Raw genomic sequence first — 54,179 nt, 5'->3', positions numbered from 1 at the left:
CGCTCAAACTCCGGCAGCGCGGCCAAGTCCTTCATCCACGGCAGCCGTTCGGCAACCTGGATCTGCGCACCCGGAGGCATCGCTGCCGCATCGTCGAGCGTGGCCGACTGGACGTCGACAATGCCCGGCAGCATCCCGGCGTTGCGATAGAACAGGCCGGTGCCGCAAGTCGGGCAGAACTGCCGTTCGGCGCCGTTCTTGCCGTTATAGGTCGTCAGTTCCCCCTGCTGCAGGTGGAACTGATCTTCCTTCACCGCCAGCCAGGTTACCATCGGCGCGCCGGCTGCCGCCCGGCAGTCCGCGCAGTGGCAGACCGCGTTATGCGCCGGCTCCCCTTCGATCTCGTAACGCACGGCGCCGCACTGGCACCCTCCGGACTTGGCCATGATTATCCTCCATCGCGAATCGATGCACAGAACATATCAGGAACAAGCGTGCCCGGAAAGGCGTACTAGGCGAGCGAGATATCCGGCGCGTCTTCCTGCTTCATGCCAATCACGTGATAGCCGGAGTCCACATGATGGACTTCGCCCGTAACGCCGCTCGACAAGTCGCTGAGCATGTAGAGCCCGGCGCCGCCGACGTCCTCGATCGTGGTATTGCGGCGCAGCGGTGAGTTCAGCTCGTTCCACTTGAGGATGTAGCGGAAGTCGCCGATCCCGCTCGCGGCCAGGGTTTTGACCGGACCTGCGCTGATCGCGTTGACACGGATATTCTCCCGGCCGAGGTCGTTGGCGAGGTACTTTACGCTGGTTTCCAGCGCCGCCTTGGCCACGCCCATGACGTTGTAATGCGGCACGACTTTTTCGGCGCCGTAGTACGTCAGGGTCAGGATCGAACCTCCGTTCGGCATCATCGCCCGCGCGCGGTTGGTCACCGCCACCAGCGAATAGGCCGAGATGTTCATCGTCATCAGGAAGTTGTCGAGGCTCGTGTCGACATAGAGCCCGCGCAGTTCGGTCTTGTCAGAAAAGCCGATCGCGTGGACCACGAAGTCAATCGTTTCCCAGCGGGACTTCAAGGTAGCGAACGCGGTGTCGAGCGCTTCCATGCTCGAAACGTCGCAATCGAAGCAGAAGTCCGATCCGAGCTGCTCGGCCAGCGGACGCACGCGTTTCTCGAGAGCTTCCCCCTGATAAGAAAAGGCCAGTTCCGCACCGTGTTCACGCAGCTTTTGCGCGATGCCCCAGGCCAGCGATTTTTCATTTGCGAGGCCCATGATCAGCCCCCGCTTTCCAACCATCAAACCAGATGTCATCGGCCTCCCTTCCCAGCCTCCGTCATCGTATTCTCCTTGTCGTTCGTTGTACGAACCCGATTGTCGACTTGGCCGATGCGATCCTCCTCTTCCTCGGGAGTTTCGGCCAAGGCGGCATTGAGTTCCGCACCCATGACCATCCCTAGGCCCACCAGCCAGAAAAAGAAAAGCACGATCATGAACCCGGCCAGAGAGCCATAAGTCAGGTCGTAGGCAAAAACGCTGCGCAACAGGGGCGGCAGCGCCAGAGTGACGCCAACCCACCACACCGTCACCAGCAGCACTCCGGGCCATTTGGGATAGCGCGGCTTGCGATAGGCGGCGGGGGTCAGGATGTAGAATAGCATGTACAGCGAGACGTAGAGCCCGGCCGCCGTCACCATGCGCGAATAAGTCAGCTTGCCCATCGCAGGGTCGAGCTCGGGGATCCAGGCGGCGATCACTTCCTGCGCCGCGCCGATCAGCACTTGCGCGAGCAGGCTCAGCATCAGCAGGACCACTGCGGCCAGGATGATCCCTGTCGAAAAGACGCGGTACTTCCAGAACGCCTGCGTTGGTCGCGTGCCATAGGCGCGGCGCAGGATGTCGCGGATCGTCTCGATCAGGCTGCCGACGGTCCAAAGCCCGGCAAAGGCCGCGGCCCAGAGGAACCAGCCGCTCCGTGCGATGACGACGTCTCGCGCGACCGGCTCGATGACTTCGGCCACGACTGGGGGCACGGCGGCGAGGACCGCGTCGATCATCGCCATGCGATCGCCTTCCTCGAAAATCGCGGTGAAGATCGCTCCTGCGGTAATGGCAAAGGGAAAGATCGCCAGCAGGGTCATGTAGGCAAGGTTGCCGGCGTGGATGAAACCGTCGTTGTAGGCGCCGGCCAGGACCCGCTCGACGACCCGTCGCGGCCGGCTGCCGGGTGCGATCGCGCGGGCGACGTCCCCCGGCAGCCCCGCCCGGTGCCTAAGCGCTTCTTTGCGGCGCGCCTCGGGGGAGCGATCGGGTACCGGCGGGCCGGGTCGGTTATGGTCCGTAAGTCCGGGAGCCATCCAACCCTTCCTATCCGGCTTCATCCCATTCGCAATGGTTTAGACGCCCAGCCGGTTCCGCACGCCAGTGCCATCGCTCCAGCCATCGAGCCGCTCGGTGAGGCTGGAGAGATCCTCGGGCAGCTGGATTTCGAGCCGGACGAGCTGGTCGCCGCGCCCGCCGTTCTTGTTCGAAAAGCCGCGGCCCTTGAGGCGCAGGACCTTGCCGGAGTTGGAGCCGGGCACGATCGTCAGCATCACCGGGCCTTCGACGGTCGGCACTTTCACTTTCGCACCGCGCACCGCTTCGTCGAGCGTGATCGGCAAGTCGAGCCGCACGTCGTCGCCGTCGCGGGTGTAGAACGCGTGCGGTTCGACCACCACGGTCACGAGGGCGTCACCGGCCCCGGCCGGGCCCGGATTGCCCTTGCCCTTGAGGCGCATCTGGGTGCCGTCCTCGACGCCGGCGGGCAGCTTGAGGTCGATGGTGTTGCCGGTCGACAGGGTGATCCGCTGCGGCTTGAGCGCTGCGGCGTCGACGAACGGCACTTTCAGGCGATAGCTGGTGTTTGAACCGCGCTGCGGTGGGGCCTGGCGCCTGCCGCCAAAGCCGCCGCCCATGCCACCGGGGCCTTCGCCCCGCGCGCCGAATCCGCCCGAACCGCGGCCGAACAAGCCTTCGAACAGATCGCTGATGTCGGTTTCTTCGCCGGCGCCGAAGCCTTGGAAATCACGCGCCGAATAGCCCTGCGAACCCCCGCCGGGACGAGGACGAAACCCGCCAGCCCCACCGAAAGGCATCGCCGGGTTGCCGTCGGCATCGATTTCGCCGCGGTCGAACTTGGCGCGCTTGTCCTTGTCGGACAGCAAGTCGTAGGCCCGCGTCACTTCGGCGAAGCGCTCGGACGCCTTGGGGTTGTCCTGGTTGCGATCCGGGTGGAGTTCCTTGGCCAGCTTGCGATAGGCGGACTTGATGTCCTTCTCGTTCGCTCCGCGCTGTACGCCCAGGGTGGAATAAGGATCGGCCATGGCGTGTTAGCTAAGCAGAACAGTGGCAAGGCGCAAGCGAGGCTGTGCGGATCGTCTCATGCTGGCCCAAAACGGCCTCTACGTATTTCCTACAGGCGATTGAGGCGTTAGGCGTGGCCGCATGAGCGTTCGGCCAGCCTTGAACTCCGCAAATTGTTGCTCTCCGTCACTTTGGAAAGGCCCGCGTCGTGAAGGATGAACAGGACGCGATCCCGCACGGCGATCCTCTCGAGCTGTTCGAGGCTTGGTTCGCGGAAGCGCGGGCGAGCGAACCGAACGATGCGAACGCCATGGCACTCGCCACAGCGACTGCAGACGGGACACCCTCGGTGCGGATGGTGCTGCTGAAGGAGCACGGGCCCGAGGGCTACGTGTTTTACACCAATGCCGAGAGCCGCAAGGGCGAGGAAATTCGCGCCAATCCGCGCGCGGCGCTGCTGTTCCACTGGAAGTCGCTCCACCGGCAGATACGGATCGAAGGTCACTTGGAGGAAGTCGGGCCGGAGATGGCCGACGCCTACTTCGCCTCGCGCCACCCTGATTCCCGACTCGGTTCGGCCGCCTCGGACCAGTCGCGCCCGCTCGACAGCCGCAAGACCTATCTCGACCGGGTCGAGGATTTGCGGGCCCGGTTCGGCGAGGGTGTGCCGCGCCCTCAGCACTGGACAGGCTTCCGCCTCGTCCCCGAGCGGATGGAATTCTGGTTGTCGCGCGAGCACCGGTTGCACGAGCGGCGCCAGTATGTCCGTTCCGGTGGCGAATGGACTAGCGCGCTGCTCTACCCATGACCGATGATCGCGCCCTGCTGACGCGCAGCGCGGCTTTCGCCTCGCTGGGGATGGCGCTGTTCCTGGCCATTCTGAAGGGCTGGGCGGCCTGGACCACCGGCTCGACGGCGATGCTCGGCAGTCTCGCCGACACCGTGCTCGACATGATCGCCAGCCTCGCCACGCTGATCGGCGTGTGGGTGGCAGCGCAGCCGGCGGATGAGAGCCATCGCTTCGGCCACGGCAAGGCTGAGGCGCTGGCGGCTATGTTCCAGGTGATCCTGATCGTCCTTTCGGCCGGCGCCATCGGCTTGCGGGCGGTGACCGCGCTGATCGAAGGCGGTCGGACCGAGGCCGCTGGGCAGGGCATTCTCGTGTCGATCATCGCCATCGGCGCGACCATGGGCCTGCTCGCCTGGCAGAGCCACGTGATCCGCCGCACCGGGTCGATCGCCATCCGCACCGATAACCTGCACTACAAGTCGGACCTGTTTCTCAACCTCGCGGTGATCGCGGCCCTGGTGCTCGACCAGTACTTCGGTTTCACGCGCGCGGACCCGTTGTTCGGCCTCGGCATTGCGGTGTGGCTCGCCTGGGGGGCGTGGCGCGCATCGACCGAGGCGATCGACCACCTGATGGATCGCGAATGGCCCGAAGAGAGGCGTCAACGTTTCGTCGAGCGGGCGGCGCAGCACCCCGAGCTCAGCAAGCTGCACGACTTGCGCACCCGCACCAGCGGCGGCAGCGACTTCGCCCAGTTCCACGTCGATCTTCCCCCTGAGATGACCGTCGCCGAGGCGCATGACATAATCGAGCGGGTCGAGGCGGACCTGTGCTCGGCCTTTCCCGGGCTCGAGCTGCTGATCCATATCGACCCTGCGGGGCATGTCGACGAACCTGGCAACAAGCTCGTCGAATCCGATGAATTCACCAAGTTGGAGACCAAGCCGTGAGTCGCACGACCCTTCCCTATTGGCATGTGGATGCCTTCGCCGATCGACCCTTCACCGGGAACCAGGCGGCGGTCATGCCTCTGGAGGAGTGGCTTCCGGACGAAGTGCTGCGGGCGATCGGGGAAGAAAACAACTTCGCCGAAACGGCTTTCGTGGTGCCCGACGCGAGTGGCGAGGCCGATTGGGAGCTGCGCTGGTTTACGCCAACTTACGAGATCCGCCTGTGCGGGCACGCCACGCTAGCTAGCGGTCATGTACTGCTCGGGCGGGATGGCGGAGAGCGCGTCACGTTCCGGACCCGTAAGGCCGGAGTGCTGGAAGTGCGGCGCATGGCGGATGGGGGCTACGAACTCGCCCTACCGGTGATCCCGACCGAGCGGCAGGAATGGCCCGAGGCTGCGGCCTTGCTCGGGATCACCCCGCTCGAAACTTGGCGCAATTCAGACCGGTATAGCCTGTTCCTCTTCGAGAACGAGGATCAGGTCCGATCGCTCAAGCCCGATGTGCGCGGGCTTGGTCAGTTTGGCGACGACCAGTTTATCTGCACCGCACCCGGCCGTGACTTCGATGTGGTCAGCCGCGTGTTCGTGCCGGGCGCTGGAGTGGATGAGGACAGCGTTACCGGGTCTGCTCACGCCCTGCTGACGTCGTTCTGGGCCAAGAGGCTCGGGCGTTCCGCCTTCACCGCGCACCAGGCGTCGGCGCGCGGCGGCGATCTCACCTGTCGCCTCGAAGGCTCGCAGGCCTGGCTCGGCGGCCAGTGCGTCACCGTGGTTGAGGGTAACTTCTACCTCTAGCGGTAAAGGTCGACGATCTTCGCCAGGGAATCGACCAGCGCGGCGCGGTCTTGCTCGTCGGTCTTGCCGAGACGAACCACGGTCAGCTGGCGGCTCGGCGAGACGAGCACGTATTGCCCGAGATGGCCGACCGCGGCGAACAGGTCTGCCGGGCCATCTTCGGGGAACAGGACTTCGCGGTCGCCGCCCGAATCGCGGTTGAGCCACACGGTGGCGCCATAGTCGGACGAACGCGGGCTGGGCCTGGTCATGAACTCGATCCAGGCGCGGGGCACGATCTGCGCGCCTTTGACCGAGCCCTTGCGGCGCAAAAATTCGCCGAAGCGGGCCCAGTCAGGCGCGCTCGCCCAGATCATGCTGCCGCCCATCATCGTCCCCGCCCGATCGTATTCGGCGATAAGCGACTTCATTCCGAGCGGCACGGCGAGGCGCGATTCGAGGTAGTCGGCCATCAATCGCTGCCGTTCGGCAGGTCCGGCTTCGGGCGCCACGACCCGCGTGGCGACGTCGGAAAGGACCATCGCATCGGGTGTGGAATACTTGAACTTGCGCCCCGGCTCGCTTTCGAGCGGCTGCGCCTCGGCCCAGCCGGCCATGTTGTCGCGCCCGTCGAGGAACATCATCCGCACTTCACCCGAAGTGTAGACCGGCTCCGCTTTCTCCTCGTGCCGCAGGCCAGAGCGCATTTGCAGCAACTGGCGCAGCGTGATCTCGCCGCGCGGATCGCCGGCGCGCTGCCAGCGCGGGATCGGCGGCGCTTCGTCGAGGTGGAGCCGCCCGTCGGCCACCAGCATGCCCATCAGCACGCCCGTCACCGTCTTGGACATCGACCAGCCGATGAACCGGGTCTCCGGGCCGTAGCCTTCGCCATAGCGCGAAGCCACGACCTCGCCGCCGTGCATCACGATAACCGCTCGCGTTTCACCGACGTCCTCGCGGGTGAACACTTCATCCACCGCGCGGGCGAGCTTCTCGCGGTTGGCGCCGGGGTTCTCGACCACCGCCTTCAGCGCGGCGGGCGATACCGGCGGTTCTGCCGTGGAGGAGGCGTCACCGCAGCTCCCCAAGAGCAGGGCTGGCAGGGCGGCGGCAAGGAAGCTAGTGAGGGCAGGGCGCGGCATCGGCGCGCACCTATTCCAACAGGCACTGGACGATGGCAACCGCAAAGAGAACGAGTGGGCGAAGCATGGCGCGCAGAACTGGGTATAAGCGCCGGATCTGGCCATCGGTCGTGCTCGTGCTGCTGGTGCTGGGCGGTGTGCTGGCGTGGATCTACCGCGAGCCTATCGTCGGTTACACCACCGTGGGCACCGCTTATGGCGCGCGCACGGCCTGTTCGTGCCGCTATGTCGCCGGGCGCCCCCTCGGAGACTGCAAGAAGGACTTCGAGCCCGGCATGGAAGTGGTCTTCCTCCGCGACGACGAGGAAGCGAAGAGCGTTACCGCCAGCGTGCCATTGATCGCCAGCGCCACGGCCCGTTACCGCAAGGGTTACGGCTGCGTGCTCGATCCCTGGGACAAATAGGGCTCGGTCGCTTCGATCCACCCACCGCCGATCACCCTCTCGCCGGCATAAAATACCGCGGCCTGTCCTGGCGCCACGCCATATTCGGGCTCGGCAAAGCGGATCACGGTTTCAGCCCCATTGCCGAGGGCCCCTTCGAGCGTGATGGGCACTGGCTTTGCCATCGAGCGCACTTTTGCGGTCAGCGGCACATCCGGGAGTGGACCGATACGGTTGGTCTCCGCAATGCGCGCCGAGCCGACGGCGAGCAGCCGTTTCGGACCGACGCGCACCTCGGCGGTGCCGGCATCGAGCGCCACGACGTAGAGCGGCTCGGCCTGGCCGCCGATCTCCAGCCCCCGCCGTTGGCCGACCGTATAGTGGATCACCCCAGCATGCTCGCCGAGCGCCTCGCCGGTTTCGGCATGGACGATCCTGCCCGGCCGCGCGCCTTCGGGGCGGACCGACTTCACGATCCGAGCATAATCGCCATCGGGCACGAAGCAGATGTCCTGGCTGTCGGGCTTGGCGGCGACCGCGAGGCCGAATTCTTCGGCGATGCGGCGCACCTCCTGCTTGGGCATGCCGCCTAGCGGAAAGCGCAGGAAGTCCAGCTGCTCCTCGGTCGTGCCGTACAGAAAATAGGACTGGTCCCGCGCCGGATCGAGCGCGCGGTGGAGCTCGGGCCCGCCAGGTCCCTCTACTCGCCGGACATAGTGGCCGGTGGCCAGGCAATCGGCGCCAAGCTCGCGCGCCATGCGCAGCAAATCGGTGAATTTGGGCCCCATGTTGCAGCGAATGCAGGGGATCGGGGTGCGTCCGGCGAGATAGTCCTCGGCGAACCGCTCGACCACTTCCTCGCGGAACTGGCTTTCGTGATCGAACACGTAGTGCGCAATGCCGAGGCGGTCGGAGACCTTGCGGGCATCGCGAATGTCGTCACCGGCGCAGCAGGCTCCCTTACGGCCCGTGGCGGCGCCATAGTCGTAAAGCTGCAGCGTCACGCCGATCACCTCGGCCCCGCTGGCCGCTGCCAGCGCCGCGACGACCGAACTGTCGACGCCGCCCGACATGGCGACGACCACGCGGCATTGCGCTGCGGGGCGGGGCAGGTCGAACAAGGTCGCGGCCTCTTCGGCCGAAACCCGGGCAAGATTGAAGGCGGGATTCATGCCGCGCGCCTTACACCCGAGGGCTCACATCCTCCAGAGCGCGTTTACCGAACCTAACGCAGGGTAAATTGCCGCTTTACCTGTTCTTGACGTTAGGGGGCTAATCCAGCGGCATGTTCGAAGGAAAACCACCCCTGCCCGACGCGTCGTACCCGCTGGAAAGCGACGGTTGCGAAGCGGCGAATCTGCGTCCACTGCGGTGGGACGAGCTGGTGGCGCGTCTGTCGGCCGCACGTGGCTTGCTTGCCGAATGGCATGCGGGCGATCAGGGCGGAGAAGGCAGTTTCGACGCCGATTCGGCACGAAAGATCGCGGCTCACCACAATGGCAAACCGGCGATTAACCTTGAAGGTTCAGCCAATCTCAAAAGCGCCGCGTGCAATGCCGCGGCTTCAACAAATCATGCCGGACGCAACGTCCCTCAGGACGCCGTGAGGAAGTAAATGATCGAGAACCAAAATATCCGGCCGGCGAAAGTTATCGGACCTCTCGGTGAACCGCTGACGGTCGCCAGCTTGCCGCCACCCAACACCAAGCGTTGGGTCGTGCGCCGCAAGGCCGAGGTCGTGGCCGCGGTCAATGGCGGCCTGCTGACCATCGACGAGGTGCTGGAGCGCTATAATCTGACGCTCGAAGAGTTTGCCGGCTGGCAGCGCGCGGTCGATCGCTCGGGCATGCAAGGCCTGCGCGTCACCCGTATCCAACACTATCGCGACCTGTACGAGCGCCAGCTCAAGTACTGATTCCACTCATCCTCCGCTCTGCCGGCCCAGGCGTCGTCTTGGGTCGTCAGGGAACGCATCTGCGCAGCCTCCGTTAGGGGCATGTGCGCACGAGAGGTGCGACAAGCAGGAGGACCTGACCAATGGGTTGGATAATCGCTATAATCGTCGGGGGCGTGGCGGGCTGGCTTGCCAGCATGGTTATGAACCGTGACGCGTCCATGGGCATCTTCATGAACATCGTCGTGGGCATCGTCGGTGCCCTTCTCGGCAACGTCCTGGCGGGCGTCCTGTTTAACGTCCAGGGCTCGATCCAGTCGTTCAACCTCACGGGCTTCATCATCGCCATTATTGGTGCGGTCGTGCTGCTCGGGATCGTCAACCTCGTCCAGAGAGGACGGGTCCGGTAAGCCGCGGACAATTTGATACAAATTAGTACAGCGGGCGGGTCGCGCATGCGGCCCGCCCTTTTCTGCGGCACAGCGGGTTCAACGCGTTAGTCTTTCGTCGAGTCAGGGGCGCCCCTGATGGAGCGGTACGTTGCGGTGCAGCGCGTGGGCGTCTATGCGGCACGCGACAAGCCGCAGGCTCCCGGTGCGCTGCGGCAATAAACATGGTATGGCCTCGCCCGCAAAAGCGTGGGTTGAAGCTACAAGGCTGATGCGCTGATGAACTACGAAGCGAAAGTTGCGGATCTCAGCGGCGCTCCCGAAGTGCAAGTTGAGGATTTCGATAGCGGCTCGCGCCGTACGCGTAAGCGCTGGACGATTGTTGCGGTCCTTGTGCTCGCCGCGCTGCTGATCGGCGCTGCCGTGGCGCTGATGGGTGGGGAAGAAGAATCCCCGTTCCCGGCTCCCGATGGCGAACAAGTGCCGACGGTGACTGTCGTTGCACCGGGCCGGTCGGCCGTGGCCGGAACGATCAACGCCACTGGAACGCTGGCTGCCCGCCGCGAACTTCCTGTCGGTGTGGTCGGCGAAGGCGGCCGTGTCGTCAGCGTTCTGGTCGAGCCGGGCGACTGGGTCGGCGCCGGACAAGTGCTGGCCGTGATCGATCGCTCGGTGCAGACCGAACAGGCCCATAGTTCAGCCGCTTCGGTCGATGTCGCGAAGGCCGACGCCCAGCTCGCCCAGTCCAATCTCGATCGCGCGCTGCAGCTCGTCGATCGCGGTTTCATCAGCAAGGCCGACGTTGACCGCCTGACCGCCACGCGTGACGCCGCGCGGGCTCGGGTCAAGGTGGCCGAAGCCCAATATCGCGAGCTGCTGGCCCGCAACGCACGCCTCAACATCGTCGCGCCTGACGCCGGCCTGGTGCTCGAACGCAATGTCGAGCCCGCGCAAGTCGTCGGCAGCGGCTCGGGTGTGCTGTTCTCGATCGCCCGCGGCGGTCAGATGGAACTGCTCGCCAACCTCAGCGAAAGCGATCTTTCCGCGGTCACGGTCGGTTCGCCGGCCACCGTCACGCCGGTCGGCAGCGGCAAGAGCTTTGCCGGCCAGATCTGGCAGCTTGCCCCGGTCATCGATGCGCAGAATCGCCAAGGTGTCGCCCGCATTGCCCTGCCCTACGATCAGGCGATCCGTCCGGGCGGCTTCGCTTCGGCGCAGATCTCGCGCGGCCAGGTCATTGCGCCGCGCCTGCCTGAAAGCGCCATCCAAACCGACGACAAGGGCAGCTACGTCTTCGTCGTGAACAAGGACAGCCGTGTCGAACGACGCGCGGTCACGACCGGGGTGGTCACGGAACAGGGGATCACCATCACTTCCGGCCTGAGCGGCTCGGAAAAGGTGGTCGAACGTGCCGGCGGCTTCCTCAATCCCGGTGACAAGGTCAAAGCTGTCGCCGTGAACAGGGGCAATCAGGCACCCGCTCAATGAACTTCCGGAATATCTCCGCATGGTCGATCCGTAACCCGATCGTCCCGATAGTTCTTTTCATCGGCCTGACCCTGGCTGGGCTGGTCTCGTTCAGCCGCATGGACGTTAACGGCAGCCCGGATATCGACTTCCCGGCCGTCAACGTCACGATCAGCCAGCCGGGCGCCGCCCCGACCGAGATCGAGACCCAGATCACCCAGAAGATCGAAGCCGCCGTGCGCTCGGTCAACGGGGTGGACGAAATCCAGTCCACTGCCCGCGAGGGCAGCAGCAACACCATGGTCCAGTTCGTGATCGGCACCGATTCGAACGAAGCCGTGAACGAGGTCAAGAACGCGGTCGACCAGGTTCGCAGCGACTTGCCCGACGGCATTCTCGAACCGTTCGTGTCCAAGGTCGAAATCGGTGGTAGCGGGCCGATCGGCTATTTCGCGGTCAGTGCCGACGACATGACGATGGAGCAGCTCAGCTGGTTCATCGACGATCAGATTTCCCGCCGTCTGCTCTCGCTCCCCGGCATGGCCGCGGTGAGCCGCGCTGGCGGCGTCGACCGCGAAATTCGCGTGGTGCTCGATCCGGCCCGGATGCAGGCGATGGGAGTCACCGCCTCGCAGGTCAATCAGGCGGTGCGTCAGGTCAACACCGATGCCGCCGGCGGCGCGGCCGAGATCGCTGGCTCGCGCCAGTCGGTCCGCGTTCTCGGCAATGCCGAAACGGCGCTGCAGCTGGCCAATACCCGCATCAGCCTGAGCGGCGGCCGGTCGATCCGCTTGGACGACATCGCCGACGTGTTCGACGGCTATTCCGAACAGACCTCGATCGCCAAGTTGTCCGGTCGCCAGGTGGTGACCTTCGGTATCGAGCGGGCCAAGGGCGCTTCCGACGTCACGGTTTACGACGCCGCGATCGCGGAAATGAAGAATATCCAGAAGGAAAACCCGGGGATACGCTTCACGCAGCTCTACACCAGCGTCGACTATACCAAGGAACAGTACGTCAGCTCGATGGAAGCGATGATCGAAGGCTCGATCCTCGCCGTCATCGTGGTGTTCCTGTTCCTGCGCGACTGGCGGGCAACCGTTATCTCGGCGATGGCGATCCCGCTTTCGGCGATCCCGACCTTCTGGTTCATGGACATGCTCGGCTTCACGCTCAACGAGCTGTCGCTGCTGGCGCTAAGCCTCGTGGCAGGTGTGCTGGTCGACGATGCGATCGTCGAGATCGAGAACATCGTGCGCCATATGCGAATGGGTAAGAGCGCCTATCAGGCCTCGATCGACGCGGCGGATGAGATCGGCCTCGCGGTGGTTGCGACCACCATGTCGATCGTTGCGGTGTTCCTGCCCGTTGGCTTGATGCCCGGCATTTCGGGCCAGTTCTTCAAGAACTTCGGCCTGACCGTGGTCTCCGCGGTGATCATGAGCCTTGCCGTCGCGCGTATGATCACGCCGATGATCGCGGCTTATTTCCTCAAGGCCAAGGGTCACGCGGACCACGCGGGCGGCCCGCTTATGGCGCGCTACCTCAAGCTCCTGACCTGGACGCTCAACGAAGAAAAGGTCGAAGCCTATCGCGCTCGGCTACAGCCGGTGCCGGGCCACGCCTGGTACTATCTGATCGAGATCGTGTTCGCCGCGCTTCTCGTCGCGGTGCTCTATGCCGTGTTCGCCTATGGTGGCCTGGTCATTCCCGCAGATACGCTGCCGAGCTGGGGCGTCCTGGTATTGAAGCTCGTGGCCGCGGTGGTGGCAGCCCTCGTACTCCGGACCGTGATTCGCATGATTGCCAACATGTTCGGCGATCGGTTTGCCGACTGGCACGAGTACTTCGTGGGGCGGATGAAGTCGCGGACGCGCGATCACCGGTTCTGGATGTTCCTGGGCGGCCTGGGCGCGCTTGGGCTGACGATCGTGCTGCTGATGACCATTCCGCAGCAATTCCAGCCGACGACGGACGAAGACACCAGCCAGCTCACTATCGAGATGGTTCCGGGTACGACTATCGAGCAGACCGAAGTCGTGGCCGACCAGGTGACGGCGATCATGCACAAGCAGCCCGAGGTCGAGCGGATCCTCGAGCGCATCAACGAAGGCAATGCGCGCCTGTTCATCGTGCTCAAGTCTGACCGCGCTGTGCCGAGCTATGAATTTCAGCGGCGCGTGATGCCCGAGCTGCAGAAGGTGCCCGATGCGCGGGTCACCTTTGCCGGGCAAGGCGGCGGCGGTACCGGGCGCGACATCTCGATCATGCTGACCGGTTCGGATCCGCTACTCCTGCAGCGTACCGCGCAGACGCTGGTCGAACAGATGCAGGGCGTGAAGGGCGTCGTTGCGCCGCGCATCGCAGCCGACCTGCAGCGGCCGGAGCTTATCATTACCCCGCGGCTCGATCTGGCCGCCCAACTCGGCGTCACCACTTCGGCGCTGAGCCAGGCAATCCGCATCGCCACCATGGGCGAGATCGACCAGAACGCGGCCAAGTTCTCGCTAAGCGATCGCCAGGTGCCGATCCGCGTCGTGCTCGACAAGACGGCCCGCCGCGACATCTCGACGATCGAGAACCTGCCGGTGCCGATGTCGGCCGGCGGCTCGGTCCCGCTCAGCCGCGTGGCCGAAATCAGCTTCGGTGCCGGCCCGACGCAGATCCAGCGCTTCAACCAGACCCGCCGTATCTTCGTTGGTGCGGACCTCGGACCTGGCGAAGTGAAGGGTCCGGTTCAGGACGCCATCTACGCGCTGCCGATCATGAAGAACCTGCCGCAGGGCGTGTCCAATGCTCCGGTCGGTGACGAGAAGTGGCAGCAGGAGCTGATCCAGAACTTCATCATCGCCGTGATCAGCGGCATCCTGATGGTCTTCGCGGTGCTGGTCCTGCTCTATCGTCGCTTCGTGTCGCCGCTGGTGAACATGACCTCGCTGCTGCTCGCGCCGCTGGGCGGATTGATCGCCATCGCCGCGCTCGGGCAACCGATTTCGATCTCGGTCTATATCGGGCTGCTCATGCTGCTCGGCATCGTGGCCAAGAACTCGATCCTGCTGATCGACTTCGCGATCGAAGAGATGGCTAACGGCGTGCCGAAGAAAGAGGCCATTATCGACGCCGGACACAAGCGTGCCCAGCCGATCCTGATGACCACCGTGGCGATGACCGCGGGCATGATCCCGACGGCCCTGTCGCTGTCGGGCGACGCTGCCTGGCGCGCGCCGATGGGTACGACGGTGATCGGCGGCTTGCTGCTCTCCACTCTGCTGACGCTGGTCATCGTGCCGGCGGGCTTCAGCCTGGCCGATGGCCTTGAGAAGCGCCTCGGCCCGTGGCTGCGCGACAAGCTGCTGACCTACAAGGCTGGCGACAACCTGCCTCACCCGCCGGAGGCCTATCCCGCCGAGTAAGGCTCCCGGCCCGCTGGAGGGCCAGGTCCCGGCCCTGCCGGCGCCTAGGCCCGTGGAAGCCGTACAGGCCAAGGCGGCTCTACCCGTCGACCGCGCCCGGACCATGCGGATAACCGCGACACTGCTACTGGTGTTGATGGCGGCGATCTTCGTCGTCGCCAAGCAGTTCGAAGGCGTGCACCCGGCCTGGGGTTATGTCCGCGCCTTTGCCGAAGCGGGCATGATCGGCGGCATGGCCGATTGGTTCGCGGTGACCGCGCTGTTCCGCCATCCGTTCGGCATCCCGATCCCGCACACCGCGATCATCCCGGCCAACAAGGACCGGATCGCCGATACGATGGCCGGGTTCCTGCGGACCAATTTCCTGATCCCCACGGTTGTCGCGCGGCGCATGCGCGACATGAATCTCGCCAAGGCGCTGGGGGACTTCCTGGTCTCGCGCCCCGCCGATGGGCGGGGCCGCATCAGCGAAGGTGCCGCGGGACTGCTCGCAGAGCTGTTGGAGACGCTCGACCCCGAACGCCTCGGCAACCAGGTCAAGGCCGGCCTGGTTCGCCAGGCAGAGCGGATCGATGTCTCGCCCTTGCTCGGCAGCGTCCTGTCCGCTGCGATCGCCGACGGGCGGCACAAGCCCTTGCTCGACGGCTTCATCCACTGGGCCGGCGTCGCGCTGGAGCGCAACGAAGACATGGTGCGGGAGATGATCCACGCCCGCGCCAATGCGGTGCTGCGCTGGACCGGCCTCGACGAACGACTGGCAAACTCGGTACTCGACGGGCTCTACCGCCTGCTCGCCGAAGTGGCAGTCAATCCCGATCACCCGCTGCGCAAGACGGTGGAGGAGTCCCTCGAGAAGCTCGCCCACGATCTCGTGCACGATCCCGAAACGCGTGAGAAAGTCGAGGCGGTGAAGCGCGACATTCTGGCCAATCCTGCCGTGGGCCAATGGTGGATGGGTGTGTGGGAGAAGCTGCGCCATTCCTTGATCGACATGGCCCGCAATCCCGACGCGGCTCTCGCCGGGCAGCTTGGCGGAGCGCTATCGGAACTGGGCAAGGCGCTGCAGCAGGACCCGGCGCTGCAGTGGCAGGTCAACCGCTTCGCAAGGCGCACCGTCGTCGGCATTTCCACCCGCTATGGTACGCAGATCGTCCAGCTCGTGTCCGAAACCGTGCGGCGCTGGGATGCTCGCACCCTGACCAACCGGCTGGAGCGGGCAGTTGGGCGCGATCTGCAGTTCATCCGTATCAACGGCACCCTCGTTGGCGGTCTGGTCGGCGTGGCCATCCACGCGCTTTCGCAGTGGCTGTGACGATGCCCGTACTGAAGACGTCCAGGCTGGAACTGCGCCCGCCAGTGGTGAGCGATTTTGCCGCAAACATGGCAATCGTCTCGAACGAAGAAACCGCCCGATACCTCGCTGCGCACAAGGGGCCCGCGGACCACTTCGCGCGCTTCTGCCGCAATGCCGGGAGTTGGCTGCTCTACGGCTACGGGGCTTTCACGGTGCGCTTGCGCGAGGAGGGCGAGATCATCGGCAATTGCGGCGTATTCCACACCTTGCGCGGGCTCGGCCCGGACTTCGACGATCAGCCCGAAGCCGGCTGGATTCTGCGCCATGACCAAGTCGGCCGCGGTCTCGCCCACGAGGCAATGACCGCGGTGTTCGACTGGTTCAGCCGCGAATATGGGCCGCGCCGGATCGTGTGCATGATCGAACCGGGAAACGAGCCCTCGATACGGCTTGCGGCCAAGCTGGGCTTCACGCCAATCCGCGAAGCCCAGTTGCCTGATGGCGGAGAAGTTCGCCTGTTCGAGCGGCTCCCCGGCTAGGACTGCGCAGTTAGCGCCGACCGCCCGGGAACGGGGGGCCGAGGAACATTGGGCTGCCCATCCAGTAGCTCGCCATCGCCTGGCCGCCGGCGTCCTTGGCTGGGACGAACGCGGCCTTTTCCATCACCAGGTTGCAGATCTTGCCGTTGAGCGATTCCGAGAGCACCGGCGAGTAGATCTTGCACGCGGTCGGCTTGCCATCCGCCCCTACGATCACGCGAACCTGGTTTCCGCCGCCGGACAGCTTGCCGAACTCGGAAAACGGGATCGTGCCTTGCGGCAGAACGCCCTGGGGGTTGGGGACGAGCGCTACTGGCGCAGTCATGGTCTTGTGCTGCTCGGGATCGAGACCCCAGACCTTGAGCAGGTCATCGGCACAATTCTGCATGGCTGCCATCGGCGCACGCAGCGAGCCCGTCTCGATCTTGACCGGGGAAGTCAGACCGTCGCTCAGCGCGATTGTGCTGATGCCCGTCGCGGCTTCCTGTTCCTTGGTGCGATTGTAAGGCGGCGGAACGAACGGCTTGGTTGGGTCGAACGCGGGCATCGGCGCTCCCGGTCCGGCCCCCGGCCCCATCTGCGGTGGTGCCAAGGCCACCGGGTTGAAGCTCATGAACTGCTTCCCGTCCGGCGTCGACGATTTGACATAACCCGTCTTCGCCGCGGCACCCGCAGGGCCGAACTGATAGCCGATCGCGTCGGCACCGCGGTAGGGGCTGAGCCCCCCGCCGACAAAGATCATCCGCACGTCGGTGCCCGGCTGGACCCGCTCGAGCGCCAGGCTGAGCTCATCGGTCCCGTCGCTGAATGTGCGAACCAGGCGGCAATAGTCGTCACCGTAATCTGCGGTCCATGCGCCCTTCGGCTTGAACACCGCTGCATCCTGCGCCTGAACCGCCGGAGCCACGATCAACCCCAGCAGCGAGCACGCTGAAAGAAACTTCCTCATCGCAATCCTCTCCAATCCCGGAGGAGAGACTATTTCGGACGCGCTGAGATGCAAGCCGTGTCGAAGGGGTGCGACAATTGGAGACAAATGCTTGCCTGCAATCTGGTCAGTTCCCGTTGCGGCGCTTGGTCTTGTAGAAGATCGAGGTCGTGAAATAGCTCGCCACGGGCTCGCCCTCTGCATCGAGGGCCGGTTCGAACCGGGCGCTGGCCATGATCGAACGGCAGGCGATTTCTGAGGCCGCCCGCTCGAATTGCGGCGCCTGGACGACGCAATCGGTAGGCATTCCCTGATCGTCGACCCGAAGCCTGAGATGAACCACGACGCTCTGGTAATTGCGCAAGTATTCCCAAGGGAAAGTTCCAGAATCGATCCATTGGCCCTGATCGATGGGCATCGCAGGACGGCTCAGCGCACGCTGCTGTTCGATGTCGAAACCCCATTTCGCGGGCAGGCCGGCAGCACACTCTTGCAGGCGGTCCAGCGGCGTCGCCATGGAGCCAAACTGAAGCGCGACCGGCGCGCCGCGACTGAAGATCAGTTCAAGCTCATTCGTTGCGGGCTCGAGGCCGGCATATGCGTCCTCCGCAGGATCACCGGTCCCACTCGTGCCCTCACGCTGGGTCAGGGCCTCGAGATAGGTCAAGGTCGGCGCATTGCCCGACCGATTCAGTATCCCCAGTCGATCATTGGCGATGCCATTCGGACTGTATCGCGTCTGAAACTCGAGAATTCCGCTGTCCCGCTGCGGCAGCGGTTTGCCGCGCATGAAGACCCTGAGCCTCGAGCCGGTTCCAAAGTTCTCGACCCTGACAAAGAGACCCTTGTCGTCTTCACCGAAACGCCGGGATATCCAGCAGCTTTCAGCACCGCTGCCGAGTTCCCACTCCTCCGACGGAGCCAACTGCAAAGCGCTCTGCGCCTGCGCCACACCTTCCTGAAGCACACACAGCGCACCGGCCACCATCAGCGTCGATCTCATTGTAACCCCCCAATAAACTGCCTTTAAGAGCGGAAGTCACACCGCGCAACTGCGACTCCTGGCCGAGGCCGGCCCTATCCGATCAGGTAGATCACCGCCGTGCGAAATACGCTGGCGACCGGCGTGCCGGACTGGTCGAGCGCGGGTTCGAAGGTCTTTGACAGGCCCTCGCATACCGCCTCCCTGAAGGACTCTTCGACTTTGTCGGTTTGGACCACGCAGTCGGAGCCGTTCCCCTGCGCATCGACCATTATTCTGACCGGGATGTAGCCGTTCCTGCCGCTCCAAACCATGTCGTTCGGGAAGTGCCGCTGCATGGCCTTGACGGTCTGGTCGGTGGGGCGGGCCCTTTTGCTGAGCAACTTTTCACGGTCTGGATCTAGACCCCATGCTTGGTGCAAGTTGTCGATGCAGTCGCGCAAGGCCTTGAGGGGCCGGCTCATCTCCGAAAAGCGCAGATCGACCTTCTTGCCGCTGGCGAATTCGATCAGCATGTCGGTGGTATTCCTTTCGAACTCCTTCAGCGCGGGGTCGGAAAGGTAATCAGGCAGCGTCCTTTCTTCGGCGCCTTCGTCGTACTTCAGCCATTCCAGGGGAACGAAATCCAGGCCGAAGAAGGCAGCCGGCTGTGACCCCGCTTTGCCAAAGAAGGCTCGGCGCGCACGCTCTCGTTCATCGTGAGTAAGCCGGACCGACAGGTCGCCCACTGGTCCAAATGACTTGGGCACCAGCTTTCCGGAAACGGTAACGCGAAAGGACACCCACGAACCGAATGAATCGACCCGAAGCTTCAGCTTCTGATCGTTCTCGCCGTATTCACGCAGAAGCGTGCAGCGCTCGGGGGCATAGTCCAGCACCCATTCGGATGTGGGCTGCAGGATCAGCGGTTCGCGCCTGCTCGCGCCTTGCGCACTGGACGAAGCGGCCAAGCATAAGGCGCCGGCCAATAGCGTCGCGTTGTTCATGCGATTCCCCCCCCCGAGTGAGGGAAATCTATGACGCTCGTGTCCCTCGTGCAATCCGGCTCAAAGCTTCTGCGTCAGCTCCGGCACGATCGTGAACAGATCGCCGACCAGGCCGATGTCGGCGACCTGGAAGATCGGCGCGTCGGCATCCTTGTTGATGGCGACGATGGTCTTGGAATCCTTCATCCCCGCCAAGTGCTGGATCGCGCCGGAAATGCCGACGGCGATGTAGAGCGCGGGTGCGACGATCTTGCCGGTCTGGCCGACCTGGAAGTCGTTCGAGATATAGCCTGCGTCCACCGCCGCGCGGCTAGCGCCGACAGCTGCACCGAGCTTGTCGGCGAGGGGGACGATGAGCTGTTCGAAGGTCGCCGCGTCCTTGAGAGCGCGGCCGCCCGAAACGACGATCCCGGCGCTGGTCAGCTCGGGTCGCTCGCTCTTCGAGGCATCGAGACCGACGAACTGCGAGAGGCCGGCGTCGCCGGGGCCGGCAACGTCCTCGATCGAAGCGGAGCCGCCGTCAGCGGCAGCCTTGTCGAACGCCGTGGCGCGGACAGTAAGGACCAGCTTTGCGTCCGAGCTTTCCACCGTGGCGATGGCGTTGCCGGCGTAAATCGGGCGGGTGAACGTGCGTTCGCCCTCAATGCCGATCACTTCCGACAGCTGCATCACGTCGAGCAGAGCAGCGACGCGCGGGGCGATGTTCTTGCCGGTGGTCGTCGCTGGGGCGACGAACGCGTCGTAGCCAGCCATCAACTGCGCGGCGAGCGGGGCGACATTTTCCGGGAGGGACCCGGCATAAGCCGGGCCGCCGGCGACGAGCACTTTCTCGACGCCCGCGATCTTGGCCGCGGCTTCAGCTGCAGCCTTGGCCTCGGCACTGTCGCCGGTCACGAGCGCGTGGACGCCGCCGAACTTGGCAGCGGCGGTTACGGCGGCGAGCGTCGCGTCATGGACCGCGCCGCCTGCGTGTTCGACCAAAACCAACGCCGTCATGCTACGAATCCCAATGCCTTGAGCTTGGCCACCAGTTCATCCACCGAGCCTACCTGTACGCCTGCCTGACGCACCGGCGGTTCGGCGACCTTGAGCACCTTGAGCCGCGGAGTGAGGTCCACGCCGAAATCGGCGGCCGGCTTCACGTCGAGCGGCTTCTTCTTGGCCTTCATGATGTTCGGCAGCGAAGCATAGCGCGGCTCGTTGAGGCGCAAGTCGGTGGTGACGATCGCGGGGAGGCTGAGCTTCACGGTCTCAAGCCCGCCGTCGACCTCGCGGATCACGGTGACCTTGTCGCCTTCGATCTCGACCTTGCTGGCGAAAGTGCCCTGCGGCCGTCCCGTGAGGGCGGCGAGCATCTGGCCGGTCTGGTTGCTGTCGTCGTCGATCGCCTGCTTGCCCATCACGACCAGGCCCGGCTGTTCCTCATCGACGATCGCCTTGAGGATCTTGGCCACGGCAAGCGGTTCGACGGCGTCGTCGGTCTCGACCAGGATCGCCCGGTCGGCGCCCATCGCTAGCGCCGTGCGCAAAGTTTCTTGTGCCTTGGCCGGCCCGATCGAGACCGCGATGATCTCTTCCGCATGGCCCTTTTCCTTGAGGCGGATCGCCTCTTCGACGGCGATCTCGTCGAACGGGTTCATGCTCATCTTGACGTTGGCGAGGTCGACCCCGCTGCCGTCCGCTTTCACTCGCGGGCGGACATTGTAGTCGATCACCCGCTTAACGGGCACGAGGACCTTCATAGCCATCCTCCAGCGCACGAGCGTGCGCGTAATAATATTTCGCCAATCATCGCGCTTGTTGCGCCAAGGGTCAAGCTCGGGCCGTCAAGATCAGGCGGCCTGCTTCACTTCGGCGACGATCTTCTTCGCCGCGTCACCGAGGTCGTCGGCAGCGATGATCGGCAGGCCCGAATTGGCGAGGATGTCCTTGCCCAGCTGCACGTTCGTCCCTTCGAGGCGCACGACCAGCGGAACCGAGAGGTTCACGTCCTTCGCCGCCGCGACGATGCCGTCGGCGATGATGTCGCAGCGCATGATGCCGCCGAAGATGTTGACCAGGATGCCCTTCACCGCGGGGTCGGACAGGATGATCTTGAACGCCGCGGTGACCTTCTCCTTCGTGGCGCCGCCGCCCACGTCGAGGAAGTTGGCCGGGAAGGCGCCGTTGAGCTTGATGATGTCCATCGTCGCCATGGCCAGGCCCGCGCCGTTGACCATGCAGCCGATGTCGCCGTCGAGCTTGATGTAGGCGAGGTCGTGCTTGGACGCCTCGATCTCCATCGGGTCTTCCTCGGTCTCGTCGCGCAGGGCTTCGACATCGGGGTGGCGATAGAGCGCGTTCGAATCGAAGCTCATCTTGGCGTCGAGCACCAGCAGGCGGCCGTCGACCGTTTCGACCAAGGGGTTGATCTCAATCATGGCACAGTCGAGCGTCTTGAACGCTTCGTAGAGCTGGGCCGAGAGCTTCTGCGCTGCCTTGGCGAGATCGCCCGAGAGCTTGAGCGCGAAAGCCACCGAGCGGCCGTGGTGCGGCATGAAGCCGGTCGCCGGGTCGATCACGATGGTGGTGATCTTCTCGGGCGTGTCGTGCGCCACGGTTTCGATGTCCATGCCGCCTTCGGTCGAAACGATCATGGCGATGCGGCCGCTCTTCCGGTCGACCAGCATGGAAAGGTAGAATTCCTTCGCGATGTCGACGCCGTCGGTCACGTAGAGGCGGTTGACCTGCTTGCCGGCGGCGCCGGTCTGGATCGTCACCAGGGTGTTGCCGAGCATCTCGCGGGCATTGGCGTCGACCTCTTCGATCGACTTGGCCAGTCGCACGCCGCCCTTGGCATCGGCCGGGAGTTCGGTGAACTTGCCCTTGCCGCGTCCGCCGGCGTGGATCTGCGCCTTAACGACGTAGAGCGGCCCGGGGAGCTGGCGGGCAGCCGCGACGGCTTCTTCCGCGTTGAGGGCTGCGTGACCTGCGGGGACGGCGATGCCAAACTTCGCCAGCAGTTCCTTGGCCTGGTATTCGTGAATGTTCATCTGGAGATCAGCCTTCCGGGAGTCGGGAAATGCGCTGCGGCGCGCATAAGCATTGCTTGCCGCGCTTGCAAACCCTTCGCGCCATGTCCAGTTGGCCCGGCATGCTCGATCACGACAGACTCACCGAAATTTGCCGCGAAGCGGGCCGCATGGCGATGCGCCTGTGGCCCGGCGCCGGGAACGAAGTGAAGAGCTGGAGCAAGTACGACGACAGCCCGATCTGCCAGGCCGACCTCGAGGTCGATGCCTTTCTGCGGCGAGAGCTCTGCGCGCTGCTGCCCTCGGCGGGCTGGCTGTCGGAAGAGTCGGTCGATCATCCCGAGCGGCTCGCACGCGGCCTCTGCTGGCTGGTCGATCCCGTCGACGGCACGCGTGACTTCATCGCGGGGCGGCCAGGTTGGGCTGTATCGGTAGCGCTGGTCAGTGCCGGCAAACCGCTGATCGGCGTGCTCGAAGCCCCCGCGCGGCAGGAGACCTGGACTGCGACGGCAGGGCAGGGCGCCTGGCTCAACGGCCGCCGCCTCTCTGCCAGCACGCGGCCGGAGCTGCCGGGCGCGCGCGTTCCGGCGTTCACGCTCCCGCCAGAAGACCAGGACCTGTCGATGGTCGATCGGCCTAATTCGATCGCCTTGCGCATCGCCATGGTTGCGGACGACCAGGCCGATCTCCTCGCCACTCTGCGCTGGGGTTACGAATGGGACGTGGCCGCGGCCACCCTGATCGCTCGGGAGGCAGGGGCAGCGGTGTCGGACGCTTTCGGGCGTGCGCTCAGCTATAACAAGCGCGATCCGCGTGCGTTTGGTGTCCTCGTCAGCGCGCCCGCCATCCACCGCGCGGCGGTGGAGCGACTGGCGGAGCGCGCTGCGAAGTATTCGGCGGCCTAGCGCGCCTGTTTCACGTCATCCTGGCTCACCGGGGTGATGCGGATTTCGACGCGGCGGTTGCGGGCGCGGCCTTCTTCAGTGGCGTTGTCGGCGATCGGGTATTGCTCGCCGTAGCCGATCGTCGCCAGGCGCGAACTCGGGACGCCGCGCATGGTGAGGTAACCCGCGACCGATTCGGCACGGCGACGCGAGAGGTCCTGGTTATGGGCGTCCGAACCGGTGGAATCGGTGTGGCCCATCACGTCGACCAAGCTGTTGGGGTACTTCTGCAGGCTCTGCGCGACTTGATCGAGCGCGGCGCGGAAGCTCGGGCTGATAGTGGCCGAATCGACCGCGAAGGTCACGTCCGGCAGACTGACCAGGATGCCCTGCCCGTCGGGGGTCTCACTGACGTCGACGCCGCTGCCGGCGGTCGCTTCGTCCAGTTCCTTGATCTGCTGGTCGAGCTGATAGCCGATCACGCCGCCGGCCACGCCGCCAATGCCTGCGCCGACGATGCGCGCGGTCTTGCCGCCGATTACACTGCCGAGCAGGTAGCCGAGGCCCGCACCGCCCACGCCGCCGATGGCGGTGCGGGAAACATGCTGCTCTCCGGTGTTCGGGTCGGTGACGCAGGCGGAGAGGCTGACCAGCGAGACGGCCGCAAGACCGGAGACAAGAATGCGCGACGTATTCATCGGGATTTCCTCATGATGGTTTCGGTTGGATGGTTCGCGGCGGGAGGCCGCGAGTGCAGGGAATGATGGCATCTGAAACGCCTTGCCGCGCCCGGCGTTCCACAAGTCCCTCGTGCCGGGTTTCGGGACGAGGCGCGATCTGCTAGCTGCGCGGGACAAATGGCGGCATTCCCCTGGTCCGATCTGACTATCCTGATCGCGCTGATCCTGATCAACGGGGTCTTCTCGATGTCGGAGCTTGCCATCGTCTCGGCGCGGCCTGCGCGGTTGCGCGTGGCGGCGGACCGCGGCAGCAAGGGCGCGAAGACAGCGCTCGCGCTCGCGGCTGACCCGGGCAAGTTCCTCTCCACGGTGCAGATCGGCATCACGCTCGTGGGCATCATCGCAGGTGCCTATTCGGGCTCGACCTTTGGCGGCCCGGTGGGAGACTGGCTCGCGGGGCTAGGCGTCCCAGCGGACACCGCCGAAGAGGCCGGCTTTGTCCTGGTCATCGCGCTGACGACCTATTTCAGCCTGGTGGTGGGCGAGCTGGTGCCCAAGCAATTCGCTTTGCGGGCCGCCGTGCCGATCGCGATCTACATGTCACGACCGATGGCGATCCTCGCCAAGGTCGCCGCTCCGTTCGTGTGGCTGCTCGACCGGTCGTCAAACCTAATCATGCGCCTGCTCGGCGTGCGCCATCGCGGCGAGCATGGCGTCACCGCGGAAGAGCTGCACATGCTCTTCGCCGAGGCCACGCATTCGGGCGTGATTGAAGAGGAGGAGCGGGCAATCCTCTCCGGCGTCATGCGCCTGGCCAACCGGCCGGTGCGCGAACTGATGACGCCGCGGACCGAGATCGATTGGCTCGACGTAGCCGCCGGCGAAGAAGAAATTCGCGAAACTCTCGCCGAATCGCCGCATTCGCTGCTTCCCGTGGCCGAAGGCTCGCCGGAAAAGATGATCGGCGTGGTCAAAGTGCGCGACATCCTCGCCCGCATGCTCGCCGGAGAACCGGTCCAGCTGCATGACCTCGTTCGCAAAACCGAGGTCGTCCCCGACCAGCTCGACGCGATGGACGCGCTGCGCATGCTCCAGCAATCCGGCACGGCCATGGCCATGGTGCATGACGAATACGGTCATCTCGAAGGCATCGTCACCCCGGCGGACCTGCTGCGCGCTATTGCCGGCAGCTTCGCCAGTCACCAAGACGAAGGCGACGATCCCGACGTGGTCGAACGCGACGACGGCTCGTTGCTGATCGCCGGCGCGATGGCGGCGGACGTCTTGGCCGAGCGGCTCGGCCTCGAACTCTCGGAAGACCGTGAATTTGCCACCGCCGCAGGGTATGTCCTCTCGGTGCTCAAGCGGCTACCGCATGAAGGCGAATGGTTCGAAGACCAAGGCTGGCGGTTTGAGGTCGTCGATATGGACGGCCGCAAGATCGATAAGCTGATGGTCTGCCAGGTCGGTGAACAGCCGGTGCCGTTCACCGAAGGGAAGTAGGGCAGGGGCGGTTTAAGCCGCCACGCCCACAATTGGGTCAAAAGCGCTCTGTCCGTGCTCGCGCATGGTCTTCAGGGCTGACCTGCAAATTTTAGGATAAGAAGATGGCTGGTTTCAAAGAACTCGATTTCAACGAACGCCGCGCGGCGTCCCAGAAGGCCCGGGAAGACGCCCTGGCCAAGCTCAAGGCGCGGCCTCCGGTCGATGAAGCCGAGCTGGCCCGGCGTCGCGCGGAGGCGGAAGCTCGCGAAGCGGCCCGAGAAGAAAAGCGCAACGCCGCAAAGCAAGCTCGCCTGGAGGCCGCGGAAGCCGAGAAAGCCGCCCGCGCCGCCGCTGCCGAGGCCAAGGCGGCCTCTGCGCCTGCCGAACTTACTGAGGCAGAACGCAAGGCAGCTAGGGATGCGAAGTACGCCGCCCGCAAGAAACGCAAGTCAGGTCGGTAACCAGCGCGTTCGGCCACGGGACTGGTAGGGGAGCTCGGCCCCCGAACGCCCGTGGCTGCGGCTGCATGGGTGGGAAGCGGGCACTGGGCCGGACGCCCTGGCAAGGCGACGCGTCGCGGCTCTAACAAAGAGTGGGCTCGCTTCAATTCCCGCTTGAACCTGACGTTACGTCAGCTGGCATAAGAGCGTCATGCATGATTCGCTCGACATTGCCGAAGTTGCCCGTCTGACGGGCCTAACGTTGCGCGCGCTTCGGTTTTACGAGGGGCGCGGTCTCGTGACGCCGCTACGAACCGCATCAGGGCGGCGTCATTACGGGCCCGCCCAGCTTGAGCGGCTGCACCAAATCGTAGCGATGAAACGCGCCGGACTGACCTTGGCGCAGATCCATTCGATGACTGCCGGGCGCCATATCGACTTGCGCCATATCGTCGTCGCCCAGATCGAAACGCTGGCGGACCGTGAGCGCGAGGTTGCGAACACTCGAACTGTCTTGGAATCCATCCTGTCCCGCATCGATCGCAGCGAGCCCATCGATGTAGCGACCTTCTGCTCGCTGATCCGGCAAGGAGAAACAATCGTGACGAAGGACAAATGGGACGAGCTTACGTCTCGCTACATGGCGACAGATCAAAAAGAAGCGTTTCAGCAGTCGGTAGCGGCGTTGCCCGCCGACTTTGACAACGAGGCCCACAACGCGAAATGGAAGGACCTAAGCGACCGCATCAACGCGGCGTTGCCGATGGATCCGGCCAGTCCGCAGGCGCAAGCTTTCCTCGATGAATGGGACGAGATGATCCGGCCCTTCCTGGCAGTCGCTTCGCCCGAGATGCTCGAAGGCGTAAAGGGCCTGCATGAGAATATCGAAAGTTGGGAAGGTGACGTGGCCTCACCGTTCGACGCGGAGGCCTATCGTTTTCACCAGCGCGCGGCCGAGGCCCGAGAGGCAATGAGACGCTGAATCCATGCGACGCGTAAATCTCTCTGCGTTCTCGTAGAGACGAGGTGCGCGTCGCACTTTCGGCCCTGATGCTGCGCCTTCGTTCAGCATCGATGCCTGGTCTAAGGACCGCCATGGGCCCTTAGCGGACCTACTACCCTCGCCTAGGAAACGACGCCCCACAAACCCACGCCCAGTCCAATCACGACGCTGAGGAGCAAGACCCCAAGGGTCAACCGGGCCGAGCGGATCCTGGCGCCGGAATTGCGCAGCTTGTGAATGTCGAGCGCCGCCTTGTTCCTTCGCGCCTGTTCATCCAGCTGCGCGCCTGCGTCGAACTTGGCGTGGTCGTACCCTCTCGCCCAGTCTTCCGCGAAGGCTCGCGAGTCATCGCCCTTCGCGCGGCGCGGCGGTTGCCAGTGCCGCGTGGCCACGACCCAGTCCCAATCGATCGGATCTTCGAACCGCAGGCCCATCTCCGACCCGGCCTGCCAGACCCCGATGCCGAGGGCTTCGTTGTCCATCCACTTGAGAATGCCGCCGGTGATCCGCCCGTTGCCGGGAAGCCGGACACGGGCACCACCTTGTGACAGGTTGAGCAAGGTAATCCGCTGCTCGCCCTCCGGGGTGACCAGCATGGCGGGAAGGCTCAGCCGCAGGCGCGAATGCTCGCGACGCGGATGGTGAATTTGGGGGGCATTGGGCATGGCTTTGGGGCCATCCCTAGCCCGCTTGCGGCAGGGAGGGGCAGTTCGGGAATATACCTAGTCAGGGTTCCACACCCTCTCGCGCGAGAGAATCCGCGTGCCACCGGTGAGGCCCGCCCAGCAGGCCCGGGCAAGGTTCCTAGGAAGGAATGACGGCCCGTGCGGCCTGGCCATCGCCTTCGGGCGCGGCGAGGATCGTGCGCGTCGTGCCGCCCTTGTCCACCGTATAGGTGTTGGGATCGCCTACCGAGCTGCGGATGCCCGGATCGGCAGTACCGGCACGGCTGATGGCGTTCGATTCCACCGCGCTGCGTTGCGCCGGGCCGCCGAACAGCGCCTCAAGAGCCTGTTGCGAAGCGGCGCCTTCGGCTGGACGCGGAGCGCCCGGAGCCGGCGGGACAAGCGAGAAATCGGGCGGGACCACCAGCGGGGCCTGGCGTTGCACGGCAAATTCGTCGGGCCGGTCACGGCTGCCGAGCAGGTCGCCGCTGGTGCATCCTGCCAGCAGGGCCGCGCTGCTGGCGACGAGAACGATCCGGGTGGTCATGTGCATCAAGAAATCTCCGCGGGTTTGTCCGCCTCTTGGCTCCCCTGAGGGGCGGCCGGTTTCTCGCGCATGAACAGCGCGCGAGCAAGGATTATCAGCACGCCGATGGTGATAGCGGCATCGGCGATATTGAAGATCAGGAACGGGCGAAATTCGCCGATGTGGAAGTCGGCATAATCGATCACGTAGCCGAGTTCGATCCGGTCGCGGATATTGCCCATCGCGCCGCCCAGGATCAGCGCCAAGCCGGCGATGTCCCAGAGCTTGCGTTCGCGCAGCATCCACACCAGCACGACGATGGCGATGAGCCCGGTCACCCCGACCAGGCCCCAGCGCATTTCGGGCGAGGTGGCCTCGAACATGCCAAGCGAGACGCCGAAGTTCTGCGTCCAGCGAAGGTCGAAGAACGGCAGCAAGTCGATCACGCCGACCTCGCGCAGGTTCCATGGGCCGACGACCCGCCCTTTGACCCACTGGTCGAGGACGTAGATCGTCGCCGCGAGGACCAGGCCGATCGTTCTGTTACGCCATTCTCGGGTCATGCGACTGCATCCAGTTGGGCCACGGCATCCTCGCAACGATCGCACAGGCCGCCGTCCTCAGTTACTTCGGGCAGCAAGCGCCAGCAACGGCCGCACTTGGCGTGTCCGCTCTTACGCACGGTTACGGTGTCGCCATCGGTCCGATCGACTGCCGCGCTGATGAACAGTTCGGCGAGGTCGGCGTCTGAGAAGCCCTCGGGCACGATCTCGGAGGGAACGGTGACTTCGGCCTCAAGGCTCGAACGGACGATCTTCTCGCGCCGCAGCGGCTCGATTGCCTCGGTCACCTGCACGCGCAGGGCGCGCAGTTTGGCCCAGCGGGCGGCGTCCGCGTTCACGGCGGGCACTTCCGGCCACACCAGCAAGTGCACGCTGGCGCTGTCGGGATAGCGGCTCTGCCAAATTTCCTCGGCGGTGAAGACCATGACCGGCGCGGCGTAGCGGATCAGCGCTTGGAACAGTGTGTCGAGCACTGTGCGGTACGCGCGCCGGTTCAGGTCCGACGGCGCGTCGCAGTAGAGCCGGTCCTTGCGGATATCGAAGTAGAACGCCGAAAGGTCTTCGTTGCAGAAGTCGATCAGGGCGCGGGTGTAGGTGTTGAAGTCGAAGTCATCGACCGCCTGCTTGAGCTTGGCATCGAGCTCACCCAGCAGCGAGAGCACGTAGCGCTCCAGCTCCGGCATCGCGTCCGGACCGACCCGCTCGCTCTCCTCGAACCCGTCGAGCGCGCCGAGCAGGTAGCGGAAGGTGTTGCGCAGCTTGCGGTACTGGTCGGCCACGCCCTTGAGGATCTCGGGGCCGATGCGGTGGTCTTCGGTGTAGTCGACCGATAGCGCCCACAGGCGGATGATGTCGGCGCCGTATTCCTTCATCACGTCGAGTGGGCTGACGGTGTTGCCCTTCGACTTGGACATCTTCTCGCCCTTGGCATCCATCGTGAAGCCATGGGTGAGCACCGCGTTGTACGGCGCGCGGCCACGGGTGCCGCAACTCTCTAGCAGCGAGGACTGGAACCAGCCGCGATGCTGGTCGGAGCCTTCGAGATAGAGATCGGCCGGCCATTGCAGGTCCGGCCAGCGGCCCGATTCCAGCACGAAGGCATGGGTCGAACCGGAATCGAACCATACGTCGAGAATGTCGACGATCCGCTCGTAGTCGGCGGCGTCGTACTGGTTGCCGAGCAGCGTCTGTGCGTTGGCGTCCGACCAGGCGTCGACGCCCTTCTCGTTCACTGCGCTGACGATGCGCTGGTTGACCTCGGGATCGACCAGGTATTCGCCGGTCTTGCGGTCGACGAACAGCGTGATCGGTACGCCCCAGGCGCGCTGGCGGCTGAGCACCCAGTCGGGGCGGCTCTCGACCATGGTGCCGATGCGGTTGCGGCCCTTTTCGGGGACGAAGCGGGTCTGCTCCAGCGCGTTCATCGCGACCTGGCGCAGGGTCTTGGTCGGCTCCTGAGCGCCGCCCTCGTTCTCCCAGCGCTGTTCCGGGCGGTTGTCGATGTGCTCGATGCCGGGCTTGTCCATCGGCACGAACCACTGCGGCGTGCAGCGGAAGATCACCTTGGCCTTGGAGCGCCAGCTATGGGGATAAGAGTGTTGATAGTCGGTGGACGCGCTGAGGAGAGCGCCCGTCTCGCGCAGATCGGTGCAGACCGGCCCCTCGGGCGCGTTGAACTTGGGGTTGATGACCGACATCGACCGTTCGTCGGTGCGCGGCAGCCACAGCCAGTCCTCGCGATAGCGGCCATCGGCCTCGACGATGAACTTGGGCGAGATGCCGTGCGCCTTGCACAGTTCGAAGTCGTCCTCGCCATGGTCGGGCGCCATGTGGACCAGGCCCGTGCCGCTGTCGGTAGTGACAAAGTCGCCGGGCAGGAACGGACGCGGCTCGGCGTAGAACCCGCCGAGGTGGTGCATCGGGTGACGGGCGATTGTGCCGGCGAGGTCGGAGCCTTTGAAGCCTTGGACACGCTCGATCACGAACCGGGGCGTACCGATGCTGAATTCGGCGAAGTCCAAATGCGAGAGGGCAGCATTCAAGCGCCTCTCGAATGACTCAAGCAACGTTGAGGCGACAATGAAGCGAGGACCTTCAGCGAGCCACGGGAGCGCTCGGGCGGCCATCGCCAAAGCGGCGCCGGCCGGTCCGTCTAAATCTCGGCCGTCTTCCTCGGTGGCGAACCAGCAATCAACAAGCGTGTACTCAACCTCAGGCCCATAAGCCAAAGCCTGGTTCGCCGGGATCGTCCACGGCGTGGTCGTCCAGATCACCGCATGCGCGCCGACCAGTTCGGGGATCGGGCTCTCGACGATCTCGAACGCCACGTCGATCTGGGTCGAGGTGATGTCCTCGTACTCGACCTCGGCCTCGGCCAGCGCGGTCTTTTCGACTGGCGACCACATCACCGGCTTGGCCCCGCGGTAGAGCTGGCCGCTTTCGGCGAACTTGAGCAGTTCGCGCACGATCGTGGCCTCGGCCTCGAAGTGCATCGTCAGGTAGGGGTTGTCCCAATCGCCGTTGATGCCGAGACGCTTGAGCTGTTCGCGCTGGGTGTCGACCCAATGCTGGGCATAGGCGCGGCATTCGGCGCGGAATTCCTCGACCGGGACCTGGTCCTTGTCGAGCTTCTTCTTGCGGTACTGTTCCTCGACCTTCCACTCGATCGGGAGGCCGTGGCAATCCCAGCCGGGCACATAGGGCGCGTCCTTGCCGAGCAGGGTCTGCGTGCGCACGACCATGTCCTTGAGCACGTGGTTCAGCGCGTGGCCGATGTGCATGTCGCCGTTGGCGTAAGGCGGGCCGTCGTGGAGGATGAACTTGGTCTGCCCGGCGCGGTTCTCGCGCACCTGCTGGTAGAGCCCTTCGGACTGCCAACGCGCGAGGAGGCCCGGCTCCTTCTGCGGAAGGCCGGCCTTCATGGGGAAATCGGTCTTCGGCAGGAAGACGGTGTCTCTGTAATCGCGTTGTTCGGACATTGAGGGCGGGCCTTAGCGGGGGCGAAGGGGGACTGCAATTTTTGTTCGCGTGGGGAGATGGAGATGAGATTGCCTCACGCAAAGGCGCAAAGGCGCGAAGAGGTCATGCTTCACCCCGTCCGTTCGTCCTGAGCCTGTCGAAGGACATCAGCGCAGCGCTGGGGTGGTTCGACAAGCTCACCACGAACGGGTTGGGTGGGGTTCTCGGTTCCGGATCGAGCGCGGCACCTTTGCGCCTTTGCGTGAGATATTTAGGCGGTCGCAGCGCGAACCTAACCCAGCAACTCGCCCGCCCGAGCGCAATCCTCGCCCATCTGGTTGATGAGCTCTGCCAGGCTGGCGAACTTCGCCTCCGGCCGCAGGAAGTGGTGCAGCGAAACCTCGATCTCACGCCCGTAGAGATCGCCGTCGAAGTCGAAGAAATAGGGTTCGAGCAATTCCTTCGGCGGATCGAAGGTCGGCCGAATGCCGAGATTGGCCGCACCCCTCAAGGTCTCGCCGGTGTCGAGAATTCGCCCGGTCACGGCGTAGATTCCATATCGTGGCCGCAGGTAGGGCCCGAGGTCGATATTGGCCGTCGGATAACCGATCTCGCGCCCGCGTTTGTCGCCATGCTGGACGATCCCGCGCACCGCGAACTCGCGGGTCATAAGTTGCGTCGCCGTCTCGCAATCACCGGCCTTGAGCGCATCGCGAATGCGGCTGGAGGACACCGCGATCTTGCCCTCCATCACCGGGCCGATCGCGCGTGCGGCGATGCCGTGCCGGGCGCCCTCACTCTCGAGCAGCGCCAGGTTCCCGCCGCGTCCCTTGCCGAAGGTAAAGTCCTCGCCCGTCACCACGCCAGCCGCGCCGAGATGCCCGCCGAGCAACTCGCCGATGAACGATTCGGCCGGCATGGCCGCAAGATCGTCATCGAAATCGAACACCATCATGGCGTCCGCCCCAGCGCCGGCGAACAGCTCTTCGCGCTGGTCGAGCGTGGTCAGGCGGAACGGCGGGACGTGCGGCGCGAAGTGGCGCACCGGGTGCGGATCGAAGGTGGCGACGATGGCGGGGCGGCCCTCGGAGCGAGCCCACTCGACCGTTTCCGCGACCACTCGCTGGTGGCCGAGATGGAAGCCATCGAAATTGCCCAGCGCGATGATGGCGCCGCGCAGGGCGTCGGGCACCGGGTCGCGATGGCCGAAGCGCATCAGTGGGCGCGCTCCAGCGTGACGAAGGCGTAAGCCGGGTCGTTGCCCTCGGCCGCGTGCTTCACCCGTGCGGTTTCGCGCCAGGTGCGCGTGTCCGGGGTGGCCATGTAGACGTCGCCCTGGGTGTTCTCGAAAATCTCGGTGATCTCTAGCTTGGTCGCGAGCGGCATGAACAAGTCGAAGATGTCCGCCCCGCCGATCACTGCGACGTCGCCCGAGCCGGCGAGCGCCAGCGCCTCATCCACCGAGTGCACGACTTCGGCACCCTTGGCGCTCCAGCCCTTCTGCCGCGTCAGCACGATGTGGCGGCGGCCGGGCAGCAGGCCGGGCAGGCTGTCGAAGGTCTTGCGGCCCATGATCATCGGCTTGCCCATGGTCAGCCGCTTGAAGCGCTTGAGATCGGCGCTGATCTTCCACGGTACGTCATTGTCGCGCCCGATGGTGCCGTCGAGGGCACGGGCGACGATGAACAGGACTTCGCGATTGGCCATCAGCCTAACTTCGTTACGTGGCCCATCTTGCGGCCAGGGCGGGCTTCGCTCTTGCCGTAGAGGTGGACGTGGTTGCGGGTGTCGGACAGCAGCTTGGTGATCCCGCCTTCAATCTCGCCGATCAGGTTGGTCATCTGGATCTTCGGCCACATTGTCGATGTGTCGCCCAGCGGCAGGCCGAGGACCGCGCGGGCGTGGTTCTCGAACTGGCTCGTGACGGCGCCCTCGATAGTCCAGTGGCCCGAGTTATGGACCCGCGGGGCCATCTCGTTGAACACCGGCCCGTCGGGCGTGGCGAAGAATTCGAGCGTCAGCACGCCGATATAGCCGAGCGCCTCGGCCACGGCGTAAGCGAGCTTGCGAGCTTCGGCCATTTGCTCGCTGACGACCGGCGCGGCGGGCAGCGACGAGGTGGCGAGGATGCCGTTCTCGTGCACGTTCTGCGCCGAATCCCAGAAGCGTACTTCGCCATCGAGCCCGCGCACGAGGATGACCGAGAACTCGGCTTCGAACTTCACGAACCCTTCGTAGATCAATCCCGGGCCGGGCAGGCGCAGTCCGGTGGCGTCGTGGGCCGAGGCGATGCGCCACTGGCCCTTGCCGTCATAGCCGTCGCGCCGGGTCTTGAGGATGCCGGGCGCGCCGATCCGGGCGATGGCGTCAGCAAGGTCGGTTTCGTTGTCGACCGCGGCGTAAGGCGCGGGCCGGCCACCGAGACCTTCGACGAAGCGCTTCTCGGTCAGGCGGTCCTGAGCGATCTCCAGCGCGCGAGTGCCGGGAGCGCGGAGCGGGGCGGGAATGGCGTTGACGGCCTCCACCGGCACGTTCTCGAACTCGTAGGTCACCACGGCGCAATCCCGCGCGAAGGCGCTTAGCGCCGCGTGGTCGTCCCACTCGGCGCAAGTGAAGCGCGCGCTGACTTCGGCGGCGACGCTCTCCTCTTCGGGAGCGTAGATATGACACGAATAGCCGAGCTGGGCCGCAGCCATGGCGATCATCCGGCCAAGCTGGCCGCCGCCGAGAATACCAATGGTGCCGCCAGGCTGGATCATGCGCGAGTCACTTGTGTCAGGAGTCGGCCGGCTTTTCGGCCACCGCTTCGGTCTGCGCCGCGCGCCAGGCCTGGAGCTTTTCGGACAGGGCGGGATCCGACAGCGCGAGTACCGCCGCGGCCAGCAAGCCGGCGTTGGTCGCCCCCGCATCGCCGATCGCGAGGGTACCGACCGGGATTCCGGCGGGCATCTGCACGATCGAGAGCAGGCTGTCCTTGCCCGAAAGCGCCTTGGACATGACCGGCACGCCGAGCACCGGCAGGTGCGTCATGCTGGCGACCATGCCCGGCAGGTGCGCTGCGCCGCCAGCGCCGGCGATGATGACCTGGAAGCCTTCGGCCGCTGCGCCCTTGGCGAACTCCACCAGCCGCTCAGGCGTGCGGTGCGCGGAGACGATCCGCGCCTCGTAGGCGACCCCGAGCTGGTCGAGCACTTTCGCGGCATTGCCCATGGTCGGCCAGTCGGACTGGCTACCCATGACGATGGCAACTTTCGGAGCTGGGGCTCCCCCCATTTTAGCGATCCTTCAGGTAGTGGCGCTCGCCGGCGAGCAGCTTGTCGTCGAACTCGTAGACGATCGGTTCCCCGGTGGGAATCTCCAGTCCGGTGATGTCCTCATCCGAAATGTCCGAGAGGTGTTTCACCAATGCCCGCAACGAATTGCCGTGGGCCGAGACGATGACCGTCTCACCCTTGGCCAGCTCGGGCAGGATCGCGGCTTCCCAATAAGGGAGCACGCGTTCGATCGTCAGCTTGAGGCTTTCGGTGGCGGGCACTTCGAGCCCGGCATAACGCGGGTCGGCGGAGAGATCGTATTTGCTTCCGGCTTCGAGAACCGGGGGCGGCACATCGAAGCTGCGGCGCCAGACTTTGACCTGCTCGTCGCCATGCTTGGCGGCGGTCTCGGCCTTGTCGAGCCCGGTGAGGCCGCCATAGTGCCGTTCGTTGAGGCGCCAGTCCTTGGTCTCCGGGATCCACAGGCGGCCACAGGCTTCCAGCGCCAGGTGCAGCGTCTTGATCGCGCGAGTCTGCAGCGAGGTGAATGCGCAAGTCGGCAGCAGGCCGGTCTTTGCCAGCAGCTCACCCGCGGCAGTTGCTTCCGCCACACCTTTTTCGGTCAGGTCGACGTCCCACCAGCCGGTGAATCGATTCTCCAGGTTCCACTGGCTCTGGCCGTGGCGGACGAGGATCAGGCTGGGCACGGGGACGGACGCTCCTGCAATATTGAGCGCGAGCCGTTAGCGGGGTGGGTCTTTTTTGGAAAGGCCTTCGCCTTCCGTGCGATTCTCGATCTCGCGCGACTGGACCTTCCGCCGCTTGAGGTTTTCCCGCAGCTTGGCGGCCAGTCTCTCCTCCCGCGTCAGACTTTGCCGATCTTCATTCATCGGCAATGCCTAGCCGCTATTCGCGGTGTCGCTCAAGCACCGCTTGACATCGGGAAGCGGCGCGACAATAGGGCCCGCCTCTTCAGCGGCGCTGCTGTAGCTCAGTGGTAGAGCGCACCCTTGGTAAGGGTGAGGTCGGGAGTTCAATCCTCCCCAGCAGCACCATTCGCCCTGGTTCCCGGATTTTCTTGCCATTGGCAGGTGTGTTGTCCATCTAGGGCACTATGGAACAGGCCGACCGCGACGGGGACGAGCTGACCCCGCTTCATCCGAACTACGTGAAGTCGCTGCGCGTCAGCTGGCTGATCGGTACCCTGCCGTTCGTCATCGGCGCGCTGGTGCTCGAAGTCGCTGGCGTCCTGCCGCGCGGTTCCTTCATCGCGCCGGTACTGCTGGTCGCGCTCTATGCCATCATTCGGGTGCCGCTGAGGCGCTACCAGGCGCGCGGGTTCCAGATGGGCGGTGACCGGCTGCGGGTGGTGCGTGGCCTCCTGTTCCGTTCCGACACCGTGGTGCCGTTCGGCCGCGTCCAGCATATCGACGTCCACCAAGGTCCGATCGAACGGGGCTATGGCCTCGCGACGCTGGTGCTGCACACCGCGGGCAACCACAACGCCTCGGTTCGACTGCCGGGCCTCGCCCATGACGACGCGGTGGCGATGCGCGAAGAAATCCGCGCGCACGTCAAGCGCGAGACGATGTGAGCCAGGAAGACGAAGCCGAACAGCACGGCTGGCGGCGCGCGAGCCCGCTGAGCTTTGCCGTGCAGGGCCTGATGGGCCTGCGCAATGCCATCCTCCCGGTCGCGGCGATTCTCTTCGGCTCGCGCAACTGGGGCGGAGGCGCCGTGGCCGTGCTTCCGATCCTGCTTGCGGTCCTCGTGCTAAGTCTCGGGGGTGGCTGGCTGGTCTGGCGCAAGACGCGCTATCGCCTGGGAGAGAGCGACGTCAGGGTCGAGGGCGGGATCATCAACCGCACCGCGCGCTCGGTACCCTACGAGCGGATTCAGGACGTCAGCCTCGAACAGAAGCTGCTCCCGCGATTGCTGGGCCTGGTCGAGGTCAAGTTCGAGACCGGCGCCGGCGGCAAGGACGAGCTCAAGCTGGCCTTCGTCACCGAGGCCGAGGGCGCCGCCCTGCGCGAGGCGGTGCGAGAGCGGCGTGACGGCGTGCAGGCAGCGTTGCCGCACGAAGGCACGGCGGTCGTAGCGCCGGAAGGGCGAACGCTCTTCGCGATGGACTTGCGCCGGCTTGTCACCTTCGGGCTGTTCGAATTCTCGCTCGTGGTCTTCGCGGTGGTCGCGGGCGCGGCGCAGCAGTTCGACTTCCTCCTGCCGTTCAACTTATGGGACGCGAGCAAGTGGATGGAGCTGCTCGCCGGACCGGGTCACTGGCTCGGAGGGCTAGGCCTGGCGACGCAGGCCATTGCCGCCTCGATCGCGCTCGCGGCCTTCGCGGTGCTTGGCCTGGTGACCGGTCTCTCGCGCACGGTCCTGCGCGACTATGGGTTCCGGCTGGAGGACACGCCCAAGGGCCTGCGCCGCCGGCGCGGCCTGCTCACCCGCACCGATGTGCTGATGCCGGTGCACCGCGTCCAGGCCCTGGCGGTCACGACCGGCATCGTCCGCCGCCGTTTCGGCTGGCACGCGCTGGAGGTGGTCAGCCTGTCGCAGGATGCGAAGTCGGGCAGTCACATCGTCGTGCCGTTCGCCACGATGGATGAGATCGCTCCGGTCGTTACCGTCACCGACTTTGCGTTGCCGGGTCCGGAGACGTCATGGCACCGCCCGAGCCCGAAGTATCATTTCGACAATGCGATCGTGGGCGTGACTCTGCTTCTCGCGGCCGCTGCAGGCGCCGGTCTTGTCGGGGCTTTCCTGCCGTTCCTCAGTCCGATTGCGCAAATTACCGAGGCGGTGTTCGTGGTCCTGGCGGGCTTTTCTGCGGTTCGGGAGTACTTCCTCTGGCGTCATGATCGTCATGCGATCGACCATCGGCATATGTTCATCCGCCGTGGCTGGCTGGCGCCGAGGCTCGACATCGCCTCGCGCCTGAAGCTGCAGTCGGTGGAGATCAGGCAAGGTCCGATCGCCCGCCGTCGGGGCTACGCCAACCTCGACTTCGGTGTGGCCGGGGGAGCGCTCGGCATGCACGGCATTCCGCTCGAAACGGCGCGCGAAATCCGCGCTGCGGTGCTTGAGACCATTGCCCGAGTGGATTTCTCCCGCCTGCCGGGCTGATCAGTCCGGCCGTTCTGCCAGGAGGTCGGCCCATTCCGGATGCCGGCGAAACTGCGCCTCGACGTAGCTGCACTGCGGGTCGATCGTGAAACCTAGCGCCCGCGCATCGGCGATCAAGGCTTCAACCAGTTGCTGGGCGATACCTTTGCCGCGCATCTCCGGTGGGACGAAGGTGTGGTTGGCGATCCTGGCCGAGCCCTGTGCGATCCAGGTCAGCTCCGCGGCGCGATCGATGCCCGGGAGGGTGGCCCGATAGGACCCGTGATGGACCTCGTCGGTCCGAACGATTTCGATCGGCTGCGTCATGGACCGGCGTCTCCTTCTTGCCTCGAACCGCCGGCCAAGCCATGGCGTTCCCCATGCAATTCCTCTCAGACAATTCCGCCGCGGTCCATCCGCAAGTCTGGGATGCACTGAAGCGGGCCGATTCGCCGGATACGCCCTATGACACTGACGTCCTCAGCCGCCGGCTCGACGAGGCGTTCGGGGCGCTGTTTGGGCGTGAGGTCGCGGTACTGTGGGTCGCTTCCGGCACAGCGGCGAACTGCCTTGCGCTCTCGACCATGGTCCAGCCGCACGGCGGGGTGTTGTGTCATCGCGAAGCCCATATCGAGATGGACGAAGGCGGCGCGCCCGGCTTCTACCTCCACGGCGCAAAGCTGGTGCTGGCCGAAGGCGAGCACGCGAAGCTCACCCCCGAATCGCTTCGTGCCGCGCTCGATCCGATCCGCGATGACGTGCACCAGGTGCAGGTTCACGCCCTCTCGTTGACCCAGGCGAGTGAATATGGATGCAGCTATCGACCTTTCGAGCTGACCGAGCTGACAGGGCTCGCCCGTGAGCGCGGGCTGAAGGTGCAGATGGACGGCGCGCGCTTCGGCAATGCCGTCGCCTGGCTCGACTGCTCGCCGGCTGAAGCCTGCGGCGACGTCGACGCGCTCAGCTTCGGGTGCGTCAAGAACGGCGGAATGAGCGCCGAGGCCATCGTGTTCTTCGACCCGGCCTTGGCCGATGTCGCCCGCTATCGGCGCAAGCGCGCGGGGCACCTGCAGTCGAAGGGCCGCTTCCTCGCGGCGCAAGTCCTGGCGCTGCTCGAAGGCGACCTGTGGCTTGCCAACGCGCGCGCCGCCAATGCCGCGGCGGGCGAGATCGCCCACGCTGCGGGTGAGCGCCTGTTGCATCCGGTCGAGGCGAACGAAGTCTTCCTGCGCTGCACGGCTGCCGAGCGCGTATCGCTTAGGGGCGAGGGCTTCGGCTTCTACGACTGGGGTCCCGACGCCGCCCGCTTCGTCGCCGCTTGGGATACCAAGGAAGGTGACGCGCGTGCGCTTGCCAGGGCCATAGCTGCGCTGTGAGCGTGCGGTGACCGCCCCGAGCCGCAAGCATGCCCTGCTGCGGGCGGATATCGCCCTGCCGTTCCTGCTCGTCGCGCTGATCTGGGGCTCGACCTGGTTCGTCATCAAGGACCAGCTGGCCGCAGCTCCGCCCAGTTGGTCGGTCACATACCGCTTCGCCATCGCCGCCGCGGGAATGTTCGCGCTCGCGGCTTATACTGGCAGCCGGTTCAGGATGACCACGAAGGGACACCTGCTGGCGATAGCGATCGGACTCACGCAGTTCTGCCTTAACTTCAACCTCGTCTACCGCGCGGAGATCCACCTCACCTCTGGCATAGTCGCGGTCCTGTTCGGGCTGTTGATGCTGCCCAACGCGCTGTTCGGCCGGATATTCCTTGGGCAGGAGATTACGCGTCGGTTCCTCACTGGCTCGCTGATTGGCCTGGGTGGGATCGCCTTGTTGCTGATCCACGAAGCGCGCCAGGCGCCGCCAACCGGCCAGGTGGGGCTGGGCATCTTGCTGACCGCCGCCGCGATCCTTTCCGCATCGAGCGCCAACATCATCCAGGCGAGCGAGAAAGCGCGCAAGCAGCCGCTGCTGCTGCTTCTGGCCTGGGCCATGCTGTGGGGTGCGGTTCTCGATGCCTTGTTTGCCTGGACGGTTTATGGCCCGCCGGTCTTTCCGCAGAGTGCGCGGTATTGGGGCGGCGTCGCCTACCTTGCGATCATCGGCTCAGTCGTGACGTTCCCGCTCTACTTCCGCCTGATTCGCGACCTCGGGCCGGGACGGGCGGCTTACAACGGGGTGCTGGTGCCAGTCGTGGCCATGGGCATTTCGACGGTATTCGAAGGCTACAGCTGGTCCGCCCTGGCGCTCGCGGGCGGTGCCTTGGCCATGGCCGGCATGGTCGTGGCGCTCAGGGGTCGGAGCGCGCCGATGCCAGGCAAGACCTGAGCCCGCTGCGAAAGTCAGCATGGCGCGGCTGCCAGTCGAGCACGCGCTTGGCCTTGCAGTTCGCAACGCGACGGTTCTCTGAATAGAACGCCCGAGCTTGCGGCGAGAGGCCGGCCTCATCGAGTGACTGGAGCGGCGGCATTGCTACGCCGAGCAGGCGACAGGCCTCCTCGATCACCGCGTTCTGGCTAGAGGGCGTGTCGTCGGCGAGATTGTAGGCGCCCGCCGGCGCGTCGAAGCCCGCGACGACTCCCGCCGCGATGTCGTCCACGTGGACGCGGCTGAAGACCTGGTTCGACAAGTCGATGCGATGCGCTCGGCCTTCCGACACGCGCTCCAACGCACTTCTTCCCGGACCGTAGATCCCCGGCAGCCGGAACACTCGCGCACCGCGTTCGAGCCAGGCCGAATCGGCTTCGGCCCGCGCTGAGCGGCGGCCCAATCCGGTCGGCGCCGTCTCGTCGACCCAGGCGCCGCCGGTGTCGCCGTAGACACCGGTCGAGGAGAGGTAGCCCAGCCAGCCTTGCTGGAGGGCGTCCCCGTATTGAAGCAGGGCTGGGTCGCCCTGTTCGCCGGGCGGAACGGACGAAAGCACATAGTCCGCAACGCCAAGCGCAGCGCGAACGCCCGCCCCGTCGTCAAACGCCAGTTCAGCGTCTTGCCCGGTCGCAGTCACCCGCCAGCCACGCGCCTCTACTGCCAACCGAATACGTTTCGCAGAATAGCCGAGGCCGAAGATGAACAGATGTGGCATTGGCTCGTTGTATCGATTGGAGGAGCCAACGAAAGGACTTAGGGAGACCACCATGGACATCGCCCGCACGCCCTCCACCCCCGACGGCAATCCCGAAATGGCCGACGCCCCTCCGGAACCGACGAGAGCGCCCCAGCTGATCCAGCGAGAGGACTACGCGCCCTTCGCCTGGTTGGTGCCGGAAGTCGCACTTCGCTTCGACCTCGGCATCGAGCGGACGCGGGTTCACGCCACTCTTACCGTCCAGCGCAACGCCAGGGCCAACCCGGCCGAGTTCATCCGTCTTGAGGGTGACTCGCTGACCCCGCTCGAAGTCACCGTCGATGGCGAGGCGATCAACAGCTGGAGCCTGGACGATGGGGACCTGATGGTGCCCCTGTCCGGCGATACGCATCAGATCGAGGTCGTGACCGAGATCGACCCGTCGGCGAACACCCAGCTCATGGGCCTGTTCGCATCGAACGGGATGCTCTGCACCCAGTGCGAAGCCGAAGGGTTCCGGCGGATCACTTTCTTCCCCGACAGGCCGGACGTTCTTTCGGTCTACAGCGTGCGGATGTCGGGATCGAAGGACCTGTTCCCGATTCTGCTCAGCAACGGCAACCTCAAGGCATCGGGCGAACGGCCCGACGGGACACACTGGGCCGAATGGCACGACCCCTGGCCCAAGCCGAGCTACCTCTTCGCCCTCGTCGCCGGGGATCTCGTTGCCAATCGGGACAGCTTCACGACCACTTCGGGCCGTGAGGTCGAACTCGCGATCTGGGTCCGAGACGGCGACCTCGACCGCACCGACCACGCGATGGATTCGCTCAAGCGGGCGATGAAGTGGGACGAAGATACCTTTGGCCGCGAATACGATCTCGACACCTTCAACGTGGTCGCGGTCAGCGACTTCAACATGGGGGCGATGGAGAACAAGGGCCTCAACATCTTCAACACCAAGTACGTCCTGGCCGACCGCGCCACCGCCACTGACGGCGACTATGACGCGATCGAAGGGGTCATGGCCCACGAGTACTTCCACAACTGGTCGGGCAACCGGGTCACCTGCCGCGACTGGTTCCAGCTTAGCCTGAAGGAAGGCTTCACCGTCCTGCGCGACCAGCTGTTCAGCCAGGACATGGGCTCCGAATCGGTCAAGCGGATCGAGGACGTGCGCGTGTTGCGGGCGGTGCAGTTCCCCGAAGACAGCGGGCCGCTGGCCCATCCGATCCGCCCCGACAGCTATCGGGAGATCTCCAACTTCTACACCTCGACGGTCTATAACAAGGGCGCCGAAGTCATCCGCATGATGCGCACGATGTGCGGCCCCGAGCGGTTCCGTTCGGGTTGCGACCTCTATTTCGAACGGCACGATGGGCAGGCTGCGACTTGCGAGGACTTCATCACCGCGATCGAGGACGGGTCCGGGCTCGACCTCGGCCAATTCCGCCTCTGGTATCGCCAGGCGGGCACGCCCAAGGTCAAAGTGCGGCTCGAGCACGATGGCGACACCGCGACGCTCCACCTGAGCCAGGAGGTTCCTGCGACGCCCGGCCAGCCGGACAAGCATCCGGTCCCGATACCGCTGCGTGTGGCGCTGTTCGATAGGGAGTCGGGCGAACACGAGGGCGAACAACTGGTTATTCTCGAGCATGCTCAAGCGAGCTTGAGCTTTTCCGGATTCACCGCCCCGCCAGTGCTTTCGATCAACCGCGGCTTCTCCGCGCCGGTCGCGATCGAGCGCGACGCGCCTGTCGAGGATCTCGTGTTCCTCGCAGCCAAGGACGACGATCCCTTCGCTCGCTACGAAGCGATGCAGGACCTGGTCGTGACCTATCTGCGCGACGCGGCAAGCGGCGTTTTGGGCGCAGAGCAGCGGGCGGCCGGCCAGCAGGCGATCCTCGCTGCTTTCGCCAGTGCCGTCACGGATCGGGCGCTCGATGATCTCATGCGCGGCGAGCTGCTGATCCTGCCCGGACACTCGTACGTGTCCGAACAGCTGCCGGTGGCGGACCCACTCGCCATCCATCAGGAACGCGAGGGGCTGAAGGCCCTGCTCGGCTTACGGCTAGAAGCCGAACTCGTCGCAATGCACGAGCGGGCAAGCGCGATCCCGGACGGGTCAGATGCCGCCGCTCGCGGGGCACGCAAGGTCAAGACGCAGGCGCTGGTCTACCTGGCTCCCGGTGTGCCCGAGCGGGCCAAGGAATTGGCAGTGGCCCAATACGACGCCGCAACCAACATGACTGACCGGCTGGGCGCGCTGATGGTGCTCGTCGGGCTGCGGTCGCCGGAACGCACCGACAAGATCCTCGATTTCTACAACCGCTATCGCGACAACCCGCTGGTGATCGACAAATGGTTCGCGATCCAGGCGCAGTCGCTCCACCCCGATGTACTCGAGCATGTCAAAGCGCTGGCCAAGCACCCGGACTTCAACATCCGCAATCCCAACCGGGTGCGTTCGCTCTACATGGCGTTCACCGGGGCGCCGCAGGGCTTCCACACGGCGTCAGGGGAGGGCTATCGCCTGATTGCGGACCTGATCCTCGAGCTCGACCCGATCAACCCGCAGACCGCGGCACGTTTCGTGGCCCCGCTCGGGCGGTGGCGGCGGACCGAGCCGGGCCGGGCCGCGATGATGCGCGCCGAGCTTGAGCGAATCTCGAAGGCGCAGAAACTCAGCCGCGACACTTTCGAGCAGGTAACCCGCAGCCTTGGTTGAGGAAGTCGAGGTCATCCGGTCCGGCGTGCTGGCGGGGATCCCACACGGGTTTCTCGGCCGTCGTGGTGGCGTCTCGCAAGGCGTTGCGGCTGGCCTAAACGTCGGCCTTGGCGCGGACGACGCCGGCGAGGCTGTGGCCGAGAATCGCCGTCGGGCCGTGGCAGCGGTTCAACCCGGGGCCAGGCTTGTCACCGTCTATCAGGTGCATTCACCGGATGCCGTCATCGTCGGTGAACCCTGGGCGGACGATGCGCGCCCGCGCGCCGATGCCTTGGTCACCGTCCGTCCCGGCCTGCTGCTGGCAGTGGTGACCGCCGATTGCGCCCCGGTCCTGCTGGCCGATGCCGAGGCGGGCGTGATCGGGGCGGCCCATGCCGGCTGGCGCGGAGCGCATGGCGGGGTGCTTGAAAGCACGGTGGCGGCCATGGAACGGCTCGGCGCCGACCGCGGACGGATCGCGGCGGCGATCGGCCCGGCGATCGCTCAGGACAGCTATGAAGTCGATTCCGGGTTCCGCGAAGCCTTCGAGTCTGCCGATGAACGCTTCTTTGCCGCGGGGCGCGAGGGGCACTGGCAGTTCGATCTGGAGGCCTATGTCGCCCATCGATTGCAGGGCGCGGGAATCACCCGGATCGAGCCTCTCGGCCTCGACACATATGCCGATGAAGGGCGCTTCTTTTCCTTCCGCCGGGCGACCCATCGCGGCGAACCGAACTACGGTCGGCAATTCTCGCTGATCGGGCTGCCCGGATAGACTGTCAAAATACGGCCAAAATGCCTGTTGGCATGTAGGGTTCGCTCGTCTATCAGCCCGGCCAAGTCGGCTCCCCGGGGCTTCTTTTTCGGGCGCCGGCTGGTCGAAATTCTTCAGCCCCATGCAGGGTGTTTACCCGCAAGGGCTGGCAGGCAAGGCAAGGTAATGGCAACCACCACTGGCACCGCCCAACCCGAAGCGATGGCCGAAGGGGAAGGCGTACGGCGTCGCGATTTTATCGAGATCGCCGCAGTCTCCGCAGCAGGCGTCGCAGGCGCCGCGGTCCTCTTTCCGCTGATCAGCCAGATGGCTCCGTCGAAAGACGTGCTGGCCGAATCCACTACGGAACTGGACATCTCGGCGATTCAGCCGGGGCAGGCGATCAAGGCAATTTTCCGCAAGCAGCCGCTGTTCGTGCGCAATCTGACGCCGCACGAAATCCAGCAGGCCGAAGCGGTTCCGATCGACAGCCTGCGCGATCCGCAGACCCTGCTCGAGCGGACCAAGGAAGGCCACGGCAACTGGCTCGTCACCATGGGCGTCTGTACCCACCTGGGCTGCGTGCCGCTGGGTGCGGGCGAAGGTGAGAATCGTGGCGAGTTCGGCGGTTATTTCTGCCCGTGCCACGGGTCGCACTACGATACCGCCGGCCGCATTCGCAAAGGCCCTGCGCCGAAGAACCTGGAGGTACCGTCGTACGTGTTCACCTCTGACACCCACCTCGTGATTGGGCAGGAGTCGGCCTGATGAGCTTCCCTTGGGCCAAGCAGTATGAACCCAAGGCACCGCTGATGCGGTACCTTGACGAGAAGCTGCCGCTTCCGCGCCTTGTCTACAACGCGATCGGTGGCGGTTATCCGGTGCCGCGCAACCTCAACTACTGGTGGAATTTCGGCGTTCTCGCCGGCTTCTGCCTCGTGCTGCAGATCGTCACCGGCGTGATCCTGGCGATGCACTTTGCGGCCAATGCCGGCGTCGCCTTCAATTCCGTCGAGCACATCATGCGCGACGTGAACTGGGGCTGGATGCTGCGTTACGCGCACGCCAACGGGGCGAGCTTCTTCTTCATCGTCATCTACATCCACATCTTCCGCGGCTTCTTCTACGGTTCGTACAAGGCCCCGCGTGAGATGGTCTGGCTGCTTGGCGTGGTCATCTTCCTGTTGCTGATGGCGACGGCCTTCATGGGCTACGTCCTGCCGTGGGGTCAGATGAGCTTCTGGGGCGCAAAGGTCATCACCGGCCTGTTCGGGGCGATCCCGATCGTCGGCGAGCCGATCCAGATCTGGCTGCTCGGCGGATATGCGCCGGACAACGCCGCTCTGAACCGCTTCTTCTCGCTGCACTTCCTGCTGCCGTTCGTGATCGCCGGCGTGGTGATCCTGCACATATGGGCGCTGCACATCCCCGGCTCGTCGAACCCGACGGGCGTGGAGATCAAGGGCGAAAGCGACACGATTCCGTTCCACCCGTACTACACGGCCAAGGACGGTTTCGGGCTCGGCGTGTTCCTGATCCTCTACTGCCTGATGGTGTTCTTCCTGCCGAACTACATGGGCCACCCGGACAACTACATCCCGGCGAACCCGCTTTCGACGCCGGCGCACATCGTGCCCGAATGGTACTTCTGGCCGTTCTACGCGATCCTGCGCGCCTTCACCGCGGACATCCTGTTCGTTCCGGCCAAGCTGCTTGGCGTGCTGGCGATGTTCGCGTCGATTCTGGTGTGGTTCTTCCTGCCGTGGCTGGACAAGTCGCCGGTCCGTTCGGGCCACTTCCGTCCGGTGTTCAAGAAGTTCTTCTGGGTGCTGGTCGTTGACATGGCCGTGCTGTTCTACTGCGGCGGCGCGCCGGCTGAAGAGCCGTACGTGATGCTCAGCCAGCTCGCGACCGCCTACTATTTCCTGCACTTCCTCGTCATCCTGCCGATCGTTTCGATGATCGAGCGGCCGGACCCACTGCCGTTCTCGATCACCGAGTCGGTACTCGGATCTGACGACAAGGCGGTGCTGGGCGCCAACGCGACATCGGCCGCCTGACCGCGCGGAATAAGGGAAAGAATACGCAATGATCCGGCTGATCGGCTTTTTCGTAGGTGTCGCCTTCACGGTGGCGGTGCTGTGGGCTTTCGCCACTGGCGCCTACACCGCGGCGACCGAGCCCGCGGCTCCGACCGCAGAGCATGAGTTCCACCGGCACCCGCGGCCGCTCCACCTGGCCAGCGACGGCCCGTTCGGGCGCTGGGACCTGCAGCAGCTGCAGCGCGGCTACCAGGTCTACAAGGAAGTTTGCTCGGCTTGCCACTCGCTCAAGTACGTCGCGTTCCGCGACCTCGCGCAGCTTGGCTACACCCCGGCCGAGGTCAAGGCGACCGCGGCTAGCTGGACCGTACCTGGCATCGACCCGGTCACCGGTGAGACCAACACCCGTCCGGGCACGCCGACCGACTACTTCCCGTCGCCGTTCCCGAACGACATCGCTGCTCGCGCTGCCAACAACAACGCGATCCCGCCTGACCTGTCGCTGATGACCAAGGCTCGCCACGATGGTGCCGCTTACGTCCACTCGCTGCTGACCGGTTATCAGGATCAGCCTGCCGAGCTGCTCGAGAAGTTCCCTGACTCCAAGACCGGCACCGGGTTGCACTACAACCCGTACTTCGCGAACCTCAACCTCGCGATGGCCCCGCCGCTGTCGAACGACCAGGTGACTTACGCCGACGGCACCAAGGCCACGGTTGACCAGATGGCCACTGACGTTGCGGCGTTCCTGACCTGGACGGCAGAGCCGAGCCTGATCAAGCGCAAGCAGACCGGTTGGGCCGTGATGATCTTCCTGGTCTTCGCCACGATCCTCGCTTGGTTCGCCAAGAAGCAGGTCTGGGCGCCGATTACGCCGAAGCGGCCCAAGAAGGATTGAGCCCGGCCGATATCAAGGCGCTGATCCGCACGGTCCCGGACTTTCCGGCGGCAGGGATCCAGTTCCGCGATATCACCACCCTGATTGCCCACGGCAAAGGCTTCGCCGCGACGATCGACCACTTGGTCGAACGCGCGGCGAAGACTCGTTCTGACGCCGTCGCCGGGATCGAGGCGCGCGGCTTCATCTTCGGCGCCGCCATTGCCGCCAGGCTCGGCCTGGGGTTCATCCCGGTGCGCAAGGCCGGGAAGCTCCCGGTCGAAGCGATCGGCATCGACTATTCGCTCGAATACGGTTCCGCACGGATCGAGATCGATCCCGGTGCGATCGGTCAGGGCGATCGCGTCCTGCTCGTCGATGACCTTATTGCCACCGGTGGCACAGCGATCGCCGGTGCAGAGTTGTTGCGCCAGGCGGGCGCGGTAGTCGATCACGCGCTGTTCGTGATCGACCTGCCCGACCTTGGCGGTGCCGATGCGCTCCGAGCCGCTGGCGTTTCAACTGAGGCTCTGGTGGGCTTCCCGGGCCACTAAGGCCGCGTGCCGCGGCTAAGCCGCCGCTTCCTCGTCAGCAGGCCAGAGTTCGCGGATCACGATCAGCAGGCCTGCCATGATCACCGGGCCGATGAAGATCCCCACCAGCCCGAACGAGGCAAGGCCGCCGAATACGCCGACAAAGGCGAACAACAGCGGCAGGTGCAGCTTGGCCCCGACCAGATAGGGCGTGACGAAGTTGTCGCCGATCACCATCACGGCTGCTCCGTAAACAAACAGCAGGCCTGCAGCGAGCGGCTGACCGTTGATCGCCAGGTAGATCGAAACCACGCTGAAGACGGCCCAGGCGCCAAACGGCAGCATGGCGAAGGCCGCGGTCAGAAAACCTAGGAACACCGGGTGCGGCACCCCCGCCACTGCATAAGCGGCGCCGATCAAAGCGCCCTCGGCGATGGCAACGACGATGGTTCCAATCACCGTGCCCCGCACGGCCACAACGAGCTCATCCACGAACCTTTCGCCAAACGGACCCAACTGATGAACGGCCAAACTCTTGGCCTGGGCCCCGAGCCTCTCACCGTCGCGCAGGATGAAGAACAGCGCCATCAGCCCGACCAGCAACAGCAAAGACCGGCTAAGGATTCCGCTGCCAGTCGCCAGGGCCCATTCGGCGGCCGTGCCCAAGGCTGATTCAGTCATGCCGTTCATAAGGGCGTCGGGTTGTTGGACATGAAGCTGCCACCACTCTGCGGCCCTCCTGCCGATCAGCGGCAAGCCGGGGAGCCAATCCGGCGTCGGAACGCCGATCGTCTGCGCCCGACTGAGCCAGTCGAGCAAGGCCTGACCTTGAGCGGCGACCTCGATCAAGGCGACGGTCAGCGGCAGGATAAAGGCCAGCCCGGTGGCGAGGGTGATCGCAAGCGGCACGAACACCCGTCGACGCACGCCCACGCCGGGACCGGCCCAGCGCTGGTTAAGCGGCCATAGAGCAATGGCGAGGATCACACCGAAGACGAGCGGCAGCAGGAAGGCTCCCGCCGTCCACAGCGCCAGGCCGAGCATAGCCCACAGCAATAAGTGACGGCTCGACACGGGCATCGCGTAAGTGCCTCGGCCTGTTGAGGTCTTGTCGGTGTTAGAGGCCGCTCCGCGCTCGCGCCACGCATTTTCGCAACTCGCACCGCTTCGATCGAGGTGGGAACTCAAAGCGGCTGCTGGCGGTTGACGGGGGCACCCCACAAGTGGCAAGCGGCAGCCCGGCCCCAGGGCCGCCACGGCGCGGGTATAGCATAGTGGTAATGCACTAGCCTTCCAAGCTAGCTAGAGGGGTTCGATTCCCCTTACCCGCTCCAGACTTTCAGCTCACCGGCATGTTATCGATCAACCGCGTCCCACCGATCCGGGCCGCGACGAACAGGCGCGCCTGCTCCGTGCCAAGCGCTTTGAGTGCATGCAGGCTCTGCGCATCGGCCAGCTCGGCATAGTCGACGCTGGCGAAGCCGGCCTTGAGCAATCCCACCCGCAGCTGCTCCAGCGCCACCAGCACATCGCCGCCGCCACTGATCGCCGCAATGGCGTCATGCATCAGGCGCGGGAGAGCCGCCGCGTGGACACGGTGCTCAGGTGAGAGGTAACGGTTGCGGCTGCTCATCGCGAGACCATCCGGCTCGCGCACGATCGGGACGCCGATGATCCGATCCGCGAGCGGCCGCACCAGGTCGAGGTCGCGTGCCATGCGGCGGATGATCGCCAGCTGTTGCCAGTCCTTCTCTCCGAACAGCGCGAGGTCGGGGCGGACCTGCCCGAAAAGCTTTGCCACCACAGTCGCCACTCCATCGAAATGGCCTGGCCGTGACGCGCCGCACAGGACCGCGCTCAGGCCGCTGACGGAGACATTGGTTGCAAACCCCTGGGGATAGACCTCTTCCACACCCGGCGCCCACAGCAGGTCGACGCCTTCGGCCTCGAGCAGCCGCGAATCTTCGGCGAGCTGACGGGGATAGGCGTCGAGGTCCTCATTAGGCCCAAACTGCGTCGGATTGACGAAGATCGACACCACGACGGAGGGCGCGAGCCGCTTCGCCTCGCGCACCAGTGTCAGATGGCCGTCATGCAGGGCGCCCATGGTCGGGACGAGGGCGATTTCTCCCGTTCGTCGCAAACTGTCCACAGTCGAGCGCAGGTCTGGGAGCCGGTTGACGGTATGCACGGGAGCAGGCCTCCGATAAGACGTTCGCGGGTGCAGTAGCCCTGTGCCGCAGACAGAGAAAGCCCACCGAAACGTGAAAGCCGCTCCGCATCGCATCGTCTTCGCCAACGAGAAAGGCGGCACCGGCAAGTCCACCACGGCAGTGCATGTCGCCGTGGCGCTGGCCTATCAGGGGGCGAAAGTCGCAGCGATCGATCTCGATCCGCGGCAGCGCACGCTCTATCGCTATTTCGAGAACCGCGTGGAGACCGAGAAAAGGCGCGGCATCGCGTTGCCGGGCGGCGCCTTTGGCGTTTTCACCGGCGACAGCGTCGAAGCGTTGGAAGAGCAGGCCGCCGAGCTGGGGCAGGACGCCGATTTCATCGTGTTCGACACGCCGGGACGTGACGATCCTTTCGCCCGCCACGCAGCGACCCAGGCCGACACCCTGGTTACGCCGATGAACGACAGCTTCGTCGACTTCGACCTGATCGGCCAGGTCGATGCGGAGACGTTCAAGGTCCGCCGGCTGAGCTTCTACGCCGAACTCATCTGGGAAGCCCGCAAGGCCCGCGCGATGAAGCAGCTCCAGGAAGCTCGGCGCGAAATGGACTGGGTCGTCGTCAGAAACCGTGTCCAGCACACCGATGCGCGCAATCAGCGCCGCATCGACCAGGCCCTGACGGAGCTGTCCAAGCGGGTCGGCTTCCGTGTGGCGCACGGGTTGTCGGAGCGCGTGATCTATCGCGAGCTGTTTCCCTCGGGTCTGACCCTGCTCGACAAGGGGCAGCTCGGCGAATTGGGCACTAGCCATCTCGTGGCGCGGCAGGAACTTCGAACCCTCGTCGCCAATCTGAAACTGCCGATGCCCGACGCTACGCGGAGCAAGGCGGCCTAAGCCATGATGCGCATTCTGTTCTTCGTCGCCCTCGGGGTGCTGGCCTGGCGGACGTTAACCGGACGGTGGCCGTGGGAACGGAACGTCTCGACGCACGCTCAAGCGGTGTCCCGCGCGCGTAAGTTGCTGGGAGTGGCCACCGGCGCTACGCGTGAGGACATCCTGACTGCCCATCGGCAGCTCGCCGCCACGGTTCATCCGGATCGGGGCGGAAGCAACGCGCAGATGCACGAGGCCAACGCCGCGCGCGACTTGTTGCTGGAAGAGCTGCCACCCCGAATCGACTAGCCCGTAAGGAGTCCCGATGACGCACAAGTTCCACCCCACAGTGCTTCGGGAATACGACATTCGCGGAGTGATCGGCGAAACCCTAGGCCCTGATGATGCGCGAGCGATCGGGCGGAGTTTTGGGACTTTGTTGCGCCGCGCCGGAGGCAAGCTCGTAGCGGTCGGTTACGACGGGAGGGTCAGCTCGCCGATTCTCGAACACGCGCTCATCGAAGGCCTGACTGCGAGCGGATGCGACGTGCGGCGGGTCGGCATGGGGCCGACGCCGATGCTCTACTACGCCGAAGCGTCAGCCGAAGAGGTAGACGGCGGCATTCAGATAACCGGCAGCCATAATCCCGCCAATTACAACGGCTTCAAGATGGTATTCCAGGGGCGCCCGTTCTTCGGCGACCAGATCCAGACCATCGGCAAGATGGCCGCGGAAGGCGACTGGGACGACGGGACGGGCAGCGTCGAATCTCGCGAAATCCTGGAAGAATACGTCGATCGGCTCGTTGAAGGGCTCAAGGGCATTCCCACCGAGCAGCTCGCGAGCCTGCGGGTTGGCTGGGATGCCGGCAACGGAGCGGCAGGCCCCGCGCTCGACTTGTTGGTCGAGCGCCTGCCGGGCGAACACTTCACCCTGTACACCGAAGTCGACGGGAATTTTCCGAACCATCACCCTGATCCTACCGTTCCGGAAAACCTGGAAGACCTGCAGAAGCTTGTCGCGGACAAGAAGCTCGATTTCGGAATCGCTTTTGACGGCGACGGCGACCGCATCGGTGCAATCGACGGCGAAGGGCGGATCATCTGGGGCGATCAGCTACTGATGATCTATGCGGAGGACCTGCTGAACCGCTTGCCCGGCTCGACGATAATCGCCGACGTGAAGGCCAGCCGCGCGCTGTTCGACCGTGTGGCGGAACTCGGCGGCAAGCCGCTGATGTGGAAGACCGGGCACAGCCTAATTAAATCCAAAATGAAGGAAACTCATGCCCCGCTCGCTGGGGAGATGAGCGGCCACATCTTCTTCGCCGACGAATACTACGGCTACGACGACGCGCTTTATGGCGCGATCCGCTTGATCGCGGCGTCGGCGCACCTGGGTAAATCGGTAACGCAGTTGCGGAGCGACATGCCGCAGATGCTCAACACCCCGGAAATGCGCTTCCAGGTGGACGAAAGCCGCAAGTTTGCGGCGATCGAAGAGGTCAAGCAGCGGCTCCAGGGCACCGACGCGCAAGTCAACGACACCGACGGCGTGCGAGTGACGACGGCCGATGGTTGGTGGCTCCTGCGCGCCTCGAACACACAGGACGTGCTGGTCGCTCGGGCCGAGAGCTACACTCAGGAAGGCCTCGATCGGCTGTTGACGCAGATCGACGATCAGCTCGAAGCTTCCGGGCTTGAGCGAGGGCCCCAGGCTGGTCACTGACAGCCAGTGGTTCCGAAGCTCTCGGCTTATCTAGAACGCATCGGCCTGGCTGCGGCCCCTCCGCCGAGCGCGGAGGGGCTTGAGGCGCTGTTGTTCGCACATCGCCAGGCGATCCCCTTCGAGAACCTCGATATCCCGCTCGGCCGACCCATCGCGATCGACAGCGAAAGCGTCTTCGCCAAGCTGGTGACCGACCGACGGGGCGGATACTGCTTCGAGCAGAACCGGCTTCTGGCCGACATGCTGGAGCTGCTGGACCTGCCGAGCCGCGCGCTGCTTGCGCGCGTTCGGTTGGGAGCAACGGCAGGCGAGCACCCCGCGCGCTCCCACATGCTGCTGCTGCTCGAGATCGAAGGGACGCCGTGGATCGCCGACGCGGGCTTTGGCGGAAGCTACGTGCCCGCGCTGCCGCTGGCCGACGGCGCGCTCGCCGAGACGGCCGACGGCGCGCGCCATCGCTTGCGGCGGATCGGAGAGCGGGGATCGCTCGGTGGCGAATGGCTGCTTGAACGCGCGGGACGGCACGAGACCACCGACGGCCGCGCACACGCCCATGAGGAATGGCAACCGCAGTACAGTTTCGACCTTGGCGAAGTGGCCCCGGCCGATCTCCTCAAGGCCAATCACTGGACTTCCACGGCACCGGCCACCCGGTTCACCACCTTCTGCATCGTGACTCGCGTCCTGCCCGACGGTTTTGCCGGCATGATGGACCGTTCACTGCGGATCAGCGCCGACCAGGAAGTGGCCCGCGAGATTCCCGACGCGAGAGCCTACGTGGAAACGCTGCGCGAGATTTTCGGACTCGAGTTGCCGCAAGAGGCAGTCGAGCGCTGGCCGATCTTCGCGTCCTGACCCATCCGGCAGGCGGGTAGGGTGCCTCCTCCGTTCGTCCTGAGCCTGTCGAAGGACGCAGGGCGCGGCGCTGGCGTGGTTCGACAAGCTCACCACGAACGGAAGGGGGCGGTTTCAGAGCGTTCCCTATAGCTTCTAGCGCATCGCCAGCATCCACACGCCGGTAGCGATGAACAACACGGCAGCGACGATGCGCACGGCCTTGAGCGGTACACGCTTCACCAGCGCATCGCCCGCGAAGACCACGGGGGCATTGGCCAAGAGCATGCCAACGGTCGTCCCGGCCGTGACCGCCAGGACGTCGCCGAAGCGGGCACCCAGGGCGATCGTCGCCACTTGGGTCTTGTCCCCTATCTCGACCAGGAAGAACGCCACCAGCGTGGTCAGGAACGGTCCGAAGCGCCCCTTGGGCTCGCCATCGTCGTCGAGTTTGTCGGGCACCAGGGTCCAGAGGCCCATGGCGATGAAGGCAACCGCGATGGCCGTGTTGAACCACGCCCCCTCGATCCACGCAGCCGCCGTCGCACCCAGCAGCGCGGCCAGGGCATGGTTGGCAAGGGTGGCAAAGAGGATGCCGAGGACGATCGGCACCGGCTTGCGGAACCGGGCCGCGAGCACCAGCGCGAGCAGCTGGGTCTTGTCGCCGATTTCAGCGACCGCGACGAGGGCGACCGAGGTGAGGAAGGCTTCCATGAAAGAACAGTCTCCGGGCCGGGCTAGCACAAACCAAAGGCACCGCACCCCCGCCCGGCCAGGCGGAGTGCAGGTGCCATTGGTCTCGCCCGAA

57 protein-coding genes, 2 tRNA genes and 1 riboswitch (2 of these 60 running past the window's edge) are annotated in these 54,179 nt (G+C 65.1%); of the genes, 31 read left to right on the top strand and 28 right to left on the bottom strand.

The genetic code is table 11. The features are described from left to right. The 4 genes from ASD76_RS13300 to ASD76_RS13285 all read right to left on the bottom strand — a co-directional run. A protein-coding gene (locus ASD76_RS13300; protein ID WP_055923781.1) for a GFA family protein crosses the window boundary here: on the bottom strand, positions 1-386 show its 5' portion. The gene continues 16 nt to the left of window position 1, outside the view; only the first 386 of its 402 coding nucleotides appear in the window; it begins with the start codon at positions 384-386; the stop codon falls past the left edge of the window. Positions 387-451: 65 nt separating this feature from the next. Further along, a complete protein-coding gene (gene fabI / locus ASD76_RS13295) occupies positions 452-1,258 on the bottom strand; it encodes an enoyl-ACP reductase FabI (RefSeq protein WP_055923778.1) in 807 nt (268 codons plus the stop codon). Beyond that, positions 1,255-2,301, bottom strand: a complete 1,047-nt coding sequence (locus ASD76_RS13290) for a YihY/virulence factor BrkB family protein (protein WP_055923775.1) — start codon at positions 2,299-2,301, stop codon at positions 1,255-1,257. Before ASD76_RS13290 ends, fabI begins: the two co-directional genes overlap by 4 nt. Before the next feature lie 39 nt (positions 2,302-2,340). After that, positions 2,341-3,309: a DnaJ C-terminal domain-containing protein gene (locus tag ASD76_RS13285; RefSeq protein ID WP_055923773.1), complete on the bottom strand. Its 969-nt coding sequence runs from the start codon at positions 3,307-3,309 to the stop codon at positions 2,341-2,343. A 188-nt stretch (positions 3,310-3,497) separates the two neighbouring features. Between ASD76_RS13285 and pdxH the strand changes: the two genes are divergently transcribed. The 3 genes from pdxH to ASD76_RS13270 are packed head-to-tail and all read left to right on the top strand — an operon-like array spanning position 3,498 to position 5,826. After that, positions 3,498-4,097, top strand: a complete 600-nt coding sequence (pdxH, locus tag ASD76_RS13280; protein WP_055923770.1) for a pyridoxamine 5'-phosphate oxidase — start codon at positions 3,498-3,500, stop codon at positions 4,095-4,097. Continuing rightward, positions 4,094-5,029, top strand: coding sequence for a cation diffusion facilitator family transporter (locus ASD76_RS13275; protein ID WP_055923767.1), 936 nt, complete (start codon positions 4,094-4,096; stop codon positions 5,027-5,029). Before pdxH ends, ASD76_RS13275 begins: the two co-directional genes overlap by 4 nt. Next, on the top strand, positions 5,026-5,826 hold the full coding sequence (locus ASD76_RS13270; RefSeq protein ID WP_055923764.1) for a PhzF family phenazine biosynthesis protein: 801 nt from the start codon (positions 5,026-5,028) through the stop codon (positions 5,824-5,826). Before ASD76_RS13275 ends, ASD76_RS13270 begins: the two co-directional genes overlap by 4 nt. Here the strand turns inward: ASD76_RS13270 and ASD76_RS13265 are convergent. Further along, complete coding sequence (locus tag ASD76_RS13265) at positions 5,823-6,947, bottom strand: serine hydrolase domain-containing protein (RefSeq protein WP_055923761.1); 1,125 nt, start codon at positions 6,945-6,947, stop codon at positions 5,823-5,825. The genes ASD76_RS13270 and ASD76_RS13265 overlap by 4 nt on opposite strands. 65 nt (positions 6,948-7,012) lie before the next feature. On the opposite strand from ASD76_RS13265, the gene ASD76_RS13260 reads away from it, so the two are divergent. Then, positions 7,013-7,351: a hypothetical protein gene (locus ASD76_RS13260; protein WP_156457721.1), complete on the top strand. Its 339-nt coding sequence runs from the start codon at positions 7,013-7,015 to the stop codon at positions 7,349-7,351. Here ASD76_RS13260 and mnmA read toward each other — a convergent pair. Beyond that, entirely contained in the window at positions 7,318-8,502 is a 1,185-nt protein-coding gene (gene mnmA / locus ASD76_RS13255; RefSeq protein WP_055923758.1) for a tRNA 2-thiouridine(34) synthase MnmA, read from the bottom strand. The genes ASD76_RS13260 and mnmA overlap by 34 nt on opposite strands. 113 nt (positions 8,503-8,615) lie before the next feature. Here mnmA and ASD76_RS13250 point away from each other — a divergent pair, with 113 nt between their 5' ends. The 7 genes from ASD76_RS13250 to ASD76_RS13220 all read left to right on the top strand — a co-directional run bounded on the left by ASD76_RS13250 (position 8,616) and on the right by ASD76_RS13220 (position 16,326). Beyond that, positions 8,616-8,945 carry a hypothetical protein gene (locus ASD76_RS13250; RefSeq protein ID WP_055923753.1) on the top strand — a complete coding sequence of 110 codons (330 nt, stop codon included), beginning with the start codon at positions 8,616-8,618 and terminating at the stop codon, positions 8,943-8,945. Beyond that, positions 8,946-9,245, top strand: a complete 300-nt coding sequence (locus ASD76_RS13245; protein ID WP_055923750.1) for a DUF1153 domain-containing protein — start codon at positions 8,946-8,948, stop codon at positions 9,243-9,245. A 122-nt stretch (positions 9,246-9,367) separates the two neighbouring features. Continuing rightward, a complete protein-coding gene (locus tag ASD76_RS13240) occupies positions 9,368-9,634 on the top strand; it encodes a GlsB/YeaQ/YmgE family stress response membrane protein (protein ID WP_055923747.1) in 267 nt (88 codons plus the stop codon). A gap of 258 nt (positions 9,635-9,892) precedes the next feature. After that, a complete protein-coding gene (locus tag ASD76_RS13235) occupies positions 9,893-11,101 on the top strand; it encodes an efflux RND transporter periplasmic adaptor subunit (protein WP_055923744.1) in 1,209 nt (402 codons plus the stop codon). After that, positions 11,098-14,493, top strand: a complete 3,396-nt coding sequence (locus tag ASD76_RS13230) for an efflux RND transporter permease subunit (RefSeq protein ID WP_055923741.1) — start codon at positions 11,098-11,100, stop codon at positions 14,491-14,493. The genes ASD76_RS13235 and ASD76_RS13230 overlap by 4 nt, the downstream gene beginning before the upstream one ends. A gap of 103 nt (positions 14,494-14,596) precedes the next feature. Then, on the top strand, positions 14,597-15,805 hold the full coding sequence (locus tag ASD76_RS13225; protein WP_055923738.1) for a DUF445 domain-containing protein: 1,209 nt from the start codon (positions 14,597-14,599) through the stop codon (positions 15,803-15,805). 2 nt (positions 15,806-15,807) lie between these two features. Then, positions 15,808-16,326, top strand: coding sequence for a GNAT family N-acetyltransferase (locus ASD76_RS13220; protein WP_200943105.1), 519 nt, complete (start codon positions 15,808-15,810; stop codon positions 16,324-16,326). A 10-nt stretch (positions 16,327-16,336) separates the two neighbouring features. Here ASD76_RS13220 and ASD76_RS13215 read toward each other — a convergent pair whose 3' ends face one another. The 6 genes from ASD76_RS13215 to sucC form a co-directional block, all read right to left on the bottom strand. Further along, a complete protein-coding gene (locus ASD76_RS13215; RefSeq protein ID WP_055923735.1) occupies positions 16,337-17,275 on the bottom strand; it encodes a hypothetical protein in 939 nt (312 codons plus the stop codon). A gap of 106 nt (positions 17,276-17,381) precedes the next feature. Then, positions 17,382-18,257: a hypothetical protein gene (locus tag ASD76_RS13210; protein ID WP_156457720.1), complete on the bottom strand. Its 876-nt coding sequence runs from the start codon at positions 18,255-18,257 to the stop codon at positions 17,382-17,384. 74 nt (positions 18,258-18,331) lie between these two features. Further along, the gene (locus ASD76_RS13205) at positions 18,332-19,222 is read right to left on the bottom strand and encodes a hypothetical protein (RefSeq protein ID WP_055923730.1); all 891 of its coding nucleotides are present in this window, start codon (positions 19,220-19,222) and stop codon (positions 18,332-18,334) included. Positions 19,223-19,282: 60 nt separating this feature from the next. Beyond that, on the bottom strand, positions 19,283-20,218 hold the full coding sequence (locus tag ASD76_RS13200; protein ID WP_055923727.1) for an electron transfer flavoprotein subunit alpha/FixB family protein: 936 nt from the start codon (positions 20,216-20,218) through the stop codon (positions 19,283-19,285). Continuing rightward, on the bottom strand, positions 20,215-20,964 hold the full coding sequence (locus ASD76_RS13195) for an electron transfer flavoprotein subunit beta/FixA family protein (protein WP_055923724.1): 750 nt from the start codon (positions 20,962-20,964) through the stop codon (positions 20,215-20,217). The genes ASD76_RS13200 and ASD76_RS13195 overlap by 4 nt, the downstream gene beginning before the upstream one ends. Before the next feature lie 90 nt (positions 20,965-21,054). Further along, positions 21,055-22,254: an ADP-forming succinate--CoA ligase subunit beta gene (sucC, locus tag ASD76_RS13190; RefSeq protein ID WP_055923721.1), complete on the bottom strand. Its 1,200-nt coding sequence runs from the start codon at positions 22,252-22,254 to the stop codon at positions 21,055-21,057. Between the two features lie 101 nt (positions 22,255-22,355). Here sucC and ASD76_RS13185 point away from each other — a divergent pair, with 101 nt between their 5' ends. Beyond that, positions 22,356-23,138, top strand: coding sequence for a 3'(2'),5'-bisphosphate nucleotidase CysQ (locus ASD76_RS13185; protein WP_055923717.1), 783 nt, complete (start codon positions 22,356-22,358; stop codon positions 23,136-23,138). Here the strand turns inward: ASD76_RS13185 and ASD76_RS13180 are convergent. Next, positions 23,135-23,815, bottom strand: coding sequence for an OmpA family protein (locus ASD76_RS13180; protein WP_055923714.1), 681 nt, complete (start codon positions 23,813-23,815; stop codon positions 23,135-23,137). The two genes, ASD76_RS13185 and ASD76_RS13180, sit on opposite strands and share 4 nt — an antisense overlap. A 159-nt stretch (positions 23,816-23,974) precedes the next feature. Between ASD76_RS13180 and ASD76_RS13175 the strand changes: the two genes are divergently transcribed. The 3 genes from ASD76_RS13175 (at position 23,975) to ASD76_RS13165 (ending at position 26,704) form a co-directional block, all read left to right on the top strand. After that, positions 23,975-25,300 carry a hemolysin family protein gene (locus ASD76_RS13175; protein WP_055923711.1) on the top strand — a complete coding sequence of 442 codons (1,326 nt, stop codon included), beginning with the start codon at positions 23,975-23,977 and terminating at the stop codon, positions 25,298-25,300. Between the two features lie 104 nt (positions 25,301-25,404). Then, positions 25,405-25,743: a DUF6481 family protein gene (locus tag ASD76_RS13170; protein ID WP_055923708.1), complete on the top strand. Its 339-nt coding sequence runs from the start codon at positions 25,405-25,407 to the stop codon at positions 25,741-25,743. Positions 25,744-25,933: 190 nt separating this feature from the next. Beyond that, the gene (locus ASD76_RS13165) at positions 25,934-26,704 is read left to right on the top strand and encodes a MerR family transcriptional regulator (RefSeq protein WP_055923704.1); all 771 of its coding nucleotides are present in this window, start codon (positions 25,934-25,936) and stop codon (positions 26,702-26,704) included. 143 nt (positions 26,705-26,847) lie between these two features. On the opposite strand, the gene ASD76_RS13160 is transcribed toward ASD76_RS13165, so the two are convergent. The 10 genes from ASD76_RS13160 to ASD76_RS18540 all read right to left on the bottom strand — a co-directional run bounded on the left by ASD76_RS13160 (position 26,848) and on the right by ASD76_RS18540 (position 35,581). Further along, positions 26,848-27,390, bottom strand: a complete 543-nt coding sequence (locus ASD76_RS13160) for a PilZ domain-containing protein (RefSeq protein ID WP_156457719.1) — start codon at positions 27,388-27,390, stop codon at positions 26,848-26,850. A 139-nt stretch (positions 27,391-27,529) separates the two neighbouring features. Next, positions 27,530-27,943 carry a DUF3035 domain-containing protein gene (locus tag ASD76_RS13155; RefSeq protein WP_055923699.1) on the bottom strand — a complete coding sequence of 138 codons (414 nt, stop codon included), beginning with the start codon at positions 27,941-27,943 and terminating at the stop codon, positions 27,530-27,532. Further along, the gene (lspA, locus tag ASD76_RS13150) at positions 27,943-28,479 is read right to left on the bottom strand and encodes a signal peptidase II (RefSeq protein WP_055923696.1); all 537 of its coding nucleotides are present in this window, start codon (positions 28,477-28,479) and stop codon (positions 27,943-27,945) included. Before lspA ends, ASD76_RS13155 begins: the two co-directional genes overlap by 1 nt. Continuing rightward, on the bottom strand, positions 28,476-31,457 hold the full coding sequence (locus ASD76_RS13145) for an isoleucine--tRNA ligase (RefSeq protein ID WP_055923693.1): 2,982 nt from the start codon (positions 31,455-31,457) through the stop codon (positions 28,476-28,478). The genes lspA and ASD76_RS13145 overlap by 4 nt, the downstream gene beginning before the upstream one ends. A gap of 272 nt (positions 31,458-31,729) precedes the next feature. Further along, positions 31,730-32,653: a bifunctional riboflavin kinase/FAD synthetase gene (locus ASD76_RS13140; protein WP_055923690.1), complete on the bottom strand. Its 924-nt coding sequence runs from the start codon at positions 32,651-32,653 to the stop codon at positions 31,730-31,732. Next, positions 32,653-33,144 carry a dihydrofolate reductase gene (locus ASD76_RS13135; protein ID WP_055923687.1) on the bottom strand — a complete coding sequence of 164 codons (492 nt, stop codon included), beginning with the start codon at positions 33,142-33,144 and terminating at the stop codon, positions 32,653-32,655. The genes ASD76_RS13140 and ASD76_RS13135 overlap by 1 nt, the downstream gene beginning before the upstream one ends. Beyond that, complete coding sequence (locus ASD76_RS13130; protein ID WP_055923685.1) at positions 33,144-34,196, bottom strand: 5-(carboxyamino)imidazole ribonucleotide synthase; 1,053 nt, start codon at positions 34,194-34,196, stop codon at positions 33,144-33,146. The genes ASD76_RS13135 and ASD76_RS13130 overlap by 1 nt, the downstream gene beginning before the upstream one ends. Before the next feature lie 16 nt (positions 34,197-34,212). Beyond that, on the bottom strand, positions 34,213-34,710 hold the full coding sequence (gene purE, locus ASD76_RS13125) for a 5-(carboxyamino)imidazole ribonucleotide mutase (protein ID WP_055923682.1): 498 nt from the start codon (positions 34,708-34,710) through the stop codon (positions 34,213-34,215). 1 nt (position 34,711) lies between these two features. Next, on the bottom strand, positions 34,712-35,398 hold the full coding sequence (gene gpmA / locus ASD76_RS13120; RefSeq protein WP_055923679.1) for a 2,3-diphosphoglycerate-dependent phosphoglycerate mutase: 687 nt from the start codon (positions 35,396-35,398) through the stop codon (positions 34,712-34,714). 36 nt (positions 35,399-35,434) lie between these two features. Further along, a complete protein-coding gene (locus ASD76_RS18540) occupies positions 35,435-35,581 on the bottom strand; it encodes a hypothetical protein (protein WP_200943104.1) in 147 nt (48 codons plus the stop codon). 90 nt (positions 35,582-35,671) lie between these two features. Here ASD76_RS18540 and ASD76_RS13115 point away from each other — a divergent pair. From ASD76_RS13115 to ASD76_RS13105, 3 genes are all read left to right on the top strand, one after another. Further along, a tRNA-Thr gene (locus ASD76_RS13115) sits at positions 35,672-35,746 on the top strand. Positions 35,747-35,805: 59 nt separating this feature from the next. Continuing rightward, a complete protein-coding gene (locus tag ASD76_RS13110) occupies positions 35,806-36,285 on the top strand; it encodes a PH domain-containing protein (RefSeq protein ID WP_055923676.1) in 480 nt (159 codons plus the stop codon). After that, a complete protein-coding gene (locus ASD76_RS13105; protein ID WP_055923674.1) occupies positions 36,282-37,820 on the top strand; it encodes a PH domain-containing protein in 1,539 nt (512 codons plus the stop codon). The genes ASD76_RS13110 and ASD76_RS13105 overlap by 4 nt, the downstream gene beginning before the upstream one ends. Here the strand turns inward: ASD76_RS13105 and ASD76_RS13100 are convergent, their stop codons facing one another. Beyond that, positions 37,821-38,126 carry a GNAT family N-acetyltransferase gene (locus ASD76_RS13100; protein ID WP_055923670.1) on the bottom strand — a complete coding sequence of 102 codons (306 nt, stop codon included), beginning with the start codon at positions 38,124-38,126 and terminating at the stop codon, positions 37,821-37,823. Positions 38,127-38,179: 53 nt separating this feature from the next. Here ASD76_RS13100 and ASD76_RS13095 point away from each other — a divergent pair, with 53 nt between their 5' ends. Further along, on the top strand, positions 38,180-39,175 hold the full coding sequence (locus tag ASD76_RS13095; protein ID WP_055923668.1) for a threonine aldolase family protein: 996 nt from the start codon (positions 38,180-38,182) through the stop codon (positions 39,173-39,175). A 7-nt stretch (positions 39,176-39,182) separates the two neighbouring features. Then, positions 39,183-40,112 carry a DMT family transporter gene (locus tag ASD76_RS13090; RefSeq protein ID WP_055923665.1) on the top strand — a complete coding sequence of 310 codons (930 nt, stop codon included), beginning with the start codon at positions 39,183-39,185 and terminating at the stop codon, positions 40,110-40,112. Here ASD76_RS13090 and ASD76_RS13085 read toward each other — a convergent pair. Further along, positions 40,075-40,866 (bottom strand): hypothetical protein, encoded by a 792-nt coding sequence (locus ASD76_RS13085; RefSeq protein ID WP_055923662.1) that lies wholly within the window; start codon positions 40,864-40,866, stop codon positions 40,075-40,077. The two genes, ASD76_RS13090 and ASD76_RS13085, sit on opposite strands and share 38 nt — an antisense overlap. A 52-nt stretch (positions 40,867-40,918) precedes the next feature. Here ASD76_RS13085 and pepN point away from each other — a divergent pair, with 52 nt between their 5' ends. The 6 genes from pepN (at position 40,919) to ASD76_RS13055 (ending at position 47,782) form a co-directional block, all read left to right on the top strand. Then, the gene (gene pepN / locus ASD76_RS13080) at positions 40,919-43,576 is read left to right on the top strand and encodes an aminopeptidase N (RefSeq protein ID WP_055923658.1); all 2,658 of its coding nucleotides are present in this window, start codon (positions 40,919-40,921) and stop codon (positions 43,574-43,576) included. Then, positions 43,569-44,330, top strand: coding sequence for a peptidoglycan editing factor PgeF (gene pgeF / locus ASD76_RS13075; RefSeq protein ID WP_055923655.1), 762 nt, complete (start codon positions 43,569-43,571; stop codon positions 44,328-44,330). The genes pepN and pgeF overlap by 8 nt, the downstream gene beginning before the upstream one ends. 201 nt (positions 44,331-44,531) lie before the next feature. After that, complete coding sequence (petA, locus tag ASD76_RS13070; protein WP_055924292.1) at positions 44,532-45,077, top strand: ubiquinol-cytochrome c reductase iron-sulfur subunit; 546 nt, start codon at positions 44,532-44,534, stop codon at positions 45,075-45,077. Next, complete coding sequence (locus tag ASD76_RS13065; protein WP_055923652.1) at positions 45,077-46,369, top strand: cytochrome b; 1,293 nt, start codon at positions 45,077-45,079, stop codon at positions 46,367-46,369. The genes petA and ASD76_RS13065 overlap by 1 nt, the downstream gene beginning before the upstream one ends. A 28-nt stretch (positions 46,370-46,397) precedes the next feature. Continuing rightward, on the top strand, positions 46,398-47,249 hold the full coding sequence (locus ASD76_RS13060) for a cytochrome c1 (protein ID WP_055923650.1): 852 nt from the start codon (positions 46,398-46,400) through the stop codon (positions 47,247-47,249). Then, entirely contained in the window at positions 47,246-47,782 is a 537-nt protein-coding gene (locus tag ASD76_RS13055; protein WP_055923647.1) for an adenine phosphoribosyltransferase, read from the top strand. Before ASD76_RS13060 ends, ASD76_RS13055 begins: the two co-directional genes overlap by 4 nt. 15 nt (positions 47,783-47,797) lie before the next feature. On the opposite strand, the gene ASD76_RS13050 is transcribed toward ASD76_RS13055, so the two are convergent. Then, a complete protein-coding gene (locus tag ASD76_RS13050; protein WP_156457718.1) occupies positions 47,798-48,841 on the bottom strand; it encodes an AI-2E family transporter in 1,044 nt (347 codons plus the stop codon). Positions 48,842-49,021: 180 nt separating this feature from the next. Here ASD76_RS13050 and ASD76_RS13045 point away from each other — a divergent pair. Further along, positions 49,022-49,095 (top strand) — tRNA-Gly (locus ASD76_RS13045). A 5-nt stretch (positions 49,096-49,100) separates the two neighbouring features. On the opposite strand, the gene panC is transcribed toward ASD76_RS13045, so the two are convergent. Beyond that, entirely contained in the window at positions 49,101-49,952 is an 852-nt protein-coding gene (gene panC, locus ASD76_RS13040) for a pantoate--beta-alanine ligase (protein ID WP_055923640.1), read from the bottom strand. Positions 49,953-50,025: 73 nt separating this feature from the next. Here panC and ASD76_RS13035 point away from each other — a divergent pair, with 73 nt between their 5' ends. From ASD76_RS13035 to ASD76_RS13020, 4 genes are read left to right on the top strand one after another with little or no spacing between them, the layout of a single operon-like run. Then, the gene (locus ASD76_RS13035; protein WP_055923636.1) at positions 50,026-50,829 is read left to right on the top strand and encodes a division plane positioning ATPase MipZ; all 804 of its coding nucleotides are present in this window, start codon (positions 50,026-50,028) and stop codon (positions 50,827-50,829) included. 3 nt (positions 50,830-50,832) lie between these two features. Beyond that, positions 50,833-51,117, top strand: a complete 285-nt coding sequence (locus ASD76_RS13030) for a molecular chaperone DnaJ (RefSeq protein WP_055923632.1) — start codon at positions 50,833-50,835, stop codon at positions 51,115-51,117. 16 nt (positions 51,118-51,133) lie between these two features. Next, complete coding sequence (gene pgmG / locus ASD76_RS13025; RefSeq protein WP_055923628.1) at positions 51,134-52,537, top strand: phosphoglucomutase/phosphomannomutase PgmG; 1,404 nt, start codon at positions 51,134-51,136, stop codon at positions 52,535-52,537. Between the two features lie 6 nt (positions 52,538-52,543). Further along, positions 52,544-53,392 (top strand): arylamine N-acetyltransferase family protein, encoded by an 849-nt coding sequence (locus tag ASD76_RS13020; RefSeq protein ID WP_055923625.1) that lies wholly within the window; start codon positions 52,544-52,546, stop codon positions 53,390-53,392. Positions 53,393-53,527: 135 nt separating this feature from the next. Here the strand turns inward: ASD76_RS13020 and ASD76_RS13015 are convergent, their stop codons facing one another. Then, a complete protein-coding gene (locus ASD76_RS13015) occupies positions 53,528-54,085 on the bottom strand; it encodes a TMEM165/GDT1 family protein (RefSeq protein WP_055923622.1) in 558 nt (185 codons plus the stop codon). A gap of 15 nt (positions 54,086-54,100) precedes the next feature. Beyond that, a riboswitch (yybP-ykoY riboswitch) is annotated at positions 54,101-54,179 on the bottom strand; it runs 97 nt beyond the window's last position.

Origin of the sequence: Altererythrobacter sp. Root672, from assembly GCF_001427865.1 — a bacterium.
Taxonomy (GTDB): domain Bacteria; phylum Pseudomonadota; class Alphaproteobacteria; order Sphingomonadales; family Sphingomonadaceae; genus Croceibacterium_A.
This window is presented reverse-complemented; position numbering and strand designations above follow the sequence as displayed.

What these genes read in the sequence shown, in the direction of transcription:
- fabI (WP_055923778.1), bottom strand. Translation starts at nt 1,258, where the DNA reads ATGACATCTGGTTTGATGGTTGGAAAGCGGGGGCTGATCATGGGCCTC.
- ASD76_RS13290 (WP_055923775.1), bottom strand. Translation starts at nt 2,301, where the DNA reads ATGGCTCCCGGACTTACGGACCATAACCGACCCGGCCCGCCGGTACCC.
- ASD76_RS13285 (WP_055923773.1), bottom strand. Translation starts at nt 3,309, where the DNA reads ATGGCCGATCCTTATTCCACCCTGGGCGTACAGCGCGGAGCGAACGAG.
- ASD76_RS13275 (WP_055923767.1), top strand. Translation starts at nt 4,094, where the DNA reads ATGACCGATGATCGCGCCCTGCTGACGCGCAGCGCGGCTTTCGCCTCG.
- ASD76_RS13265 (WP_055923761.1), bottom strand. Translation starts at nt 6,947, where the DNA reads ATGCCGCGCCCTGCCCTCACTAGCTTCCTTGCCGCCGCCCTGCCAGCC.
- ASD76_RS13260 (WP_156457721.1), top strand. Translation starts at nt 7,013, where the DNA reads ATGGCGCGCAGAACTGGGTATAAGCGCCGGATCTGGCCATCGGTCGTG.
- mnmA (WP_055923758.1), bottom strand. Translation starts at nt 8,502, where the DNA reads ATGAATCCCGCCTTCAATCTTGCCCGGGTTTCGGCCGAAGAGGCCGCG.
- ASD76_RS13250 (WP_055923753.1), top strand. Translation starts at nt 8,616, where the DNA reads ATGTTCGAAGGAAAACCACCCCTGCCCGACGCGTCGTACCCGCTGGAA.
- ASD76_RS13245 (WP_055923750.1), top strand. Translation starts at nt 8,946, where the DNA reads ATGATCGAGAACCAAAATATCCGGCCGGCGAAAGTTATCGGACCTCTC.
- ASD76_RS13240 (WP_055923747.1), top strand. Translation starts at nt 9,368, where the DNA reads ATGGGTTGGATAATCGCTATAATCGTCGGGGGCGTGGCGGGCTGGCTT.
- ASD76_RS13235 (WP_055923744.1), top strand. Translation starts at nt 9,893, where the DNA reads ATGAACTACGAAGCGAAAGTTGCGGATCTCAGCGGCGCTCCCGAAGTG.
- ASD76_RS13230 (WP_055923741.1), top strand. Translation starts at nt 11,098, where the DNA reads ATGAACTTCCGGAATATCTCCGCATGGTCGATCCGTAACCCGATCGTC.
- ASD76_RS13225 (WP_055923738.1), top strand. Translation starts at nt 14,597, where the DNA reads ATGCGGATAACCGCGACACTGCTACTGGTGTTGATGGCGGCGATCTTC.
- ASD76_RS13220 (WP_200943105.1), top strand. Translation starts at nt 15,808, where the DNA reads ATGCCCGTACTGAAGACGTCCAGGCTGGAACTGCGCCCGCCAGTGGTG.
- ASD76_RS13215 (WP_055923735.1), bottom strand. Translation starts at nt 17,275, where the DNA reads ATGAGGAAGTTTCTTTCAGCGTGCTCGCTGCTGGGGTTGATCGTGGCT.
- ASD76_RS13210 (WP_156457720.1), bottom strand. Translation starts at nt 18,257, where the DNA reads ATGAGATCGACGCTGATGGTGGCCGGTGCGCTGTGTGTGCTTCAGGAA.
- ASD76_RS13205 (WP_055923730.1), bottom strand. Translation starts at nt 19,222, where the DNA reads ATGAACAACGCGACGCTATTGGCCGGCGCCTTATGCTTGGCCGCTTCG.
- ASD76_RS13200 (WP_055923727.1), bottom strand. Translation starts at nt 20,218, where the DNA reads ATGACGGCGTTGGTTTTGGTCGAACACGCAGGCGGCGCGGTCCATGAC.
- ASD76_RS13195 (WP_055923724.1), bottom strand. Translation starts at nt 20,964, where the DNA reads ATGAAGGTCCTCGTGCCCGTTAAGCGGGTGATCGACTACAATGTCCGC.
- sucC (WP_055923721.1), bottom strand. Translation starts at nt 22,254, where the DNA reads ATGAACATTCACGAATACCAGGCCAAGGAACTGCTGGCGAAGTTTGGC.
- ASD76_RS13185 (WP_055923717.1), top strand. Translation starts at nt 22,356, where the DNA reads ATGCTCGATCACGACAGACTCACCGAAATTTGCCGCGAAGCGGGCCGC.
- ASD76_RS13180 (WP_055923714.1), bottom strand. Translation starts at nt 23,815, where the DNA reads ATGAATACGTCGCGCATTCTTGTCTCCGGTCTTGCGGCCGTCTCGCTG.
- ASD76_RS13175 (WP_055923711.1), top strand. Translation starts at nt 23,975, where the DNA reads ATGGCGGCATTCCCCTGGTCCGATCTGACTATCCTGATCGCGCTGATC.
- ASD76_RS13170 (WP_055923708.1), top strand. Translation starts at nt 25,405, where the DNA reads ATGGCTGGTTTCAAAGAACTCGATTTCAACGAACGCCGCGCGGCGTCC.
- ASD76_RS13165 (WP_055923704.1), top strand. Translation starts at nt 25,934, where the DNA reads ATGCATGATTCGCTCGACATTGCCGAAGTTGCCCGTCTGACGGGCCTA.
- ASD76_RS13160 (WP_156457719.1), bottom strand. Translation starts at nt 27,390, where the DNA reads ATGCCCAATGCCCCCCAAATTCACCATCCGCGTCGCGAGCATTCGCGC.
- ASD76_RS13155 (WP_055923699.1), bottom strand. Translation starts at nt 27,943, where the DNA reads ATGCACATGACCACCCGGATCGTTCTCGTCGCCAGCAGCGCGGCCCTG.
- lspA (WP_055923696.1), bottom strand. Translation starts at nt 28,479, where the DNA reads ATGACCCGAGAATGGCGTAACAGAACGATCGGCCTGGTCCTCGCGGCG.
- ASD76_RS13145 (WP_055923693.1), bottom strand. Translation starts at nt 31,457, where the DNA reads ATGTCCGAACAACGCGATTACAGAGACACCGTCTTCCTGCCGAAGACC.
- ASD76_RS13140 (WP_055923690.1), bottom strand. Translation starts at nt 32,653, where the DNA reads ATGCGCTTCGGCCATCGCGACCCGGTGCCCGACGCCCTGCGCGGCGCC.
- ASD76_RS13135 (WP_055923687.1), bottom strand. Translation starts at nt 33,144, where the DNA reads ATGGCCAATCGCGAAGTCCTGTTCATCGTCGCCCGTGCCCTCGACGGC.
- ASD76_RS13130 (WP_055923685.1), bottom strand. Translation starts at nt 34,196, where the DNA reads ATGATCCAGCCTGGCGGCACCATTGGTATTCTCGGCGGCGGCCAGCTT.
- purE (WP_055923682.1), bottom strand. Translation starts at nt 34,710, where the DNA reads ATGGGGGGAGCCCCAGCTCCGAAAGTTGCCATCGTCATGGGTAGCCAG.
- ASD76_RS18540 (WP_200943104.1), bottom strand. Translation starts at nt 35,581, where the DNA reads ATGAATGAAGATCGGCAAAGTCTGACGCGGGAGGAGAGACTGGCCGCC.
- ASD76_RS13110 (WP_055923676.1), top strand. Translation starts at nt 35,806, where the DNA reads ATGGAACAGGCCGACCGCGACGGGGACGAGCTGACCCCGCTTCATCCG.
- ASD76_RS13100 (WP_055923670.1), bottom strand. Translation starts at nt 38,126, where the DNA reads ATGACGCAGCCGATCGAAATCGTTCGGACCGACGAGGTCCATCACGGG.
- ASD76_RS13095 (WP_055923668.1), top strand. Translation starts at nt 38,180, where the DNA reads ATGCAATTCCTCTCAGACAATTCCGCCGCGGTCCATCCGCAAGTCTGG.
- ASD76_RS13085 (WP_055923662.1), bottom strand. Translation starts at nt 40,866, where the DNA reads ATGCCACATCTGTTCATCTTCGGCCTCGGCTATTCTGCGAAACGTATT.
- pepN (WP_055923658.1), top strand. Translation starts at nt 40,919, where the DNA reads ATGGACATCGCCCGCACGCCCTCCACCCCCGACGGCAATCCCGAAATG.
- petA (WP_055924292.1), top strand. Translation starts at nt 44,532, where the DNA reads ATGGCCGAAGGGGAAGGCGTACGGCGTCGCGATTTTATCGAGATCGCC.
- ASD76_RS13065 (WP_055923652.1), top strand. Translation starts at nt 45,077, where the DNA reads ATGAGCTTCCCTTGGGCCAAGCAGTATGAACCCAAGGCACCGCTGATG.
- ASD76_RS13060 (WP_055923650.1), top strand. Translation starts at nt 46,398, where the DNA reads ATGATCCGGCTGATCGGCTTTTTCGTAGGTGTCGCCTTCACGGTGGCG.
- ASD76_RS13050 (WP_156457718.1), bottom strand. Translation starts at nt 48,841, where the DNA reads ATGCCCGTGTCGAGCCGTCACTTATTGCTGTGGGCTATGCTCGGCCTG.
- ASD76_RS13030 (WP_055923632.1), top strand. Translation starts at nt 50,833, where the DNA reads ATGATGCGCATTCTGTTCTTCGTCGCCCTCGGGGTGCTGGCCTGGCGG.
- pgmG (WP_055923628.1), top strand. Translation starts at nt 51,134, where the DNA reads ATGACGCACAAGTTCCACCCCACAGTGCTTCGGGAATACGACATTCGC.
- ASD76_RS13015 (WP_055923622.1), bottom strand. Translation starts at nt 54,085, where the DNA reads ATGGAAGCCTTCCTCACCTCGGTCGCCCTCGTCGCGGTCGCTGAAATC.